Annotated in this window: 44 protein-coding genes and 2 pseudogenes (2 of these 46 only partly in view); 24 read left to right on the forward strand and 22 right to left on the reverse strand. The window is 49.9% G+C overall.

Features of this window, described 5'->3' with window-relative positions; genetic code table 11:
* A pseudogene (locus tag BQ8005_RS17855) lies at positions 1–22 on the reverse strand (carboxypeptidase regulatory-like domain-containing protein) (its annotated part extends 233 nt beyond the left edge of the window); the annotation flags it as partial.
* A 108-nt stretch (positions 23–130) separates the two neighbouring features.
* Between BQ8005_RS17855 and BQ8005_RS04535 the strand changes: the two are divergent.
* The gene (locus tag BQ8005_RS04535) at positions 131–1,441 is read left to right on the forward strand and encodes a rhamnogalacturonidase (protein WP_075317206.1); all 1,311 of its coding nucleotides are present in this window, start codon (positions 131–133) and stop codon (positions 1,439–1,441) included.
* A 47-nt stretch (positions 1,442–1,488) separates the two neighbouring features.
* Here the strand turns inward: BQ8005_RS04535 and BQ8005_RS04540 are convergent, their stop codons facing one another.
* Positions 1,489–2,202, reverse strand: coding sequence for a 6-phosphogluconolactonase (locus BQ8005_RS04540; RefSeq protein WP_075317207.1), 714 nt, complete (start codon positions 2,200–2,202; stop codon positions 1,489–1,491).
* Positions 2,203–2,265: 63 nt separating this feature from the next.
* Between BQ8005_RS04540 and BQ8005_RS04545 the strand changes: the two genes are divergently transcribed.
* The 3 genes from BQ8005_RS04545 (at position 2,266) to BQ8005_RS04555 (ending at position 6,430) form a co-directional block, all read left to right on the forward strand.
* A complete protein-coding gene (locus BQ8005_RS04545) occupies positions 2,266–3,459 on the forward strand; it encodes a dicarboxylate/amino acid:cation symporter (protein ID WP_075317208.1) in 1,194 nt (397 codons plus the stop codon).
* Between the two features lie 83 nt (positions 3,460–3,542).
* On the forward strand, positions 3,543–5,201 hold the full coding sequence (locus tag BQ8005_RS04550) for a long-chain fatty acid--CoA ligase (RefSeq protein ID WP_075317209.1): 1,659 nt from the start codon (positions 3,543–3,545) through the stop codon (positions 5,199–5,201).
* A complete protein-coding gene (locus BQ8005_RS04555) occupies positions 5,198–6,430 on the forward strand; it encodes an LA_2272 family surface repeat-containing protein (RefSeq protein WP_075317210.1) in 1,233 nt (410 codons plus the stop codon). The genes BQ8005_RS04550 and BQ8005_RS04555 overlap by 4 nt, the downstream gene beginning before the upstream one ends.
* A gap of 47 nt (positions 6,431–6,477) precedes the next feature.
* On the opposite strand, the gene BQ8005_RS04560 is transcribed toward BQ8005_RS04555, so the two are convergent.
* The 4 genes from BQ8005_RS04560 to BQ8005_RS04575 all read right to left on the reverse strand — a co-directional run bounded on the left by BQ8005_RS04560 (position 6,478) and on the right by BQ8005_RS04575 (position 12,582).
* Entirely contained in the window at positions 6,478–8,466 is a 1,989-nt protein-coding gene (locus BQ8005_RS04560; RefSeq protein WP_021847432.1) for a fructose-bisphosphatase class III, read from the reverse strand.
* 37 nt (positions 8,467–8,503) lie between these two features.
* A complete protein-coding gene (locus BQ8005_RS04565; RefSeq protein WP_021847431.1) occupies positions 8,504–10,168 on the reverse strand; it encodes a putative transporter in 1,665 nt (554 codons plus the stop codon).
* 106 nt (positions 10,169–10,274) lie between these two features.
* Positions 10,275–11,504, reverse strand: a complete 1,230-nt coding sequence (locus tag BQ8005_RS04570) for a sugar MFS transporter (RefSeq protein ID WP_075317211.1) — start codon at positions 11,502–11,504, stop codon at positions 10,275–10,277.
* 157 nt (positions 11,505–11,661) lie between these two features.
* Positions 11,662–12,582, reverse strand: a complete 921-nt coding sequence (locus BQ8005_RS04575; protein ID WP_075317212.1) for a glucosaminidase domain-containing protein — start codon at positions 12,580–12,582, stop codon at positions 11,662–11,664.
* A gap of 97 nt (positions 12,583–12,679) precedes the next feature.
* On the opposite strand from BQ8005_RS04575, the gene cdd reads away from it, so the two are divergent.
* From cdd to BQ8005_RS04630, 11 genes are all read left to right on the forward strand, one after another.
* Positions 12,680–13,162: a cytidine deaminase gene (gene cdd, locus BQ8005_RS04580; RefSeq protein WP_075317213.1), complete on the forward strand. Its 483-nt coding sequence runs from the start codon at positions 12,680–12,682 to the stop codon at positions 13,160–13,162.
* A 338-nt stretch (positions 13,163–13,500) separates the two neighbouring features.
* Positions 13,501–14,985 (forward strand): 4Fe-4S binding protein, encoded by a 1,485-nt coding sequence (locus BQ8005_RS04585; protein ID WP_075317214.1) that lies wholly within the window; start codon positions 13,501–13,503, stop codon positions 14,983–14,985.
* Between the two features lie 52 nt (positions 14,986–15,037).
* Complete coding sequence (locus tag BQ8005_RS04590) at positions 15,038–16,426, forward strand: aldo/keto reductase (protein WP_075317215.1); 1,389 nt, start codon at positions 15,038–15,040, stop codon at positions 16,424–16,426.
* A 16-nt stretch (positions 16,427–16,442) separates the two neighbouring features.
* Entirely contained in the window at positions 16,443–16,862 is a 420-nt protein-coding gene (locus BQ8005_RS04595) for a DUF1893 domain-containing protein (RefSeq protein ID WP_075317216.1), read from the forward strand.
* Positions 16,859–18,742 carry a TonB-dependent receptor plug domain-containing protein gene (locus tag BQ8005_RS04600; protein ID WP_075317217.1) on the forward strand — a complete coding sequence of 628 codons (1,884 nt, stop codon included), beginning with the start codon at positions 16,859–16,861 and terminating at the stop codon, positions 18,740–18,742. Before BQ8005_RS04595 ends, BQ8005_RS04600 begins: the two co-directional genes overlap by 4 nt.
* 20 nt (positions 18,743–18,762) lie before the next feature.
* Positions 18,763–19,572, forward strand: coding sequence for an NAD(+) diphosphatase (gene nudC, locus BQ8005_RS04605; protein ID WP_075317218.1), 810 nt, complete (start codon positions 18,763–18,765; stop codon positions 19,570–19,572).
* A 171-nt stretch (positions 19,573–19,743) separates the two neighbouring features.
* Positions 19,744–20,985 carry a lipoprotein N-acyltransferase Lnb gene (lnb, locus tag BQ8005_RS04610; RefSeq protein WP_075317219.1) on the forward strand — a complete coding sequence of 414 codons (1,242 nt, stop codon included), beginning with the start codon at positions 19,744–19,746 and terminating at the stop codon, positions 20,983–20,985.
* Positions 20,982–22,550, forward strand: a complete 1,569-nt coding sequence (locus BQ8005_RS04615; protein WP_075317220.1) for an alkaline phosphatase family protein — start codon at positions 20,982–20,984, stop codon at positions 22,548–22,550. The genes lnb and BQ8005_RS04615 overlap by 4 nt, the downstream gene beginning before the upstream one ends.
* 187 nt (positions 22,551–22,737) lie before the next feature.
* Entirely contained in the window at positions 22,738–26,067 is a 3,330-nt protein-coding gene (gene secA, locus BQ8005_RS04620) for a preprotein translocase subunit SecA (RefSeq protein WP_021847416.1), read from the forward strand.
* A 149-nt stretch (positions 26,068–26,216) separates the two neighbouring features.
* A complete protein-coding gene (locus tag BQ8005_RS04625; RefSeq protein ID WP_075317221.1) occupies positions 26,217–27,332 on the forward strand; it encodes a DUF6340 family protein in 1,116 nt (371 codons plus the stop codon).
* Between the two features lie 65 nt (positions 27,333–27,397).
* The gene (locus tag BQ8005_RS04630; RefSeq protein WP_075317222.1) at positions 27,398–27,841 is read left to right on the forward strand and encodes a hypothetical protein; all 444 of its coding nucleotides are present in this window, start codon (positions 27,398–27,400) and stop codon (positions 27,839–27,841) included.
* 104 nt (positions 27,842–27,945) lie between these two features.
* Here BQ8005_RS04630 and BQ8005_RS04635 read toward each other — a convergent pair whose 3' ends face one another.
* The 5 genes and pseudogenes from BQ8005_RS04635 to BQ8005_RS04655 all read right to left on the reverse strand — a co-directional run bounded on the left by BQ8005_RS04635 (position 27,946) and on the right by BQ8005_RS04655 (position 35,296).
* Positions 27,946–29,727: a DUF4091 domain-containing protein gene (locus tag BQ8005_RS04635; RefSeq protein WP_075317223.1), complete on the reverse strand. Its 1,782-nt coding sequence runs from the start codon at positions 29,725–29,727 to the stop codon at positions 27,946–27,948.
* Between the two features lie 5 nt (positions 29,728–29,732).
* Positions 29,733–31,379: a sialidase family protein gene (locus tag BQ8005_RS04640; protein WP_075317224.1), complete on the reverse strand. Its 1,647-nt coding sequence runs from the start codon at positions 31,377–31,379 to the stop codon at positions 29,733–29,735.
* A gap of 171 nt (positions 31,380–31,550) precedes the next feature.
* Positions 31,551–31,733 (reverse strand): annotated as a pseudogene (locus BQ8005_RS04645) (hypothetical protein); the annotation flags it as partial.
* Positions 31,733–32,491, reverse strand: a complete 759-nt coding sequence (locus BQ8005_RS04650; protein WP_075317226.1) for a hypothetical protein — start codon at positions 32,489–32,491, stop codon at positions 31,733–31,735. The gene BQ8005_RS04650 and the pseudogene BQ8005_RS04645, both read right to left, overlap by 1 nt.
* A gap of 105 nt (positions 32,492–32,596) precedes the next feature.
* On the reverse strand, positions 32,597–35,296 hold the full coding sequence (locus BQ8005_RS04655) for a valine--tRNA ligase (protein WP_075317227.1): 2,700 nt from the start codon (positions 35,294–35,296) through the stop codon (positions 32,597–32,599).
* Positions 35,297–35,666: 370 nt separating this feature from the next.
* On the opposite strand from BQ8005_RS04655, the gene BQ8005_RS04660 reads away from it, so the two are divergent.
* Entirely contained in the window at positions 35,667–36,692 is a 1,026-nt protein-coding gene (locus BQ8005_RS04660) for a DUF3810 domain-containing protein (RefSeq protein WP_075317228.1), read from the forward strand.
* Between the two features lie 46 nt (positions 36,693–36,738).
* Here BQ8005_RS04660 and BQ8005_RS04665 read toward each other — a convergent pair whose 3' ends face one another.
* Entirely contained in the window at positions 36,739–37,278 is a 540-nt protein-coding gene (locus BQ8005_RS04665; RefSeq protein WP_075318939.1) for a transposase, read from the reverse strand.
* Between the two features lie 224 nt (positions 37,279–37,502).
* Here BQ8005_RS04665 and mazG point away from each other — a divergent pair, with 224 nt between their 5' ends.
* A complete protein-coding gene (gene mazG, locus BQ8005_RS04670) occupies positions 37,503–38,297 on the forward strand; it encodes a nucleoside triphosphate pyrophosphohydrolase (protein WP_075317229.1) in 795 nt (264 codons plus the stop codon).
* An 86-nt stretch (positions 38,298–38,383) separates the two neighbouring features.
* Here mazG and BQ8005_RS04675 read toward each other — a convergent pair whose 3' ends face one another.
* From BQ8005_RS04675 to BQ8005_RS04705, 7 genes are all read right to left on the reverse strand, one after another.
* Positions 38,384–38,851 (reverse strand): hypothetical protein, encoded by a 468-nt coding sequence (locus tag BQ8005_RS04675; RefSeq protein WP_075317230.1) that lies wholly within the window; start codon positions 38,849–38,851, stop codon positions 38,384–38,386.
* 21 nt (positions 38,852–38,872) lie between these two features.
* Positions 38,873–39,247, reverse strand: a complete 375-nt coding sequence (locus BQ8005_RS04680) for a hypothetical protein (protein WP_075318941.1) — start codon at positions 39,245–39,247, stop codon at positions 38,873–38,875.
* Between the two features lie 48 nt (positions 39,248–39,295).
* Entirely contained in the window at positions 39,296–39,850 is a 555-nt protein-coding gene (locus tag BQ8005_RS04685; protein WP_021847405.1) for an RNA polymerase sigma factor, read from the reverse strand.
* A 54-nt stretch (positions 39,851–39,904) separates the two neighbouring features.
* Positions 39,905–40,819, reverse strand: a complete 915-nt coding sequence (locus tag BQ8005_RS04690; protein ID WP_075317231.1) for a ribonuclease Z — start codon at positions 40,817–40,819, stop codon at positions 39,905–39,907.
* 109 nt (positions 40,820–40,928) lie between these two features.
* Complete coding sequence (gene rpsA, locus BQ8005_RS04695; RefSeq protein ID WP_021847402.1) at positions 40,929–42,719, reverse strand: 30S ribosomal protein S1; 1,791 nt, start codon at positions 42,717–42,719, stop codon at positions 40,929–40,931.
* 228 nt (positions 42,720–42,947) lie between these two features.
* Positions 42,948–43,649, reverse strand: a complete 702-nt coding sequence (locus tag BQ8005_RS04700; protein ID WP_021847401.1) for an SIMPL domain-containing protein — start codon at positions 43,647–43,649, stop codon at positions 42,948–42,950.
* A gap of 94 nt (positions 43,650–43,743) precedes the next feature.
* Positions 43,744–45,900, reverse strand: coding sequence for a DUF5686 family protein (locus tag BQ8005_RS04705; protein WP_394334115.1), 2,157 nt, complete (start codon positions 45,898–45,900; stop codon positions 43,744–43,746).
* A 205-nt stretch (positions 45,901–46,105) separates the two neighbouring features.
* Between BQ8005_RS04705 and BQ8005_RS04710 the strand changes: the two genes are divergently transcribed.
* Both BQ8005_RS04710 and BQ8005_RS04715 read left to right on the forward strand, forming a co-directional pair.
* Complete coding sequence (locus BQ8005_RS04710; RefSeq protein WP_075317233.1) at positions 46,106–48,295, forward strand: glutamine synthetase III family protein; 2,190 nt, start codon at positions 46,106–46,108, stop codon at positions 48,293–48,295.
* Positions 48,296–48,458: 163 nt separating this feature from the next.
* Positions 48,459–49,160 (forward strand): Crp/Fnr family transcriptional regulator, encoded by a 702-nt coding sequence (locus tag BQ8005_RS04715; RefSeq protein WP_075317234.1) that lies wholly within the window; start codon positions 48,459–48,461, stop codon positions 49,158–49,160.
* Between the two features lie 46 nt (positions 49,161–49,206).
* Here BQ8005_RS04715 and trxB read toward each other — a convergent pair whose 3' ends face one another.
* The 3 genes from trxB to BQ8005_RS04730 all read right to left on the reverse strand — a co-directional run bounded on the left by trxB (position 49,207) and on the right by BQ8005_RS04730 (position 53,505).
* Positions 49,207–50,142, reverse strand: a complete 936-nt coding sequence (trxB, locus tag BQ8005_RS04720; RefSeq protein ID WP_021847397.1) for a thioredoxin-disulfide reductase — start codon at positions 50,140–50,142, stop codon at positions 49,207–49,209.
* Positions 50,143–50,186: 44 nt separating this feature from the next.
* On the reverse strand, positions 50,187–50,810 hold the full coding sequence (locus BQ8005_RS04725) for an outer membrane lipoprotein periplasmic chaperone LolA1 (RefSeq protein WP_075317235.1): 624 nt from the start codon (positions 50,808–50,810) through the stop codon (positions 50,187–50,189).
* A 157-nt stretch (positions 50,811–50,967) separates the two neighbouring features.
* Positions 50,968–53,505 carry a DNA translocase FtsK gene (locus BQ8005_RS04730; protein ID WP_075317236.1) on the reverse strand — a complete coding sequence of 846 codons (2,538 nt, stop codon included), beginning with the start codon at positions 53,503–53,505 and terminating at the stop codon, positions 50,968–50,970.
* An 864-nt stretch (positions 53,506–54,369) separates the two neighbouring features.
* Here BQ8005_RS04730 and BQ8005_RS17355 point away from each other — a divergent pair.
* From BQ8005_RS17355 to BQ8005_RS04750, 5 genes are all read left to right on the forward strand, one after another.
* Positions 54,370–54,555, forward strand: a complete 186-nt coding sequence (locus BQ8005_RS17355; protein WP_159436212.1) for a hypothetical protein — start codon at positions 54,370–54,372, stop codon at positions 54,553–54,555.
* Between the two features lie 196 nt (positions 54,556–54,751).
* A complete protein-coding gene (locus BQ8005_RS04735) occupies positions 54,752–55,309 on the forward strand; it encodes a DUF5063 domain-containing protein (protein ID WP_075317237.1) in 558 nt (185 codons plus the stop codon).
* A gap of 13 nt (positions 55,310–55,322) precedes the next feature.
* Positions 55,323–55,928, forward strand: a complete 606-nt coding sequence (locus tag BQ8005_RS04740; RefSeq protein ID WP_075317238.1) for a 3'-5' exonuclease — start codon at positions 55,323–55,325, stop codon at positions 55,926–55,928.
* A gap of 25 nt (positions 55,929–55,953) precedes the next feature.
* Positions 55,954–57,135, forward strand: coding sequence for a class I SAM-dependent rRNA methyltransferase (locus BQ8005_RS04745; protein ID WP_021846175.1), 1,182 nt, complete (start codon positions 55,954–55,956; stop codon positions 57,133–57,135).
* Positions 57,136–57,475: 340 nt separating this feature from the next.
* Positions 57,476–57,671, forward strand: the beginning of a protein-coding gene (locus BQ8005_RS04750; protein WP_075317239.1) for an MFS transporter. Its footprint extends 1,067 nt past the window's final position; only the first 196 of its 1,263 coding nucleotides appear in the window; it begins with the start codon at positions 57,476–57,478; the stop codon falls past the right edge of the window.

Consider the following 57,671-nt stretch of genomic DNA (forward strand, 5'->3'; position numbering starts at 1 on the left):
AGGCAAAGATAGAAAAAGTCATTCCACGCAGGATTAAAATCAATCATTTTCTCCCGACAAAGGCAATATTTCTTAAGTTTGCAGCCGTGAATATACTTGATTACAACACACATTAAAAGAAATTACAGCCATGAAACTGATTGCCTTATTCGTAAGCGCCCTCCTCAGCCTGCCGATGTTCGGACAGCAGGATCTCTTCCCCGACGGGACGCCGATACCCGAGTGGTTCAGACAAAATGAAATTGTAAATATCCGCGACCTGGGCACCGTCTACAACCTGGCCGACTATGGCGTGGTGAACGACAGCACCGTGCTCCAGACGGAAAAGATACAGGCCGTCATCGACCGTGCCGCCGAGCAGGGCGGTGTAGTCATCGTGCCGAAGGGTACCTACCTGACCGGCGCCCTGTTCTTCAAACCCCGCACCCACCTGCATCTGGAAGAAGGCGCCACACTGAAAGGCAGCGACGACATCAGCAACTTCCCCATCGTGGATACCCGCATCGAAGGACAAACCGTGAAATACTTCTCTGCCCTGATCAACGCCGACAAGGTGAACGGCTTCACCATCTCGGGCAGTGGTACCATCAACGGCAACGGCCTACGCTACTGGAAATCGTTCTGGCTCCGCCGCCAATGGAACCCCAAATGCACCAACATGGACGAGATGCGTCCGCGTCTGGTATATATCTCGAACAGCAACGATGTGCAACTCTCCGGCGTGCGCTTCATCAACTCGCCTTTCTGGACCACACACCTCTACCGCTGCAACAACGTAAAACTGCTGGGCCTGCACATCTTCGCTCCGGCTGCTCCCGTAAAAGCTCCGAGTAGCGACGCGGTGGACGTAGATGCCTGCACCAACGTACTGATCAAAGGTTGCTACATGTCGGTAAACGACGACGCCGTAGCCCTGAAAGGTGGCAAAGGCCCGCAGGCCGACAAGGATCCGAACAACGGCGGAAACCGCAACGTCATCATCGAGGACTGCACATACGGATTCTGCCACAGCGGACTGACTTGCGGCAGCGAGTCCATCCACAACCACAACATCATCCTGCGCCGTTGTACCATCACGCAAGCCAGCCGCATCCTGTGGTTGAAAATGCGTCCCGACACTCCGCAACATTACAACTACATCACGGTGGAAGACGTGAAAGGCGACGCCAAAAGTTGTATCCTGGTACGCCCGTGGACACAGTTTTTCGACTTGAAAGGACAGAAAGAGATGCCGAAATCGTATGCCGATCAGGTGACGATGCGCAACATCACCCTGAAGTGCAACACGTTCTTTGACGTCGAAGGTTCCGACCAATATGAACTCACCAACTTCACTTTCGAGAACATGGACATCGAAGCTGAGAAGGGCGATGTAGACAAGTCGCTCATCCGGAACTTCCAACTGAAAAACGTAAAGGTAAATGGAAAATTAATTAAATAGACAAGTAGAAAAACACACAACCGGGGAGCACGAACGCTCCACCAGACTCATTGCCCGCCTTCTGCGCAGACGTCCATAAACAGCCTGACGTCGGCCGCATGGTGGGCAATGTAGCTTACAGGAGAAGTATCCCCCGAATTCAACACATCGTGAACGATTCCTGCCCTGTCCTTGCCTACTGCCAACAGGACAATCCGGGACGCAGCAAGCATCAGTGTACCAGTCATGGTGATACATCGCTGTCCGCTGTAAGGATCGGTACAGGCAACATACAATTGTGACGAAGCAAGCAAATGTTCTTGTCCGGGATAAAGCGATGCGACATGTCCGTCCGGCTCTACACCCAGCAGCACCGCATCGAACACCGGCATACCACCAACCATGGGCACAGCTGCACGGATCTTGCCGGCATAACGAACCGCCTCCGCCTTCAAATTGGAAGCACTGCCACAAAGGATTGGAAAAACCGAATCGGACGGAAAAGAAACCTTATCAATCAACAGTCGGGAAAAAATGCCGTAATTACTGTCCGAATGTTCCATGGGAACATGGTGCTCATCGGTCCAATAAATACGCATCCGATGCCAGGGAGTTACATCGCCGTAATCATAGGCCCAAACATCGAACAAAGGCCACAGACCATCGCCTCCTGAAAAAGCAAAATTGAATACTTTCTCCGGAGAGGCGTTCATCATGCCGATGAGATGTTCGATCAACGCATGATAAGTTCCTATAGCTGTTTCCTTCGTATATGTTTTCATAATTGATACTGTTTGTAAAACAAAAAGCGTTCTTTATTTGTTCATAGGAAAAATGAGATTTAAATGAAAAAGATACATATCGGCCTCCTGCCCCGCATCGTGATAGCCATCGCTGCGGGCATCGCCTTCGGAAATGTGCTACCCATGATGCTGATCAGGGCTTTTGTCACGTTCAACGGCATCTTCAGTGAGTTCCTGAACTTCTCCATCCCGCTCATTATCGTCGGGCTGGTGACCGTCGCTATTGCCAACATCGGCAAAGGAGCAGGCAAGATGTTACTGGCCACCGTACTGATAGCCTATGGTGCCACGCTGTTTGCAGGCTTCCTGTCCTACTTCACCGGCACTACCTTCTTCCCGTCGCTCATACAGCAGGACGTTCCGCTGGAGCAGGTGAGCGAGGCCCAAGGCATCCTCCCCTACTTCAACGTAGCCATTCCTCCGCTAATGAATGTCATGACAGCCCTCGTCCTGGCCTTCACCCTGGGACTGGGCTTGGCCCACCTGAAGACAGATGCGCTGAAGAATGTAGCACTGGACTTTCAGGAAATTGTCGTGAAAACCATCAGTACCGTCATCTTGCCCTTGCTGCCCGTCTATATTTTCGGCATCTTCTTGAACATGACCCGCTCAGGACAGGTATTCGGCATTCTCAGTGTGTTCATTAAGATTATCGGTATCATCTTCCTGCTGCACATCTTCCTGCTGGTCTTCCAGTATTGCATCGCTGCACTGTTCGTCCGCCGCAATCCATTCAGACTACTGGGACGGATGATGCCTGCCTACTTCACGGCACTGGGCACGCAGTCGTCGGCCGCCACCATCCCCGTCACCCTGGAACAGACCGTCAAAAATGGCGTATCGCCCGGAATAGCAGGATTTGTTATTCCGCTCTGTGCCACCATCCATCTGTCCGGCAGTACACTGAAGATTGTGGCCTGTGCCCTGGCACTGATGATAATGCAAGGCATACACTATGACTTCCAATTGTTTGCCGGTTTCATCTTCATGCTGGGAATCACAATGGTTGCGGCACCGGGAGTCCCCGGAGGAGCCATCATGGCATCACTCGGCATCCTTCAGTCCATTTTGGGTTTCGGCGAATCGGAACAGGCGCTGATGATAGCTCTGTACATTGCCATGGACAGTTTCGGAACAGCCTGCAACGTCACAGGAGACGGAGCCATCGCACTGGTTATCGACAAAATTTATACCAAACGACAAGCAAGAAGAAACAAACAGGAACTTGTTGCCTAAACAATAAAATTTATACTAATTCGTTTGTGTTATATAGAGAAAAAGCTATATTTGCACAAATCTAACAAAAATGTGCAATAATTATGGAACAAAGTTTTATCGCATACATTGAGAAGAGTATTAAAGACAACTGGGATCTGGACGCCCTGACCGACTACAAGGGAGCAACCCTACAATACAAAGACGTTGCACGAAAAATAGAAAAGCTTCACATTATCTTTGAAGCAAGCGGCATTAAGAAAGGAGACAAAATTGCCGTCTGCGGTCGTAACAGCTCGCACTGGGGAGTCACTTTCCTGGCTACACTGACCTACGGAGCAGTCATTGTACCCATCCTGCACGAATTCAAAGCTGACAACATACACAACATTGTAAATCACTCTGAAGCCAAACTGCTTTTTGTGGGCGATATGGTATGGGAAAATCTGAATGAAAACGCCATGCCACTGCTGGAAGGCATTTTCATGATGACAGACTTTTCGATTCTCGTTTCCCGAAGCGAAAAGGTGGATTATGCCCGCGAACACCTCAACGAACTCTTTGGCAAGAAATATCCTAAGAACTTCCGCAAGGAACACGTTTTTTATCACAAAGATCAGCCGGAGGAACTGGCCGTCATCAACTACACTTCAGGAACCACCAGCTACTCCAAGGGAGTAATGCTGCCCTACCGCAGCCTTTGGTCGAATACAGCCTTCGCCTTCCAAGTTCTGCCGCTGAAGTGTGGTGACAAAGTTGTATCCATGCTTCCGATGGCCCACATGTACGGACTGGCCTTTGAATTCCTGTATGAAATTGCTGTGGGTTGCCACATCTATTACCTGACCCGCATGCCAAGTCCGAAGATTATTTTCCAGGCATTTGCCGAAGTGAAGCCACGCATCGTTGTCGCCGTGCCGCTCATCATCGAAAAGATTATCAAAAAGAATGTATTGCCCAAACTGGAAACACCGACTATGAAACTATTGCTGAAAGTACCTTTTGTCAACGATAAGATCAAGGCTACCGTACGCGAACAAATGGTACAGGCATTCGGCGGAAACTTCGAAGAGGTCATTATCGGTGGAGCAGCCTTCAATCACGATGTAGAACAGTTTCTCAAAATGATAGATTTCCCCTATACCGTAGGTTACGGCATGACCGAATGCGGTCCTATTATCTGCTACGAAGACTGGAAACGCTTCAAACCGGGATCATGCGGAAAAGCTGCCCCACGTATGGAAATCAAAATAGCCTCACCAGACCCGGAAAATATCCCAGGTGAAATCATCTGCCGCGGCCCCAACGTGATGCTTGGCTACTACAAAAACGAAGAAGCTACCCAGGAAGTACTGGAACCGGACGGCTGGCTGCATACAGGTGACTTAGCTCTGATGGACCGTGAAGGAAACGTTACGATCAAGGGACGCAGCAAGAATATGCTCCTTGGCCCCAGCGGACAGAACATTTATCCGGAGGAAATTGAAGACAAACTGAACAATATGCCGTATGTGGCCGAAAGCATCATTGTACAGCAGAACGAACGACTGGTCGGCCTGGTCTATCCAGACTTCGACGATGCTTTCGCCCATGGCCTGACCAACGAAGACATCGAACGGGTTATGGAAGAAAATCGGGTAGCCTTGAATGCCGAACTTCCAGCCTACAGCCAGCTTTATAAAATGAAAATCTATCCGGAAGAGTTTGAAAAGACTCCCAAGAAGTCCATCAAGCGTTTCCTGTATCAAGAGGCCAAAGGATGAGAAAACAAAACTCTATAATACTTCTGATGTCCCTGCTCATGGCAGGGACTCTTTTTGCCCAATCCCCTACCCAACAGTCGGCTTCCAGCTCACTGAAACCCGTCGGTATCAATCTGTCATTATGGAAAGGCATCTCTACACAAACAGCTGACAGCATAGGTACTACAATCTTCAACCTGGGCTTTTTTTCTTCACAGAACAATCTGACCGGACTAGGAATTAATATATTGGGAAGCAACACACGACAGAATGTAAAAGGCATCCAATTGGCAGGATTTTCAAACAGTGTAGGACATCGTATGCAAGGCATCCAACTGTCAGGAATCACCAACATCAACAAACATGGCTATCGAGGGCTGTCCGCTGCCGGAATGGTCAGTATCAATGGGAATGAAGGGGTAGGAATGTTGGCCTCAGGCTTAGTCAGCATCACAGGTGAGAACAACCGGGGAATTACTACTGCCGGATTGATGAACTTCATTGGCGATAATGGTAGCGGTCTACTACTGACTGGTATAGCCAACATTACAGGCAACAACTATCACGGACTGACACTATCTGGATTGATGAACGTGGCCGGAGGTTCTTCAGCGGGAGTACAACTAGGCGGGCTACTTAACATTACAGGTGAAGATATGCAGGGACTCCAACTGTCGGGAATAGGGAATGTAGCGGGACGCGAACTCAAAGGAGTACAAATCGGCTTGCTCAATATGGCTTCTCGTGCCAAGGGAATGCAAATCGGCTTGTTCAATTATTACAAGGAGAAATTCGACGGCTTACAACTGGGCTTAGTCAATGCCAATCCGCACACCCGCATACAACTCTTGGTTTCAGGAAGCAATACGACTAAATTGAATCTGGGCGCCCGTTTCAAAAACAACTGGCTCTACACCATTCTAGGAGTTGGTGCTCCCTATTTTGACTTTAACGATAAGTTTTCCGGTGCGGTTTTCTATCGTGCCGGAGCAGAATTGCCTCTCTACAAACGTCTATTTGTCAGCGGAGACCTGGGATACAGTCATATTGAAACATTCCGCAAGAACGAGGTAAACTGTCCAGCCCGTCTATATTCTCTGCAAACACGTATCAATATGGAATACAGACTGACCGAAAATGTGGGCCTATTTGTCAGTGGAGGCTATGGCTGGGACCGCCACTACGACCATAATGCGACCTATGACAAAGGAATAATCATAGAGGGCGGCATTGTACTGTTCAAATACTAAATGCCGCCCTCCGGATTCAATAATTCAATCTCCTGCTAATTGCCCAATCATACATGCTCTTTTATCAGACCGGTACGATAGGCCACAAGGAGTTTCTTTAAATCTTCAATTTGAGTACGCAGTTCACGTCCTTTATCCGTATCCTTTACCATCATACGTTGCGAATTGAATTCCACCAGGAATGTGGTCGACTTGATGTCCTGCCCCTCTTCAATAGCTTTCTGCCGACTTTGGAAAGGTTCGTGCTGTACCAGCTGCAAACCATGCGAATGATAGACCAATGTATATCCGGCTATACCCGTTTCCGGCTGATAGGCTTTGGAGAATCCTCCGTCAATTACAAGCATTTTTCCCTCAGCCTTAATGGGTTGTTCTCCCTTGATAGTTTTGACCGGCACATGCCCGTTGATGATATGGGCATGAGCTTCGGGATCTATGCCAAACTCCCGCAAAATTCTGTTACATACTTCCACTTCATTCCGCAGTGTATAATAATATCCCTTCGTCTCCTTATGCAACGATTTGTCTTCTACAAAATAGCGTTCAAACGTGGCCATTTTGTCTTTGTCGAAAGAGGGAGCATCCGGACCACACCACATATACCACATATAGTCAAGCGCAAACGCCTTTTCATCCGAACCATCTTCACCAAAGTAGGCGGTACGTACCAATTGGTCCACCTTTTTCAACAGTTTCTCTCCCCAATACTCCTTTCCATTGATTACTACATGCTTGAAGCTTCCGTCAGCATTCAAAGGAACCGACGCATGATAAAGTAAGTTACTGTTGCATACCAGATACATGCCACCGTAGGTAAACAGACAGCGCATGTGTTTTTTCAATTTCTCACTATTCATGAAAGAAGCATGTATCTTCTCCATCAAATCATGCTCTTCTTCCGTAAGCCTATAGGGGTCTGCCGGATCGATTGTCGGGAAGTTTGTGTCACGTAAAGCATATTCCTTTCCATCGTACATAAAAACTCCTCGTTCGAAATCTATCAGATGCAACAGCTTCCGGTTGCCCATACCTAACTCCGGCCGACGGTCAATGATGGCAGCTTCCAGTTTCAGCTGAATAATGGTAATGGCTTTATGCATCTGTGTAATGAGACGCAATGTCTTTTCATTGTAACGAGAATCGGAAAAATTCAATTTCGGCGCAAAGATCTCACAAGGATCATCTCCATAGACATCCATGGCAAACGTAGCCAACGGCAGTAGATTGATACCATATCCATCTTCCAATGTAGCCAAATTGGCATAACGCATAGACATACGGATTACATTTGCCATACAAGCATCATTTCCCGAGGCTGCTCCCATCCAAAGAAGATCATGGTTTCCCCATTGAATATCAAAGTTATGATAATCGCAAAGCGTATCCATTATGATGTGCGCTCCCGGTCCACGATCATATATGTCACCCACGATATGCAGCAAATCGATAGTAAGTCGCTGTATCAGGTTACACATAGCTATAATAAAATCATCGGCACGCTTGGTAGAGATAATGGTACTGATGATAACATTGATATAAGCATGCTTGTTGGGATCGATAGTAGACTCGTGCAACAACTCTTGAATGATATAAGAGAAGTCTTCAGGCAAAGCCTTCCGAACTTTAGAACGCGTATATTTGGACGACACATTCTGGCAAACCTTAACCAACTGGTTCAGCGTAATCAAATACCAGTCATCCAAGTCCTTCTCGGACGCTTTGATCAGTTGCAGTTTTTCCTCCGGATAGTAAATCAGCGTACAAAGTTCCTTCTTCTCACTCTCACGCAAGGTATGACCGAATATTTCATTCACCTTACGCTTCACTGCTCCCGATGCATTCTTCAGCACGTGCTGAAAAGCTTCATATTCTCCATGTATGTCGGTCAAAAAATGTTCCGTTCCTTTAGGCAGATTCAGAATTGCCTCCAGATTGATAATCTCGGTACTGGCATCAGCTATCGTCGGAAAGCTATGGGACAATAATTGCAGATAACGCAAATCGCTGATGATACTTTCAGAAGTAATATTTCCCATGATTCTATCTTTATATTTTTATTCCTATTCAAATTAATCATCCCAACAAAAACATCAGTAGCACCTGAGCTATGATGACTCGAAGGAACATGCAAAGCGGATATACTGTGGCATAAGACACCGATGGATTATCACCGGGAATGGTATCGTTAGCATAGTTCAATGCCATTGGATTAGCCATACTGCCACATAACATACCGGTCACGGAGCCGAAATCAACTTTCATCCATTTAAAAGCAACAACTCCCATTATCAATACTGGTACCAGCGTCAAAACAAAACCGACACCAATCCAAAGAAGTCCTTCAGGGCGGAACACGGTCTCAAAGAAATGAGCACCTGCATCCAATCCAAGGCAAGCCAAATACAATGCCAATCCCAATGCACGCAACATCAAATTGGCACTACGTGTCGTATAAGTTACCATATGTAACCTCGGACCAAATGTACCTATCAGAATACCGACAATAATAGGACCACCTGCCAAACCAAGTTTCACCGGCGCACTGATACCCGGTATTGAAATAGGAATAGCTCCCAATATAAGTCCCAAAATAATGCCGATAAATACAGCTACCAGATTAGGTTCTTTCAGACTCTTAATTGCATTACCCAACACCTTCTCAACATTATGCACGGATGCCGCTTCACCAACAATGGTCAACCGGTCTCCTAACTGCAATGTTAAATCGGCCGTAGCCAACAGCTGTACTCCACTTCGATAAACACGAGTTATATTGATACCATAATGATTACGTAAATGAAGTGATCCAAGTTTTCTTCCGTTCAATTCCGGACGGGTTACAACGATACGTTGCGAGATAAGTTTACTGTCAATAGCATCCCAATCAATATCTTCCTTATTCCAATTCGTATGTTCCTGTTCACCGAAAAGCACCGTCATTGCTGCAGCTTCCTTCTCCGAAGTAATCACCAGCAAACGGTCGCCTTCCTCCACGATCTTGTCCGAAGTAGGAATCGTCACCTTACCCTCTCTCCACAAACGAGAAATCACAAATTTAGAATGACTCAAGTCTGCTATTTCCTTCACACTTTTACCAAAGATTCCAGGATTATGAACTTGAAAAGCACCAATATAGGTTTTATTATCATTTTCTTTCTCTTTCACCTCCAGGTCCTTGTCCGTCACCATCAGTTTACGCATAATCAGAATAGCCAAAATAACTCCCACGACACCTAACGGATACGTAACAGCACATCCCAATGCTGGAGTACTGGCCTCCATTCCCAACTGTTTCAACGTCTGTTGGGCAGCTCCCAAAGCAGGTGTATTGGTCGTAGCGCCGCATAAAATACCCACCATGTCCGGAAGCGAAATATCTGTTACAAGACTGCCCAGCACGGTCATCAAAGTACCGATCAGGACGACTCCTGTAGCCAGCATATTCAGCCTGACACCTCCTTGTCGGAAAGAACTGAAAAAACCGGGACCTACCTGTAAGCCCAATGCGTAGACAAACACTACAAGTCCGAAACTCTCTGCATAATTCAACATCTGGGGATCAATGGTAAATCCCAAATGTCCGGCCAATATACCGGCAAAGAATACGAACGTAACACCCAAAGAAACGCCCCAGAAACGTACTTTTCCTAAACCTAAACCGACCGCTGAAATCAACGATAGGATAACAACCGCCTGTAGAGCGGAATGTTCCACAAACAAACTATATAGCCAATCCAAAATAAAATCGATTATTATTTATGTGCAAAGATAGGAACTATAGTTGGAGAGGAAAAATAAATGCCTCAAAAAACTGGATTCATCCATAAAAGTCAAAGCACAAACATCAGACTACAGCCTTTTCCATACTTTTTCCACTCAAAGTATACAACTTGCAAGCATACAACCAAACCACAATATAAGCAAGCAAGGGAACGACAAAAGCAATCACCATCGTGGTATAATCTGCCACCAGTCCCATCAACAAAGGACCCACAACACCTCCTACCGGTGACATCATCAGGAAAGAGGAAGCCCGTTTGGTATGGTTACCCAATCCGCGAAGAGACAAAGCGAAAATAGTAGGGAACATGATTGCTTCGAATGCATAGACTAGCAGCAAAGCTATCAAAGAAACATATCCTAAATCGAGAAGTACCACTGTCGTCGTCACCACGACACCCGAAGCGCAAACGAAAAGCATCTTTTCGGCACGAACCCTCCGCATAATCCAGCTACCGATGAAACGTCCCAACATAAAAAGACTCAGACCACCGAACGAGAGTACCAATGAAGCCGTACGTGCATTCATCCATCCCTGCTCCAACACATAGTTAATAAAGAAGCTGTTAATGGAAATCTCTCCGACTTCATAAGCAAACAATGCCATCAATCCAAATACAAACAGCTTGTGTTTCCATAATCCTACTTTATGTCCGTCGGCACTTACCTCGTCCTCATGTACAATCTCCGGCAGACGGACACGTGAAAAAAGAACCGCAACCAGCAACACAACCACTCCCATACAAGCATAGGGAAGTGCCACATTACCCGAACCGGTATTTCCATCTTCAGAGAACAACAATAATCCCGTTACGATAGGAGCACAGATACAGCCCAAACCGTTGAAAGATTGTGCAAAGTTCAGACGACTGGCTGCCGTTTCGCGTGCACCCAATTCTGTAGCATAAGGATTGGCCGCTGTTTCCAGAAACGTCAATCCGCACCCGATAACAAACAGGGCAAACAGAAACACCTGATAAGACATCCATTGCTGACCGGGAATAAAAAGTAACGAACCAATTCCATAAAGTACCAATCCAAATACCACTCCCCTCCTATAGCCAAAACGGGAAATAAATAATCCGGCAGGAATAGCCATCACAAAATAGCCCATATACATCATAGCCTGTATCAAAGCCGACACAGATTTATTGATGTGCAGCAACTCCTGAAAGTGTTTGTTCAGAACGTCAAGTATGGCATGGGCAAATCCCCATAGGAAAAACAAAGAAATAATCAAAATAAAGGGGACCATATACTGTTCCCCTACCAGCGGTGTTCTTTTATTCATCATAATAGCATACAGTATAAAAACCGGAATAATCGGCCGCAAAGATACACATTATTTATATTCCCAGAAGAACAAGTATCCTCAAAGTGAACGTTAAAGAAACAGACAGGCATGTCGCCCATACAACGGACGACAAACCTTGAAATGGCCAAGACAGAGCCTATCTCAACCGCAAACGGTCTCCTACCTCAGGCACATATTCTCCGTCCTTGCGATTCATCTTGTAGAGATTCTTCAAGCGGATACCGTACTTCTGCGAAATGCTGTGCATGGAATCGCCGTCACGAACGACGTGGACTGTATAAGGCTTCTGCGCTTTCTTATTCTTCTTTTTCAGATAGATAATGTCACCTGCTTCGAGGGTATATTCACGGTGTAGATCGTTATAGTCGACCAGTTTTTTCCAACTAATGTCAAACTCTCCACCCAACAACTCGAAACTGTCACCGTCGCGAGCCACGACGTACGCCAAACCGTTGGCTATATATACCTGGTGTGGTTTCAACAACCAAGGTTTCTTCTTGATTTCCTTCTCCCATTTGCGGGCTTCACGACGTCCCAGGCCTTCATTATCGTACTTATAGAGTTCGTAGTCCTCAATAATCGTTATCAGACGGTTAGCATACGAAGGGTCGGTGGCATAACCGGCCTTTTTCAGTCCTTTGGCCCATCCTTTGTAATCGGTTATCTTCAACTTGAACAGAAAAGCATAACGCGCGCCACTGGTAAGGAACTTGGAATGATCCTCGTATGAATCGCGCACATTGCGATAAGCCCGGAAACATTCGCCACGAACATCATCATCGTGATAGACCCGACCTCCGCGCCAGTTATTGTGACACTTGATGCCGAAGTGATTGTTACTTTTCCGAGCCAGTACACTCTGCCCCGCTCCACTCTCGAGCAAGCCTTGCGCCAGTGTAATGCTGGCCGGTATTTTGTGCAACCTCATCTGCTCCACAGCGATGGGAGCGTATTGCTTGATATATTCGTTGTAACGGGAGTTCCTGCGCTGTGCATGGGCAGGCAGAAGCATCATAAGAAAAGCCACAAGGGCCAGCAGTCGGAACGTATATTTCATGTCTTTGTCATTGATTCGGGCACAAAAGTCTGCAAAAGAATTGAAAATTCCAATCACTTCCTTATCTTTGTAACATTAATTACAGAAACCTTGTCTTATGAAAGAACTGAATATCCACATCGACATCCGTATTTTCCCATACGAGGAACTGGATGCAGCCGACCGTAAGCTGATAGACGCCGCCCGTGAGGCTACTTTCCGCAGTTATTCCCCTTATTCCCACTTTTCGGTAGGAGCTGCCGCCCGCCTGGCAGACGGCACCATCGTATGCGGCAGCAATCAGGAGAACGCCGCCTATCCGTCAGGGCTCTGTGCAGAACGCACCACCCTTTTCTATGCCAATTCGCGTTACCCGGATCAGGCCGTAAAGACACTGGCTATCGCTGCCCGCAACGAGCAGGGGGAATTTCTGGAAGACCCGATTCCGCCATGCGGAGCTTGCCGCCAAGTAATGCTCGAGACAGAGACAAGGTACAACCAGACCATGCGCATCCTGCTATACGGAAGCAAAGGCATCTACGAAGTAAAAAAGGTAGGCGACCTGCTACCACTGTCGTTCGACGCTTCGGCCATGCAGTGAAAGAGTTTTGCATGCCCTATCAGATACCATCACAGGCACCCGTTGTGACGCAGCACTTTCTGGCCCTCTCATGCAGTGCTTCCTGACACCCTGACGAAGCACTGCATGAGCACCTCACAAAGCACTTCGTCGGACTATCACGAAGCACTGTGTCACCTCCTCATCATTTACTTTCTAAAGGCATCAGGCCTATTACCTGCCTACATAAAAAAATGGGAAAGCTCACAAATAACCGTAATTCGGGTATCCCGGTTTTCCAAGTTTCTTCTTATTTTTGCAGCGTATCACTCAAAGAACGATACACGACAATTTTACCTTACTAAAACAGACACCTTATTATGTTACGTAAAATCAGACTGACCCTGGCTATCGTTTTCTTTACGCTGATTACCCTGCTGTTCCTCGACTTCACAGGAACACTGCACGCATGGTTCGGCTGGATGGCCAAGATTCAATTCCTCCCTGCCCTACTGGCACTAAATGTGGGAGTGGTACTGGTGCTGGTGATTCTCACTCTGCTGCTGGGCCGTGTCTACTGTTCTATCATTTGTCCGTTGGGCGTCTTTCAGGACATTGTGGCCTGGTTCTCGAAAAAAAGCAAGAAGAACCGCTACCGCTATTCGCCCGCCTTGTCGTGGCTGCGCTACGGTGTACTGGGTGTGTTCGTCATCGCACTGGTGGCAGGTGTACATTCGTTTGTCGCCCTGCTGGCACCCTACAGTTCGTACGGACGCATCGCAAGCAACCTGTTCGCCCCCATCTACCAGTGGGGAAACAATTTGCTGGCTTATCTGGCTGAACGGGCCGACAGCTATGCTTTTTACGACATCACTGTCTGGCTGAAAAGCTTGCCCACGTTTGTCATCGCCGCCGTCACACTGGTAGTGCTCGTCGTACTGGCCTGGAGAGGCGGACGTACTTATTGCAACACCATCTGTCCTGTAGGTACCGTACTGGGATTCCTGTCAAAGTACGCCTACCTGAAGCCGGTCATCGACACAGACAAGTGCATCAACTGCAACCTCTGTGCCCGTAACTGCAAAGCCTCGTGTATCGACATCAAGAATCACCAGATAGACTACAGCCGCTGCGTGGCCTGCATGGACTGCCTGGACAAGTGCAAACACCAGGCATTACGCTACGCGCATCCTTCCAAAACGAAGGTTGAAGCAACCGAGAAGAAGCCTGAAGAAGGCAGTTCACGCCGTGCCTTCCTGACATCGACAGCATTGGCAGCCTCGGCTGCCGTATTGAAGGCTCAGGAAATGAAGGTAGACGGCGGATTGGCTACCATCGAAGACAAGAAAATCCCTAATCGAAAGACACACATCCTGCCGCCGGGAGCCCAAAGCGCCCGTCACTTTGCACAGCATTGTACAGCCTGCCAGCTGTGTGTGTCGGTATGCCCCAACGAGGTGTTACGCCCCTCTACCGGCCTGATGACGCTGATGCAACCTTTCTCTTCATACGAACGAGGCTACTGTCGCCCCGAGTGTACCAAATGTTCGGAAGTCTGCCCCGCGGGAGCCATCAAACCCATCACCGTAGCCGACAAATCGTCCATCCAAATAGGACACGCCGTATGGATCAAGCGCAACTGTGTGGTAAAGACCGACAAGGTGGAATGCGGTAACTGTGCGCGCCATTGTCCCACAGGTGCCATCACCATGGTACCGTCGGACCCCAAGAACCCCGACTCGCTCAAGTTCCCAGCCATCGACACGGAACGCTGTATCGGTTGCGGTGCTTGCGAAAACCTCTGTCCGGCCCGTCCCTTCAGTGCCATTTATGTGGAAGGACACGAACGACACCGGATTATTTAAGCGGTGAACGGTAAACGTTTTATTTCTATAACTTCTTTATCACGATATACTAATGAACGACCAGAATCATTCCAACGATATGTCTCGCCGCGAGTTTCTGAAGATTGTGGGTATCAGTACGGCCACCACAACCGCGGTATTGGCTGGATGCGGACCGAAAGACTCCGCTACCTCCTCCCTGCAGGCCGAAGGAGAAATTCCTACTGACAAAATGACCCTGCGCGAGAATCCGAAAACCAAAGAGAAAGTATCACTGCTGGGCTACGGCTGCATGCGCTGGCCCACCCTGCCCGCTCCCGAAAAAGGAGGCAACGTCATCGATCAGGATGCCGTGAACGAACTGATAGACTATGCTATGGCTCATGGTGTGAACTACTACGACACGTCGCCTGTCTATGTACAAGGTTGGTCGGAAAAATCGACTGGCATCGCCTTGAAGCGTCATCCTCGCGAGAAGTTCTTCGTAGCCACCAAGCTGTCCAACTTCTCCAACTATACGCGCGAGAACTCCATCGCCATGTACAACCGCTCGTTCCAGGAACTGCAGGTGGACTACATCGACTACTACCTGCTGCACTCCATTGGCAACGGCGGCATCGAGACTTTCCGCGCCCGCTACATTGAAAACGGCATGATCGATTTCCTGATGAAGGAACGCGAGGCAGGTCGCATCCGTAACCTGGGCTTCTCTTTCCACGGCACACAGGATGTATTCGACGAAGTTCTGGCCATGCACGACCAGGTGCACTGGGACTTCGTACAGATTCAGCTGAACTATGTAGACTGGAAATATGCCTCGGGACGCAACGTCAACGCCGACTACCTCTACGCCGAACTGGAGAAACGCCACATACCGGCCATCATCATGGAACCGCTGCTGGGCGGACGTCTGTCCAAGCTGCCCGAACACCTCGTGGCACGCCTCAAGCAACGCGGCCCCGAAGCGAGCGTCGCCTCGTGGGCTTTCCGCTTTGCAGGCACGTTCCCCGACGTACTGACGGTGCTGAGCGGCATGACCTACATGGAGCATCTGCAGGACAACCTGCGCACCTATTCGCCGCTGGTGCCCCTGACGGACGACGACCTGGAGTTCCTGCAGCAGACGGCCGACCTGATGAAGCAGTACCCTACTATCCCCTGTAACGACTGCAAGTACTGCATGCCTTGCCCCTATGGTATCGACATTCCCGCCGTGCTGATACATTATAATAAATGTGTGAACGAGGGCAATCTACCCACTTCTCAGGAGCATGCCAACTACCGTGAGGCACGCCGGGCCTTCCTCATTGGGTACGACCGCAGTGTTCCCCGCCTGCGCCAGGCCAGCCACTGCATCGGCTGCGGCCAATGCGTGTCCCACTGTCCGCAAAGCATTGATATTCCCGAAGAGCTGCACCGCATCGATCGCTATGTGGAGCAACTGAAACAAGAAACGCTGTAACCCGAAAAGACAAAGAATGAAAGAACTCATAGACATGCTTCACGCAGGAGGATACTCCTGCGTGATAGCCAATGGTGACCGCATCCGCACGTTCACACGGCGGGGTGTGGCCGACCTTTACGACCTGCTGGTACAAGAACCCGAATTCCTACATGGTGCGTTTGTAGCCGACAAGGTCATCGGCAAGGCAGCAGCCTCACTCATGGTACTGGGTGGCGTACGGCAGGTATATACTCGTACCATCAGCCAGCCTGCTCTCCGCCTGTTGCAGGAAGCCGGTGTCACGGTAAGTTGCGATGAGATCGTGGACCACATCATCAACCGCGACCACACGGGCTGGTGCCCGCTGGAACAAGCCAGCCGTGACCTCCAGTCAGCCAAAGAAATTTTCCCAGTTATAGAAAAATTTATCTCCAGTCAGAGAAAAAACGTATGAAAGAACTGAACTTGAAGGAAGGCCTGTTTGCCTTTCTCCTCCTGACAACTTCCGCCGCTCAAGGACAGGAAGACACCACTCGTATTGCCCGTAACTTGACGACAGACGAGGTCGTCGTAACCGGTACCCGTAACGAAACCGATATCCGTCACCTTCCTATGACCATCTCTGTCGTAGGTAGGAAACAACTGGAAAGCAATTACCAGCCTTCCGTACTGCCCACCCTGACCGAACAAGTGCCAGGCTTCTTCACCACCAGCCGCGGCATTATGGGCTATGGTGTATCGACCGGAGCGGCTGGAGGTATGAGTCTGCGAGGTATCGGTGGAAGCCCCACAGCAGGATTGCTAGTGCTCATCGACGGACATCCACAATATATGGGACTGATGGGACATCCCATTGCCGACGCCTATCAGACAATGATGACCGAACGGGTGGAGGTACTGCGCGGACCGGCTTCGGTACTCTACGGCTCGAATGCCATGGGCGGTGTCATCAACATCGTCACACGGCAGATGGAAGAAGAAGGTTCGAAAACCGACCTGCAAGTAGGATATGGCTCGTATAACACCCTGCAAACCGAAGTGACCAACCGCCTGAAGCGCGGACGATTCAGCAGCATCACCACCGGCTCGTACAATCGAAGCGATGGACATCGGCCCGACATGGATTTCGAACAATATGGCGGCTATGCCAAGCTGGGCTATGATTTCAGTGACCAATGGAAGTTATGGGGAGACATCAACGTGACTCACTTCAACGCCTCCAACCCAGGTACTATAGCGTCACCCTATATCGACAACGACTCACGCATTACCCGCGGAATGGCTTCGGCAGCTCTCGAGAACCATTACGAACGAACCTCAGGTGCGCTGAGTTTCTTCTACAACTGGGGACGCCATAAGATAAACGACGGCTATCACCCGGGCGAAGAACCACAAGCATCACATTTCAACTCCAAGGACCGCATGATGGGCCTCTCGTGGTATCAAAGCCTCACGCTGTTCGAAGGCAACCGCATCACCGCCGGCTTCGACTACCAGCACTTCGGCGGCGAGTCGTGGTACAAGGTACTGGCCACAGGCGAGAAGCAACCACAAGTAGACAAGCAGCTGGACGAACTGGCCGGATACGTAGATTTCCGACAGAACATCGGCCACTGGTTGTCACTCGACGCCGGACTGCGTGTGGACCACCACTCGCACACGGGCACAGAATGGATACCACAGGGTGGACTGGCCTTCCACCTGCCCCGTCAAGCAGAACTAAAAGCCATGGTAGGCAAAGGCTTTCGTAACCCTACCATCCGCGAACTGTTCATGTTCTCAAAAAACCCCGACTTGCAGCCCGAAAGCCTCGTCAGCTACGAACTGGCTTACACACAACGCCTCTTCGACGGTGCCCTGTCCTACGGACTCAACCTCTACTACATCGACGGAAAGAACATCATTCAGGTGGATCCCGCCCAGCGAAAGAACGTGAACACGGGCCACATCGAGAACTGGGGTACAGAAGCCAACGTAGCCTACCGCTTCAATGCCCGCTGGCAAGCCAATGCAAACTACAGTTGGCTGCACATGGAAAATCCTGTACTGGCTGCTCCTGAACACAAGTTATATGCCGGTGTCAACTACCATCAGGGACGGTGGACAGCCGCCAGCGGCATGCAGTACATCCGTGGCCTCTATACTTCCGTCACGCAAGGACAGGAAAAGCAAGAAACTTTCGTTCTTTGGAATTTGAATATCAGCTACCGTCTGTGTAACTTTGCAAGCCTCTTCGTGAAAGGCGAGAACCTGCTGGCACAACGCTACGAAATCAATGCTGGCTACCCCATGCCGAAGGCTACCTTCATGGGAGGCGTCAACGTGAATTTCTGACTTATAAAAAAGACATAAGTATGAAAGAGATGGAATATGACCGTACCGCTTGCTGGTGCGTCTTCTTCAAAGATAACCTGCTGATGCAGAAACTCGCTGACGGCACCTGCACCCTGCCTACAGGAGAGCAGCTGCCTGTAGCTCCCGCAAAGGATCAGACCGTGCACCGTGTCACCTTGCCTACAGGACAGCAGGTCTATACGTTTGCCATCGACTACCCTGTGGCCGAAACCAACCAGTGGATGATGACCGGCCTGCGCGCCTCGTTCGATCATCTGCCTTTGGACGCATACAAAGCCGCCGGCAAGGCCTACCAGATACTCTACTGGGACCAGCACAGCCGCTACTGCCCCGTATGCGGTACGCCTACGGAACAGCAGACCGATATCATGAAGAAATGTCCCCACTGTGGCAATGAATTATACCCACCCATCTCTACTGCCATCATTGTACTGGTGCGCCGCGGCGAAGAAATCCTACTGGTACATGCCCATAATTTCCGTGGCACATTCTATGGCCTCATAGCAGGCTTCCTCGAGGCTGGCGAAACGTTGGAGCAATGTGTCCGCCGTGAGGTAATGGAAGAAACGGGGCTCTGTATCCGTAACATCACCTACTTCGACAGCCAACCCTGGCCCTATCCCAGCGGTCTGATGGTAGGTTTCTTTGCCGACTACGAAAGTGGCGACATCAAACTACAGAAAGATGAACTCAGTGCCGGTGCCTTCTACCATCGCAACAATTTGCCGGAACTACCGCGCAAGCTAAGCATCGCCCGCAGACTGATCGATGCCTGGCTGGAAGGAAAAGACACCCACACCAACCGTTGACATCCGAAACGTAACTACCTACATGAGCGATGTAACTATGAACTTTAGCGCCATAACTATGAACTTTAGAAGCGTAAAGTAGAACTTTGGAAAAACAGCCTTTTCGTAACCGAAAAGTATTGGTCTTTATTGGATAAAACATTACCTTTGTGGCGCAAACCCATAAAGACGATGCAACGGAGATTTCAGACATTTATCATATCCCTACTTTTATGCTGCCTGGCATGCCACTCTCTGCAAGCAACAGAAGAGCAAATGCAACCCCAAGATGACGGCATCCGTCTCAGCCTGCTGACCTGTGGACCCGGCAAGGAAATCTATTCCCTCTTCGGACATACGGCCATCCGTTATGAAAACCGTCGGAAGGGCATCGATGTGGTATTCAACTACGGTCTGTTCAGTTTTCAGTCGTCCAACTTCATCCTTCGTTTCACTCTTGGCGAAACGGACTACCGGCTTGGAGCAACGGAATACAAATACTTTCTTTCGGAATACCTGCTGGACAACCGCGACGTCTGGGAACAGACCCTGAACCTGACTACGGAAGAAAAACAAAAATTGATAAATCAATTGGAGGAAAATTATCGACCGGAAAACCGTGTCTACCGCTATAATTTCTTCTATGACAACTGTGCCACACGCCCGCGCGATCAGGTGGAACGTGCCGTAAACAACAGCCTGCGCTATTCCGACGATATGACGACGACCGATACAGGACGAAGCTTCCGAGACATCGTCCATCAATATTGTCAGGGACATCCATGGTCGCAGTTTGGTATCGACCTCTGTCTCGGCAGCGAGGCAGACCGCCCCATCAGCCGACATCAGATGATGTTTGCCCCCTTCTATCTGAAAGATTTTTTCGCTACCGCCACCCTGGCCGACAGTACAGGTATCGGTACACGACCTCTGGTGAGCCAGACTGAGCAGCCCGTTGTCATTCCCGACGAAGACAAACAAACGGAAACGACTCTTTTTACGCCTTTACTGACAGCCACGCTTTTGTTCCTGTTTGTGTGTGCCTGCTCTTGGTATGGAGTTCGCAGGCAAAGAAGTCTATGGGGCATCGACCTTGTTCTCTTTACAGTTGCCGGACTCAGCGGATGCATCCTGGCATTTCTGGCACTGTTCTCATCCCATCCGACAGTAAGTTCCAACTATATACTTTTCGCACTCCATCCCCTGCATCTATTCTGTCTGCCCTGGATGATAAAAAAGGTGCGAAAAAGACAAACGAGCCGCTACATGCAGGCTAATTTTGTCGTTTTAACATTATTTATATTGTTATGGGCTATAATTCCGCAAAAAATCAATCCGACAATGCTACCTTTGGCACTGTGTTTGCTGGTACGTTCAGCAAGCAACTTGATTTTATCCCATAAACAAGGCTTAAGAAGAAGAATAAAGAGATGAAAAAAGGACTGATAACCTCCATATTAGTGTTGACTTTCGGCGGGCTGCAGGCTCAGCCACTACCGTCTACGCCCAAACTGGTCGTAACTCTGACCATCGACCAGCTCCGCACAGATTATCTGGAGGCATTTTCGGCCTTATACGGGGAAAAAGGATTCAAAAGGCTGATGCGTGAAGGCAAAGTCTACATGCAAGCCGAAATGCCCTTCGACAAACCCGACCGCGCATCGGCTACAGCGACACTATTCAGCGGCTGTTCACCTTCTACACATGGAATCATCGCTACCAAATGGATGGACGTGTCTACCCTGACACCGCGCAATTGCGTGGAGGATCCCAACTTCATGGGCAACTACACCAACCAAAACAGCTCTCCGGCCCAATTGCTGACATCGACCATTGCCGACGAGCTGAAAGTAGCCACGCGCAATGCTGGAAAAGTATATGCCATCGCACCCTTCCGCGATGCAGCAGTCTTGAGTGCCGGCCATGCAGGCGACGGTGCTTTCTGGATTAACAAGACAAATGGAAAGTGGTGTGGAAGTACCTATTACCCGGAATTCCCCGAATGGCTGAACCAATACAATGACTCCAGCTCCGTGGATTTCCGCATTAAAGATATCACTTGGATGCCCCTGCATCAGGTATCCAGCTACAAATACCTGTCCGACTGGCGGACAGAGCCATTCAAGTACATTTTTGAAAGCGAACGAGAAAACAAGTTCTACCGACTGGCAGCAAGCCCCCTCATAAACGATGAGGTCAACCTGCTGACAGAAAGGCTGTTGGAGAAAAGTGGAATAGGCAGAGATGATATCCCCGACCTTCTGGCGCTCACCTACTATGCGGGCAACTACAATCACCGCAGCACCCGCGAATGCGCCATGGAAATGCAGGACATCTATGCCCGTCTGGACCGAAGCATTGCTACCCTGCTCGACATGCTCGACCGGAAAATAGGACTGAACAACCTCATTCTGTGCATCGCATCCACCGGTTATGCCGATCCCGATCCTGCAGATACGGGAATCTACCGCATCCCTGGAGGAGAGTTCCACCTGAACCGCTGTGCCACTCTGCTCAACATGTATCTTATGGCAACCTATGGCGCCGGACAGTATGTGGAAACTTATTACGACCAACAAATTTATCTTAACCATAAACTTCTGGAAGACAAGCAGCTGGACCTGACGGAAATTCTGGAAAAATCAGCTGCATTCCTGGTACAGTTCAGTGGTGTAGACCAAGTCTATTCCTCACACCGGCTGCTATTGGGTTCCTGGTCTCCCCAGATAGACCGCATCCGCAACAGTTATCACCGCAAGCGCTCGGGCGACCTGCTGATCAAAGTACTGCCGGGATGGACCATTGTTCAGGAAAATGGCAATGACAACCGTGCCGTACGAGCTGCTGAAATTCCCGCACCACTGATTCTCATGGGTGGAGGAATTAAAGCAGGAAAAGTGCGGACACCTGTCAGTGCCGATCGCATCGCCCCTACTTTGAGCAGTGTGATGCGCATACGTGCTCCGAATGGATGCACAGCCACTCCGCTCGAATTTTGACCTGTTTTTTCCTTACAAGCAGACAAGAGCCTCGCTTCGTCGTCTGAATGTAACCATTTTCTTGTCTGATAACGGATTATTGGAAAAAACTCACTGTAACTTTGTGCCCAGTGGAGTGAATTTCTTACCTTTGCACAGCGAAAAACAATTATCAACCAACATTGCAATAAATAAAAACAATTATAAAATGGGATTTAATGAATTTTTAAGCTCGATTTTCGGCAACAAATCCACCCGCGACATGAAGGAAATACAACCGTGGGTAGAAAAGGTGAAAGCCGCATACCCGGAAATCGACAGCCTGGACAACGATGCCTTGCGTGCCAAAACAGAAGAACTGAAGGCATACATCCGCAACTCTGCCGCCTCTCAACGTGCCAAAGTGGACGAACTGAAGGCCACTGTAGAAACCACGGAACTGGAAAAGCGTGAAGAGCTCTTTGCCCAGATCGACAAAATTGAGAAAGAAATACTGGAAATCTACGAAAAGGCACTCGACGAAGTACTGCCCGCAGCCTTTGCCATCGTAAAGTCGACAGCCAGACGATTTACAGAAAATGAAGAAATTACCGTAACAGCCAATGACTTCGACCGCCAGCTGGCTGCCACCAAGGATTTCGTCCGTATCGAAGGTGATAAAGCCATCTACAAGAACCATTGGATGGCAGGTGGTAACGAAATTACTTGGAATATGGTACACTACGACGTACAGCTGTTCGGTGGTGTCGTTCTGCATAAAGGTAAGATTGCCGAAATGGCAACCGGTGAAGGTAAGACCCTCGTGGCAACCCTCCCCGTATTCCTCAACGCCCTGACCGGTAACGGTGTACACGTCGTAACAGTGAACGACTACCTGTCCAAGCGTGACTCCGAATGGATGGGACCGCTCTACATGTTCCACGGCTTGAGCGTAGACTGTATCGACAAGCATCAGCCCAACTCCGATGCCCGCCGTCGGGCCTACCTGGCCGATATCACATTCGGTACCAACAACGAATTCGGCTTCGACTACCTGCGTGACAACATGGCCATCAGCCCGAAAGACCTCGTACAACGTCAACACAACTATGCCATCGTCGATGAGGTGGACTCTGTATTGATTGACGATGCCCGTACGCCGTTGATTATCTCTGGTCCTGTACCCAAAGGTGACGACCAACTGTTCGAACAGCTCCGTCCGCTGGTAGAAAGACTGGTAGAGGCACAAAAAAGACTGGCTACCCAGTATCTGGCTGACGCCAAACGTCTCATCGCTTCCAGCGACAAGAAAGAACAGGAAGAAGGCTTCCTCTCCCTCTACCGCAGCCACAAGGCATTGCCTAAGAACAAACCGCTCATCAAGTTCCTGAGCGAACAGGGCGTAAAAGCTGGTATGCTGAAGACCGAGGAAATCTACATGGAGCAGAACAACAAACGTATGCACGAAGTAACCGATCCGCTCTACTTCGTCATCGACGAGAAACTGAACAGTGTAGATCTGACCGACAAGGGTGTGGACCTCATCAGCGGTAACTCAGCCGACCCCACTCTCTTCGTACTGCCCGATATCACAGCCCAGCTCTCTGAACTGGAAAATGAAAAGGATCTGACAGAAGAAGAACGTCTGGCGAAGAAGGACGCCCTGCTCACCAATTATGCAATCAAGTCGGAACGCGTACATACCATCAATCAGCTGCTGAAGGCTTACACCATGTTCGAAAAAGACGACGAATACGTTGTAATAGACGGACAGGTGAAGATTGTGGACGAGCAGACAGGCCGTATTATGGAAGGTCGTCGCTACTCTGACGGTTTGCATCAGGCCATCGAAGCCAAAGAAGGTGTAAAGGTAGAAGCTGCCACGCAAACATTCGCAACCATTACCTTGCAGAACTATTTCCGTATGTACCATAAGTTGTCAGGTATGACCGGTACAGCCGAAACGGAAGCCGGCGAATTCTGGGATATCTACAAACTGGATGTTGTTGTCATCCCGACCAATCGCCCCATTGCCCGCAAGGATATGAACGACCGTGTCTACAAGACAAAACGCGAGAAATACAAAGCTGTCATCGAAGAAATCGAAGCCATGGTACATGCCGGACGTCCCGTGCTGGTAGGTACGACATCGGTAGAAATCTCGGAAATGCTGAGCAAGATGCTGACCATGCGCAAGATTCCCCACAACGTATTGAACGCCAAACTGCACCAAAAAGAAGCTGACATCGTTGCCCAAGCCGGTCAGAGCAGTACGGTGACCATTGCCACCAATATGGCCGGTCGTGGTACCGATATCAAGCTGAGCCCGGAAGTAAAAGCCGCAGGCGGTCTGGCCATCATCGGTACGGAGCGTCACGAATCCCGCCGTGTAGACCGTCAGTTGCGTGGTCGTGCCGGACGTCAAGGCGACCCGGGTTCATCCGTATTTTTCGTTTCACTGGAAGACGACCTGATGCGTTTGTTCTCATCCGACCGTATCGCTGGTGTGATGGACAAATTGGGCTTCAAGGAAGGCGAAATGATCGAACACAGCATGATTTCCAAGTCCATCGAACGCGCACAGAAGAAAGTAGAAGAAAACAACTTCGGTATCCGTAAACGTCTGTTGGAATACGACGACGTAATGAACAAGCAACGTACCGTAGTTTATACCAAACGCCGCCATGCCTTGATGGGAGAACGTATCGGTATGGATATCGTCAACATGATTTGGGACCGTTGTGCCAACGCTATTGAAGCACCAGATTATGAAAACTGCAAGATGGATATCCTGCAGACGTTGGCCATGGAAGCTCCTTTCAGCGAAGAGGAATTCAAGAACGAGAAGAAGGAAAAATTGGCAGACAAGACATTCGAAGCTGCTATGGAACTCTTCAAACGCAAGACTGAACGCATGGCACAGATAGCCTATCCGGTCATCAAGCAAGTATACGAGAACCAAGGTCACATGTATGAGAATATTCTCATACCCATCACCGATGGCAAACGTATGTACAATATCTCCTGCAACCTGAAAGCTGCTTACGAAAGCGAATGTAAGGAAGTGGTGAAGTCGTTCGAAAAGAGCATCCTGCTCCATGTTATCGACGAAGCTTGGAAAGAAAACCTGCGCGAACTGGACGAACTGAAACACTCTGTACAGAACGCAAGCTACGAACAGAAAGATCCGCTGTTGATTTACAAGCTGGAATCTGTTAACCTGTTCGATGCCATGGTTGACAAGATTAATAACCAGACCATTTCTATCTTGATGCGCGGCCAGATACCTGTACAAGAAGCTCCGGCCGAAAGCCAACAAGAGCCTCAACGCAACGTAGAGGTACGCCAAGCTGCTCCCGAACAGCGTCAGGACATGAGCAAATACCGTGAGCAGAAGGTTGACTTGAATGATCCGAATCAGCAAGCTGCCGCTGCAAGAGATACACGTGAACAGCCTAAACGCGAACCCATCCGTGCCGAAAAGACAGTTGGCCGTAATGATCCCTGCCCATGCGGAAGTGGCAAGAAATACAAGAATTGTCACGGAAGAAATCTCTGAAAGTAACTAAAAGATAACAAGAACAAATAAAAAATCTTGTTATACCCATTTAACAAAAGCCTTGAACGGTTAAAAAACAGTTCAAGGCTTTTCTTTTACCACTTAAAAGATTATTTTTGCTACCAGATAAATAGAAAAGTAATATCCCGATGAAGAAAAAACTACTTTATTGCTTAGCTACAATCGGTTTGCTGTGCCTAAACGCCTGTCAAACTGTCGAACAGCTATCCATAGACTATATGCTACCGGCAGAGGTCAGTTTTCCGGCCAACTTGAGGCGTGTCGGTATCGTAAACAATATGCCTGAGAATCCAGACAACAAACTTATTACAAGTTCAGAAGATAAGAACAAAGATAAAACAGAAATAGCCCGCCGTACAGACTACTATAACGGCGATCCCAAAATCACTACCGAAACCTTAGCAGAATCCATAGCCAATGAAAATTATTTCGATCTGGTCGTTATTTGTGATTCAGCACTAAGAAGCCAAGATAGAGCGCCCAGAGAAGCTACCCTATCCAGTGAAGAAGTTGTTCAGTTGACCCATGATTTGGGAGTAGATTTCCTCATTGCGCTGGAAAATGTTCAATTCCGCTCTTTACGCAAAGTAAGTTACCTACCGGACTGGAGAGTATTCTACGGTACCGTAGATGTTAAAGTCTATCCGACTGTAAAAGTCTATCTGCCTAATCGGAAAATACCCATGGTAACCGTAAACTGTACCGATAGTATTTTCTGGGATGCATCCAGCAGCAGTGAAACGCAAATCTTCAACCAACTGATTTCTGAAAAAGATATGATAGAACAAGCTTCCAGCTTTGCTGGTACTGTTCCTGTAAAATATTTGCTTCCCTATTGGAAAACAGCCAAACGTTATCTTTTCACCGGAGGTACCGTCAACATGCGCGATGCTGCCATTTACGTCAAAGAAAACAACTGGCCGGAAGCCATACGCCTGTGGGAAACCGAATACAACAGTAAAAAAGGCAAAAAGAAAATGTATGCAGCCTATAATATTGCTTTGGGATATGAAATGCAGGATAGCATAAATACCGCCTATGATTGGGCTGTCAAGGCACAGGAAGTAGCTAAAAGCATGGCTAAAAACACAGTGAAAGATATAGAAGATGTGGAAAGAGGCAGCTATTCAAGCGATATTTCCTACTACCTCATGACAAGTTCTTATGTCAGTGAATTACAGGAACGTAAAAACGGATTGGTACGCCTGAATGTCCAAATGCAAAGAATTAATGATGATTTTTAGTAAAAATCGGCAAAGGTTATCTTTTTTTTCCTACCTTTGAAAAGAATAATAGAATATAAGCGATTATGAAACTCAGTCAAACCTCACTCTCCCTACTGGAGAATACCATAAAAAAAGCTGTAAGCAGATACAATTGTGCCTGCGATCAAGCCATCGTGACAGATATTCATCTACAAGTGACTCCCAATATCGGCGAATTGTCCATCTATAACGACGATGACGAGGTTTTGGCCAATACAACCATTGAAGAATGGGGAACTTATGACGGCAATGACTTCAACAAAGACATAGAGCGTATCTTATCCGGCCTGCTGAACGACATGAAAAACACAGGTGATTTCGATAAGATGACTATTCTGAAACCATTCTCTTTCGTTTTGGTAGATGAAGACAAGGAAACACTTGCCGAATTGTTGCTGATAGATGACGACACATTACTGGTCAACGAAGAATTGCTCAAAGGACTGGACGAGGAACTGGACGAATTTCTTAAGAAGTTATTGGAATAATATTTCCGATATCAAATACAACAAAACACCCCTTCTTATTTTGCCATGCAGGCAGGAATTAGAAGGGGAGTTTTTTGTTTCTTGGAACAATCCGAAAAAGACTGCTACAGACGATTCAGCAGTTCATGCAATTCGTTCACATCCTTCTCCGGATGATTGCGTCCATCGGGAAGAGCCTCAAGCGTAAACTTGGTAAGCATCTTATTCAAACGAGACAACTTACCTTTGTCCCCCTTACGGATAAATTCTTCACGAAGAATGCGAATCTTCTCACACACTTGCACACCTTCCGTCATCCGTTCAAAACGTATGCTGCTGCGAGGACCGGGATAGACACTGTATGTATCTCCGGCTGCCCACGTACGGAAACGGGAATCACGTAAAGGATCGGCCGTCCAGCTGTTGAAAGACCAACGCAAATATCCATCATATCCTTCAGCCACGGCATGTACCATAGTCCACACAGCCTCAGCCGGACGGGAAAAAGTAAATGTATTTGGGAAAGCCTCTGCACAACAAGTATAGTAAGTACTGATTTGTCCTTTCGCCTCACGAGCTTTCTTCACGTCCGCAGGAAATTTCTGTCCGAGCGCAATGCAATAATAGTAAAGATCCGGTTCTATTTCCGGATGATAATTCCCTGCCAAAGTTATCTTAAATTCTGGATCTGCCGCACGAACAACCTTTATGGCTTCACGCATAGCTTCCATCGGACGTTCGTCCATCGAGATTGCCGTACGCTCGAACCAACCTTTCTCGCGAAGATGGCGGGCAAAGTCTTTCAGGAAAGTACCCCAATACTCCGCATAAGCGGCATCACCCGGTTTGGTTTCCAGAAAGACGACACGATTGGTAGCTTCATCATAGTAATCAAAGTTCAAAGCCCAGGGAATCATGGTATAGCAACTGATCAGCCCTTTCAAACCGATATCTTCGGTCATGAATTCCACCCACTTGTCGAAAGCGGCATAACCAAATTCCCAGGAACCATCCAGCTTCTTGATACGGGTCACCATACTGTCAAAGTGATCCTCCGTCTGGCCGTTCCAAGGTTTATGCATAATGCTGGCCGTGATGGCCTTCTGACCGGCATTGGCCAACATCTTCATAATGGGGCGCATGGCGTCAAAATGCTCCTTGCTCCAAAGAGGCACCTGATAATAGCGGGCCACAGCATACGGATTCTGCCACAAATCCAAGTCAAACTTCCAGTCCTGCGGAGACGGAAGCGTACGGTTCACCACCTTCACTTCAAAAGGCAAGGACAGCGGTTCCAAACCTTCGGCACTAACCGTCAGGCGAGATTTGTAGGTACCAGCTTTAACATCAGAGGGAACCCACACTGTCAGCCAGATCGGCTGCGAACAGCGCTCCTTGACATCCAGTTCCTGTGCAATGTCGAGCACATCGGCCACCAACGAAGAATCCCACTGGGTCTTGTCGGGACGATGGCCACAACCTCCCTTCCCGTCCTTGTTCAATTCGTCGGTCATGACGTAACGCACAAAATGAGTCTTCACGGCTGAAGCGGGAATGACGGAGCTGCCGTTCTTCAACTCACCTACTTTCACCTGAACGTTCTTCAAGGCCTGACGGGTCCACAATACGGCCTGCGCATGCACTCTCTCACCTTTCCAGGCACTCATCCGGGTAGTGCCCTTCTTTGTTTCCAAAGGAATACTCAACTTGGGATAGCGTACATCAATGCTTCCCCAAGCCAAAGACACAGGTGCCTGCATCTTGTTCCACACTTCCTCACCATCGTGAGGCTTCGTATCCGTCAATTCTTCATAAGCGCCCAACGGATACCTTTCCGTGGGCTGCTGGGCACCACACCACAAACTCGCAAAGAGCGCCCAGACACACAACAATTCTTTCTTTTTCATGAGGTTTATTTATTTAAGTTCAGAATATCTTCCAACTTAACGGCCTGGAACAGGATATGGGCCGTACTGCTCTCATAGAGAATGCCGACCGTCTCGCGATCGATCATCGTCAGACAGGAATACCCCCAGCTACCTCCTTCGTCCAGCATCAGACGGTTCTCGGGAAGCCATGTCAGACCATTGTCCAGACTGGCTTTGATAGTCATGCGATGGCGGTTCTTCGGACTGTCTGGATTGGAGAACAGCAGAATAGGTTTGCCAGTTACATTGTCCTCGGCAGCCACATGCAGAAGGCTGGCCATACAAACGGGTTCTACCAATGCCTTCCGTGAAGAGGGATGCTCTTCCCAAGTAGCCCCAAAGTCACGGGTCACAGCCACGGCACGGCTACCTCCCCGATTGTCACGCATGTTCAGCATCAGTACGCCCGGCTCTACTTCGGCTACTTGCGACTCGGTTGTATTGCTACGAGCCGGCTGGCTGATGTACCATGTCTTTCCGTGGTCCTTACTATAAATAATACAGGCGCAAGGGATACGGTCCGCACCGATGAACTGGCCGGCAAATACCAAGGTACCGTCCACCATCGAGATACCACGTCCAGGACCCTGAAGCAGGAAATACCATTCGGGCGACTTCACCTGGCTGGTGATGTTGATAGGCTCGGACCACGTCTTTCCGTCGTCGTCGCTCTTCACCAGCATCAGTTGTGCCGTCTCTTCCAGCGTCATTCCCTGACCCGAATTGTTCCAGGCACGAGCGTTGCCCATACCGTGTGTCCAAGCTGCCATGATCCAGATAGTACCTGTCTGTTTGTCTACCAGGATGGCCGGATCGCCCACACCATTCTGTGCCTTGGGCAGTCCACCATATTCTCCGAAGCTCATGGGTATCTGCATCTTCTCCCACGTCTGTCCGCCGTCGATACTGCGACTAAGGCCGATTTCGATGTATTCCTGCAGGTCGACGCTACTATTGTGACGAACGTCATAAACAGCCAGCAACGTACCCTTGTTACTGGTCACTAGGCCAGGAATACGATAGGCAGCCACTCCGTCATCACCTGCCTGACGAACACCAAAGCCCATCCTATGGACACGCGGACCGTTAGCCAACTTCAGTGGAGCCGCCTGTCCGTCGATTTCGACAGACGAAATGGAAGCCAAAAACTTGGCAAGCAACGATACCTGAGGCTTCATCTGCAGGCTGACCCAGAAATAATTGATACCCGGATAGAGAGACTGATTGACATCGAACACCACCTGACGGCCCGGCGAACGTACTTCACTCTTCAGGATGGAATACGAAGGATTGGCTGCACGGGTCTGTCCTACGGTATAAGCCGACACGTAAGCTACAGGAGCATAATATCCCTTACCAGTACGCTCCATGCACTCCGTACCACCATAATACAGCTTAACGGCTTCTACCTGAGCCAAGTCGACTTCCGTACCCAAATCCAGCGATACACGGTCCAGCTTCTTGCCTTCGCCATTGTCGATACGCAGATGGAACAGCTCATTGTCCTGACGGTCTATCAGTACAGGAATATTGGTTTCGCGGATGAATACAGTGTCGGTAACGGAGGCAACTGCCTGCCATGCAGGGCAACACAAAGCGGCCAATAACAAAAAAGAAGTGACTTTTTTCATGATACAATCGTTTTAAGATTAAAAAAACAAACGTCGGGCTCTGCTTTCCTTCTACAGAAAGCCGCACCCGACGTTTCTATATTTTTAGTGATGAGCTACAAGTGATGAGCTACGAGCTACGAGTGACAAGCCATAGAACTCGTAGTTTGTAGCTCGTCACTCATCACTACTTCACGCTTTCTTCAGCGCAGCGATGCTTTCCTTCAGCGACTTGATGATGCTTTCGGCATCGGCCTGCTTCTTGCGCTCCAGCTCGATGACGGCGGCGGGGGCGTTGTTCACAAACTTCTCGTTGCTGAGTTTCTTCAACACGCCTTGCAGGAAACCTTCCTTGTGCTTCAGTTCGGCTTCCATTAAAGAACGTCTTCTAGTGAAGGTTTCAATGTCACAATATATTCTAAAATACTATTATTACAAAAATTCTGATCATAAAAAATCCCTTCCCATTGGATAGGATCATTCATTATAATAGGAACTATATTTTTATCTATAGGATGCATTCTAAATGCCATCAAACCATTAACTACTTCTTTGGGAGATGGATTAACTCCAAATCTATAACCTGCATATTCATCAACTTGTTCTTTCTTTAAAGTTATATTTCTATTCTTTAAAAAAGGAATCAACATTGAATCCAATATAACATTTTTATTATCAACTAAATACGACCATCCTGTCTTAAAAAAAGAATAATACTCATATTCTTCTGAAGAATGGCGATTTGAATATGATTCATCTCGCAATAATTCACAATCTTCCCATAAAGTTTCATTCTGAATTATGTCTAAACTTTTTAAATCCGCTACAATGGCTGCTCTACATATTTTCCCTTTTATAGCATTAATACCACCATAACACTCTGGACCATAATATGAAATACTATCAGGCGGATATACAGGATATTCATCCGATTCAATCTTAACGTCATTATCACCTATATTAACAAACTTAGGTCTCTTTAAAGTAACATTAAATTTATTTGCAATTTGCTTTATTGATTCTCCTCCTTTCAATTCCCAATAATATTCAATTACTGGTTTTGGATGATTATGAATAAAGTTTTCAACTCCTAAGAAAGAGTTTACAAAATCAAAGAATCCTGTTATTGTCATTCCACGTAGCCTACATTCAGACAGAAATGAACTTGAAAAAAAAGATTCATACATATTATCAGAAAGCATACCAATCAATATTCTAACTATACAATACAATAAAATTTATAGATATTTGTATAAAGACTCTATAGTTTTCTTTAATGAGGCTATAATTTCTAATGTATCTTTTTCTTTTTTTCGTTCTTTCTCTATCACTTCAGGAGAAGCATTCTTCACAAATTTTTCATTTGAAAGTTTTTTCTGTATTCCAACAAGAAGGCCTTCCTTATGTCTTAAAGCAGCTTCATTTTTTGCTATTTCTTCTGAAATTGAAATTGTCCCAAACATTTCTTGCAACGGAATAGCAAACTCTGTAGTACCTACCATAAAAGAAACTGCATCATCTGACCTCTGAGCAACTACTTTAATATCCTCCAAAAGATTACCAAGATAAATAATCACTGGATAATAATCCTGAAAAGAATTATCATTAACTATCTGCAATGGCAACTTTTCTTTCATAGGAATTCCTTTTTGCTGCCTAATAGCTCTTAGATTAATCACAATCTCTTTTACTTTTTCAAATTGCTGTAATACATTTTCAGTTATTACACCCGGAGCTACCATGGGGCTCACCATCAGGCTCTCGCCATCCTTACGGTCCACGATGTGCTGCCACAACTCTTCGGTGATGAAAGGCATGAACGGATGGAGCAGGTGGAGCAGGTTGTCGAAGAAACCGATGGTCGTATCGTAAACGACCTTGCTGATGGGCTGGCCGTAAGCAGGCTTGATCATCTCCAGATACCAGCTGGAGAACTCGTCCCAGAAGAGCTTATAGACAGCCATCAGGGCTTCGCTCAAGCGGTACTTGCTGAAGAGGTCGGCCACTTCGAGGGCTACGGCATTCTGCTTCGACTCGAACCACTTCATGGCCAGGGCGGCTGCCTCAGGCACTTCGACCTCGGCGCTCACTTCCCAGCCCTTGACGAGGCGGAAGGCGTTCCATATCTTGTTGTTGAAGTTACGGCCTTGCTCACAGAGGGCATCGTCGAACAGAATGTCGTTGCCGGCAGGAGCCGAAAGCATCATACCCATGCGCACACCGTCGGCACCATAGCGTTCGATGAGGTCCAGCGGATCGGGCGAGTTGCCCAGCGACTTGGACATCTTGCGTCCCAGCTTGTCGCGCACGATACCTGTGAAGTATACGTTGCGGAAAGGCATGTCGCCCATGTATTCGTATCCGGCCATGATCATGCGGGCCACCCAGAAGAAGATGATGTCCGGGCCTGTCACCAGGTCGCTCGTCGGATAGTAGTATTTGATTTCCTCGTTGCCGGGGTTGTTGATGCCGTCGAACAGGGAGATGGGCCACAGCCAGGAAGAGAACCACGTGTCGAGGCAGTCTTCGTCCTGACGCAGGTCTTCCAGCTTCAGGTCGGCCTTGCCGGTCTTCTCCTTGGCCAGTTCGAGCGCCTTCTCGGGCGTCTCGGCCACCACGTATCCGCCTTCGGGCAGGAAGTAGGCAGGAATGCGGTGTCCCCACCACAGCTGGCGGCTGATACACCAGTCCTTGATGTTCTCCAGCCAGTTCTTGTACGTGTTCTTGTACTTGGCGGGATAGAACTTCAGTTCGTCGTTCATGACAGGCGGCAGGGCCATGTCGGCAAAGTGCTGCATCTTGAGGAACCACTGCATGGAGAGCTTCGGCTCGATGGCCACGTTGGTACGCTCGGAGAAGCCCACCTTGTTGGTGTAGGCCTCCACCTTCTCCAGCAGGCCGGCGGCGGCGAGGTCTTTCTCAATCTGTTCGCGCACGTCGAAGCGGTCCATACCTACATAGAGGCCGGCTGCTTCGCTCAGGGTGCCGTTATCGTTGAAGATGTCGATGCTCGGCAGGTTGTATTTCTCGCCCAGCATGTAGTCGTTCACGTCGTGGGCAGGCGTTACTTTCAGACAGCCCGTACCGAACTCTACATCCACGTAGTCGTCCTGAATAACGGGGATGACACGGCCTACAAGGGGCACGATGACTTTCTTACCCTTCAACCACTGGTTCTTGGGGTCGGCGGGATTGATACACATGGCCGTATCGCCCATGATGGTCTCAGGACGGGTCGTGGCAACTACGGCGTAGCGGCGGCCTTCAGCATCGCAGTGAACCACTTCACCCTCGGCGCCGGTTTCGCCCGTCATATCGTCATCGGCCACATAATATTTCAGATAGTAGAGCTTGCTGTGCTCTTCCTTATAAATCACTTCCTCGTCGCTCAAGGCGGTCAGCGCCTTGGGGTCCCAGTTCACCATGCGCACGCCGCGGTAGATGAGTCCCTTGTTATACAGGTCGACAAACACCTTGATGACGCTCTCGCTGCGCTTCTCGTCCATGGTGAAGGCCGTGCGGTCCCAGTCGCACGAAGCGCCCAGCTTGCGGAGCTGCTTCAGGATGATGCCGCCGTGTTCGTCGGTCCATTCCCAAGCATGCTTCAGGAACTCCTCGCGCGTCAGGTCGGTCTTCTTGATGCCCTGCGCAGCCAGTTTGTTCACCACCTTAGCTTCGGTGGCAATGGAAGCATGGTCGGTACCCGGCACCCAGCAGGCGTTCTTGCCTTCCATGCGGGCGCGGCGCACCAGGATATCTTGAATGGTATTATTAAGCATGTGTCCCATGTGGAGCACGCCGGTGACGTTGGGGGGCGGGATGACGACGGTGTACGGTTGACGGCCATCGGGTTTCGAACTGAACAGTTTATGATCCAGCCAATACTGGTACCACTTTCCCTCTACGTCGGCGGGATTGTACTTACTTGCTAATTCCATTTCTCTTTAAGTCTATAAAATTAAAATTGTTTGCGATTATGGGCACAAAATTAGTAATTTATTGCTTTCCATCGGCAAAAGCAACGAAAAGATTTGTCTATCTTTGCGCAGAGACGACGGTTTTGCTCCGGTTCAAGTGGAGTGTACCGTCAGTTCAAAGGCTTTAAACTCTCAGTTTAAACGGAGTAAACCGACAGTTTAAACGCATTAAACTGGCAGTTTATCACTATTAAACTGACAGTTTATTTTTGATAAACTAAAATAAACTGATAGCATGCTGACACAGAATCACTTACCGAACGCCCAAGAAAGTCTCAACCGACCGTTGTACAGGCGACGCCAAAGCTTCCAAAAGCGCCACTTTGTACTGATGGCACTGATACTGACGGTATGGCTCGTACAACTCCTGCCCGCCGCGGGAGCCTGCTACGCCCGAAACATTTACCCCACCATAGCCCGCGTGCTGACCACCGTGTCCGACCTCATTCCCTTCGCCGTGGGCGACCTCTTCATCGCCCTCAGCATCGCCTGGCTGGTTGTCTGGCCTTTTTACGCCCGCCTCCGCCGCAAGAAGCCCTGGCGACGCATTGTTGGTCGCGAAGTGGAGTACCTGTTCTGGATTTACGTCTGGTTCTACCTGGCCTGGGGACTGAACTACTCGCAACCCAACTTCTACCAGCGGACGGGCATCGCCTACACGGCCTATACGCCCGAGAACTTCGCCCGCTTTACGGACGACTACATCGAGCGGCTGAACGCTTCGTACACCTCTATCGATACCATCGACAACGACATGGTACGCAACGAGGTGGTACGCGGCTATCGTGCCATCAGCCCTGCGCTGGGCGTGCTCCCTCCGACTACCGACCACCCGCGAGCCAAGACGATGCTCTTCACCCCGCTCATCTCGATGGTGGGCGTCACGGGCAGCATGGGGCCTTTCTTCTGCGAGTTCACCCTGAACGGCGACCTGCTGCCTGCCGACTATCCCGCCACCTATGCCCACGAGCTGGCCCATCGGCTGGGCATCACCAGCGAGGCCGAGGCCAACTTCTACGCCTATCAGGTATGCACCCGCTCCAGCGTACCCACCCTGCGCTTCAGCGGCTACTACTCCATCCTCTTCCATGTGCTGAGCAATGCCCGCCGCCTGATGGACGAGGCTGCCTACCAAGCACTCGTAGAGAGCATCCGCCCCGAAATCATCCAACTGGCCAAAGACCATCAAGCCTATTGGTCGGCCAAATACAGCCCGCTGGTAGGTGCCGTGCAGGATTGGATCTACGATCTCTACCTGAAAGGCAACAAGATAGACAGCGGCCGCCAAAACTACTCCGAGGTAGTAGGGCTGCTCATCTCGTACGAGATGTATCAAACATACCATGATACGTTGTAGGGACGCACCATGGTGCGTCCGCGCAAAACAATGCAATCGAAAACGATTATTTTTGAAAAAAACAATCGCAATCCCAACGGGCCACGTTATGCTCGATATATTCTGCTATCCGGTTCCTGTCCTCCACACCTCGAATAATATGGTCATGATAACGTCCCTGCCATCCAAACCTGATATTATTCTTACGTGCAAAACACGTCACAGCCTGTTTGAACCCTCCTATCACCACACTCAGAGCCGTTCGTTTCGTGGGTATATCTTCCGACGGATGTATGCGAATAATAGCATGCACGTGGTTGGGCATCACTACGAAACTCACCATCTCTGCATAAGGGTAATGCATTCCCATTTCAGTCAAGGCATCAACCGCAAATCGCCCAATCAACGAATACTCCATCTGCCCATTTGCAATTTCACCTAAATAGTGTTCTTTTCCCTGCGTGCAGATAGTGATAAAATATTCACCTCCGCTGTAATCGTGAAAATCGACCCGAGGACTTTTGCGGGATGGGTGAGATGCATTGCATACGTTGGATGAATCGTATTCGGACGCACCATGGTGCGTCCCTACATGTATGTTTTCCATAATAATATTCTTTTGTGCAAATGTAACCTTTTCATGCAAACATCTCGAACAACGGAAAGACAAATTACATACGTATAATAACAACCGGACGTACCATGCACCCCATACGTTGTAGGGACGCACCACGGTGCGTCCGGATAAGTTAATAAAGTTTTGGGTGCAAAACATCAATGAGATATAAATCTTTGTAACTTTGCAACACTTTATATCTAACAGGAACGAATATGCAACATACCCGTAAAGAACAGATGGAAGCCTTCGGACGCTTCCTCGACATCCTCGACGAACTGCGCGAGAAATGTCCCTGGGACCGCAAGCAAACCAACGAAAGCCTGCGCCCCAACACCATTGAAGAAACCTACGAACTGTGCGACGCCCTGATACGCGACGACAAGCAGGACATCTGCAAGGAGCTGGGCGACGTCCTGCTGCACGTGGCCTTCTATGCCAAGATAGGCAGCGAGACGGGCGACTTCGACATCAAGGACGTGTGCGACCGCCTGTGCGAGAAGCTCATCTTCCGCCATCCGCACGTCTTCGGCGACGTAAAGGCTGAAACAGCCGGTCAGGTCGTAGAAAACTGGGAACAGTTAAAGCTAAAGGAAAAAGGTGGAAACAAAAGTGTATTGGCCGGTGTACCCGCTGCCCTGCCCTCGCTCATCAAGGCCTACCGCATACAGGACAAGGCCCGCAACGTAGGCTTCGACTGGGAAGAGCGCGAACAGGTGTGGGACAAGGTAAAGGAAGAAATCCAGGAGTTTCAGGCCGAAGTGGCCAACATGGACAAGCAGAAGGCCGAAGAAGAATTCGGCGACGTGCTGTTCAGTCTCATCAATGCCGCCCGCCTCTACAAGATCAACCCCGACAACGCCTTGGAACACACCAACCAGAAATTCATCCGCCGCTTCAACTACCTCGAAGCACACACCATCAAGGAAGGCCGCAACCTGCACGACATGACACTGGCCGAGATGGACGCCATCTGGGAAGAAGCCAAGAAACTGGAAAGAAAAGAATAAAAAAAGCAGGCCTTCCGACTCGCATCGGAAGGCCCTTACCTCTTGAAAACTGAAACCAGCCTGTTTACTTTACAGGAAACGACACATCATTTTTTCGGAGCCGGCCGTTTCCCACCGTTTTTGCCGTGCATGCCTTTCAGCAGTTCGCGATGGAAACGCATTTCGGCACGCTGTATCAAATAAATTTTCTTGTTAGAAAGTATCTTCTGGAATTTCTTCAGATAGGTCTGTTCCAATTCGCTGGAAGCCACACGTGCATCATACACGCCCTCCAAGATTTCACCATACTGACTTTCGGTTGTATTCTCATTCTTACCCTGGCGTAACAGCTTCCACGCATTGTCGTTCAACTTTTGCTTGCGGTCCTGCATTTCGAAATATAAGGGAAAAAACTTGGCAGCCTCTTCACGAGTCAGTCCAGCTTTCTCAGTCAGAAAAGCCTGTTGCTTGGCGCGGAATTCTTCGCGCGACAACTGCTGACATGTCCCGTCACCAGCCCATACCGAAAGCATCAGCCCGAACAAGGCAACCATTAAAACACTCAACTTTTTCATTGTTATCATTTACAATATTGATTATTCTGCATTTTCATCGCTCAAATAGACATACAGCGAATAGTCGTCCATCATGGTGTTCTCTATTGCCGTTCTGATATACTCCATTTCGATATCCGACTCGTCGGCAGCGATCTGCTGTTGCTGCTGCCCGTTCGATACGGTCTCGCCCGGCGAAGCAACTCGGATAATCAGAGCAGCTCCTATAAACATGGCCGCCATATACAGCCAGGGCCTTACCCTCTCCCACGTAGTAGGCTCACGATGAATATCTGTCTTTTCTTTCTCCGGAAGACGGCTCATCAAGTCTGAAGTGAAACCTTCGAAATATCCTTCCGGCACACGGAACGGATTTTCCGTACCAATCTTCTTCAGTAATTTATCCTCTTCTTTCATAAGCTTTTCTCCTTTCATTAGAATTAGACTATGGTTTGCGACAAAGGTTTAAAGTTCATCATCAAAAAATTTCTCGATTTTTTTCACTGCATGATAATACGAAGCTTTCAGTGCTCCGACCGACGTACCGAATATCTCGGACATCTCCTCATACTTCATATCCTGATAATATTTCAGGTTGAACACCATCCGTTGTTTTTCGGGCAAGGTCAGCAGAGCTTTCTGCAAGGTTGTCTGTATCTTGTCACCCGAGAAGTAAGGGTCACTTTCCAGTTTCTGCAACACATCTGCTTCCGGATCGTCCAGCGAGACAGTAGCCTGTGCACGCTGTTTGTTCAGGAACGTCAGGCATTCGTTCAGGGCAATGCGATAGAGCCAGGTAGACAACTTGGCATCGCCCCTGAAGTAATCTATATTAGTCCATGCTTTGATAAAGGTATTCTGAAGCAAATCATTAGCGTCTTCATGCGAATAAACCATACGACGTATCTGCCAGTACAGCTGTTCGCTATACTGCGCCACAATCATTTCAAATCCGCGCCGTTGTGTCTTCTCGTCCTGTAACAAGGCCAACACCTCGCGCTCATCATAGGGAGTATTCATATACTTTTATTCGCATTTATAGAAGTTAGACGGACAAAGATACAAAAAGTTTAATCAAATAGGAACACAAAGTGTTTCTTTCGCCAGCAAGGTTTCAGGAAACACAGCACGGGCCTGCTCCAGCAGAAGTTCTTCGTTGTCGTAGCGCGCTGAGAAATGGCCTACCAGCAAACGCTTCACACCAGCCTCACGTGCAATGGAAGCTGCCTGCGAGGCAGTCGTGTGATAGGTTTCCTTCGCACGGGCCGCATCTTCCTCAACAAAAGTGGCTTCGTGAAACAACAAGTCGACTCCCCTCACCTGTTCGACAACCGAAGCCAGTGGCAGTGTATCCGAACAATAGGCATAGCTCCGCGGAGGATCAGATGGACGGGTCAGGCGGCTGTTGGGGATCGTCTCGCCGTCGGGGGTCACATAGTCGGCTCCGTTCTTGATGCGGTTCAGCTCGTAGACGGGTATCTGATAGAAGTCAATCATCTCTCGAATGATGTGGTTGGGACGCGGCTTCTCGGCAAACAGAAAACCGCAGGTAGGCATCCGATGACGCAAGGGAATAGTGGTCACCGTCAGCGAACGGTCCTCGTAAACCAGCGTCGGTTCTTTGGTTTCGAACGCATGGAACACGACCGGATAGGTCATCTGATGGTTGAAGAAATCGAGCATCGGCTTCAGCAGTTCCTCCAGTCCCTGTGGCGAATGGATATGGAGTTCTGCCGTACGTCCCAGCAAATTCAAGGTCGAGATCAGTCCCAGCAACCCGAAACAATGGTCTCCATGCAGGTGGGAAATGAAGATATGGTTCAGGCGCGAGAACTTCAGCCGCGATTTACGAAACTGCAGCTGCGCTCCTTCGCCACAATCGATCATGAACAACTTGTCGCGCACATTCAGGATCTGCGACGTCGGGAAATGTCGGGTGGTAGGCAAAGCCGAACCACAGCCCAGGATATGTAACTCAAACTTCTCCATAACGACGCAAATTTAGGCATAAATCACGATACCTGTCAGGATTTACTTCAAAAAAAGAGAGGGTATCCCCGACGGGATCCCTCTCTTTCCTATAGATTGATATAAAAGATTATTTCTTCTTACCTTCCAGTTGCTCTTTCAAAGCAGCCAGTGCGTCGATGTCGCCCAGCGTAGTAGAAGCAGCCTGGTTCTGAATCATCGGAGCTTCTTCCTTCTTGCTGTTAGACTTCTTGGCAGCCTTCTTTTCTGCTCTTTCTTCTGCCTTGGCAGCATCTTCGAAGATACGGCTGTGAGACAGGATGATACGCTTAGCGTCCTTGTTGAATTCGATCACCTTGAACGGCAGTTTCTCGTCGAGCTGAGCCTGAGAACCGTCTTCCTTAACGAGGTGCTTCGGAGTTGCGAAACCTTCTACACCGTAAGGCAGAGCTACTACAGCGCCCTTATCCAGCATTTCGATGATAGTACCTTCGTGTACAGAACCTACAGTGAATACAGTTTCGAATACATCCCAAGGATTCTCTTCGAGCTGCTTGTGACCGAGGCTCAGACGACGGTTTTCCTTGTCGATTTCCAGAACCACTACATCGATGTCTGCACCGATCTGAGTGAATTCAGAAGGATGTTTAACCTTCTTCGTCCAAGACAGGTCAGAGATGTGGATCAGACCGTCAACACCTTCTTCTACTTCTACGAATACACCGAAGTTAGTGAAGTTGCGAACCTTGGCAACGTGCTTGCTGCCTACAGGATACTTCTCTTCGATAGTTTCCCAAGGATCAGCCTTCAGCTGCTTGATACCCAGAGACATCTTACGCTCTTCGCGATCCAGTGTCAGCACTACAGCCTCTACTTCGTCGCCTACCTTCATGAAGTCCTGAGCAGAACGCAGGTGCTGGCTCCAAGACATTTCAGATACGTGGATCAGACCTTCTACGCCCGGAGCGATTTCGATGAATGCACCGTAGTCAGCCATCACAACAACTTTACCCTTCACGTGGTCGCCAACCTTCAGGTTAGGATCCAGTGCATCCCAAGGATGCGGAGTCAGCTGCTTCAGACCCAATGCGATACGTTTCTTTTCGTCGTCGAAGTCGAGGATAACTACGTTCAGCTTCTGATCGAGTTCTACAACTTCGTGCGGATCGCTTACGCGGCCCCAAGACAGGTCGGTGATGTGGATCAGACCGTCTACGCCACCCAAGTCGATGAATACACCGTAAGATGTGATATTCTTGACAACACCCTCGAGTACTTGTCCCTTCTCGAGTTTGCTGATGATTTCCTTCTTCTGCTGTTCCAACTCAGCCTCGATGAGAGCCTTGTGAGAAACAACGACGTTCTTGAATTCCTGGTTGATCTTAACGATCTTGAATTCCATCGTCTTGCCAACGAATACATCGTAGTCGCGGATAGGCTTCACGTCGATCTGAGAACCCGGCAAGAATGCTTCGATGCCGAATACGTCTACGATCATACCACCCTTCGTGCGGCACTTGATGTAACCCTTGATAATTTCTTCGTTTTCCAAAGCTGCGTTTACGCGGTCCCAGGAACGTGTAGCACGTGCTTTGCGGTGTGACAGAACCAGCTGTCCTTTCTTGTCTTCCTGATTTTCGATGTATACTTCTACCGTATCACCTACTTTCAGATCAGGATTGTAACGGAATTCACTCATCGGAATGATACCGTCTGATTTGTAACCGATGTTCACAACTACTTCACGCTTGTTCATTGCGATTACGGTACCGTCTACAACCTCACGGTCGTTTACCTTGTTCAGCGTATTGTCATACGCCTTTTCCATGTCTTCGTGGCTAACAGTGGAGAGTGTTTCGCCATTCTCATACGCATCCCAGTTGAAGTCTTCAACCGGAGCTACTTTTTCAAATTTTTCCATTAATAAATAAGTTGTTTTTAATAATTAATTAAGTGAGACTTTATGTTGACTCAATAAATCGGGCGCAAAGATAGGACTATTTTCTTGAACAACAAAACGTTCGGTCCAAAAAAAGTGGCACTTGGCCTCCTCTTCCCCCTGTCTTTTCATACAAAGTGCCATTCCGGCACCGTAAAGCAATGCTTTACCTGTCCGAAACGGCACTTTTACGTTATGGAAAACAGTGTTTTAGTTTTTCAGATAATAGGTCACTGTCGTCACCACGCGTACGCTCTTTATATAAGGTGTATTCTCGTCGCGGTTGGCGATGGTAAACTGCCCCTGCGAAGCGCTCTTGATTTTTCCCAGCTTGCTGTCCGAGTCCTTGGCAAACTTCTCGGCAGCGGCACGGGCGTTCTTCGTAGCGTCTTCGATCATCTGAGGCTTGATGTCGTTCAGCCCCGTAAACTCGTAGGACACGTTGTAGCGATAGTCGCCGCCGGCAATGGCGATGCCCTGCTTCAACAGTTCGGCCTGTTCGGCCATCAGCTTGCGCACCTTCTCCACGTTTTTCGAAGTCACGGTGATGACAGAAGTCGCATTATAGCGGTATGTCACGTTCTGGTTGACATAGCGTTCGGCCTGCATGTCGATGATCTCCGGCGGGACGATGCTGATCTCTTCGTCCGAAATGCCGTTGTTCTTCAGGAAACTGACGATAGCCGCATTCTTCTTTTCCATGTTCGTATAGAGAAGAACCGGATCATTGCCGATGTCCTTGTACATCAACGGCCAGATCACCTTGTCGGCCGGTACTTCCATTTCGGCCAGTCCCTTCACCGTCACTACGCGCTCTCTGTCTCTAAAATCATTGATACCGCCCCTCAGCATCCAGCCGAGCAACAGCAGTCCCACTGCCATGATAGCGGCTTCCAGTCTCCAATTTTTCATGCACAATTGTTTTAAAAGAGTTTATCTGCAAATGAATGGAATAAAGCTGTCAACTACAAAGAGTTTCGGATAAAAGATGTTAACCTGAAACCTTTTAACGATTAAACAACTCGAACGTAAATTTGCAGCCGATTTCCTGATACTTCCAGTTGGCAAAGCTGGCAAAGACACCGAAGTCGAAAATATGCGTACCGATGCCATAACCCACCTCCACGTAAGGCATCAGGTGGGGCACCAGCAAGGTGTTCAGGTACAGACGTTCGTTCAGCACATACTGGGTATATTTCATCAGGTGCTTCATCAGCAGGAAGGGAGCCTCATAAGTCAGATGGGCTCGCAGATACTCACGCGAGGAGTTGTACCACCGTCGGTCGAGCAACTGGAAGACGCCGCCGATTTCATCGTTCCATCCCACAGGCAGATTGGAGCGGGTGAAGTTGGCAAAATCCACAAAATACAATTCTTCCTGATTGGTGAACTTACCCCAGCCGATGCGATAATAAATGTCGCGCATCAGTCCCAACGGGATATTATGTTGAAGGTCTACTTCTACACGTTCGTAAGCACCCGATCCAGGCAGAACCCCCTTGATACCTCGCTCCCAGTCCACTGTCAGGGTCGGATAGCGTGAATACAGGTTCACCTTTCGGTCGCCGTTCATGTAGTAATACTGCCCCGGTGTCCAGCGGAGGGTCACACGAGGAGCAAAACTGCTATACGTATGACGGAGCTTGCTGAGAACACTGAGATCCCACACTTCCGAACGGTCTTTCTGTCCTTCTTCTTCCTCTCCTGCACGGGTCGATGCGATCAGGTCACCGCTATCAGGCAGCAACAATTTGAAGTTCGAGCGCTCCACCTCCGTACGACGGTGAATGGACAGACCCACATCCAGCGTCAGCCCGTTCACGATTTCCCAACTGTGAGTGACGCGGCAATACAAGTCCTTGAAATAATCCAGGTGTATCTGACTGAAATCGAACAAGCTGTCCGGCATAGCCTTCAGTTCATCCAACACGTCACTGCTGTAGATCCGGTTACCGTTACCCACATCAAAATGGAGGGAAGCACGCTTCCGCGGCCAGTAGTCCAACTGTCCCCTCACCGACCAGTAGAACTCGTTTCGCGTAAAGTTATAACCGATGCGGGGCGAAATGCGCAGCAGACGGTCGCCTGGAAACAGCCGGTTGTATCGGAACTCCTGCCGATAGGAAATGCCGTTGGAATGGCTATAGCTCAACAACAGCGGATTGAGCAACGGCGAACAGCGCACACTGCCCACACTGGCCAGATCCAGCGTGTAACGGCTCACCAGCGCATCACCAACCGTTCCCCAAAATTCCAGATTCTTATTGATCTTCTGTTTCTTTTCCCGCTCTTTCCGCGCCACTGTATCCCGATACAGGAAGTAGGCCCGATACAGCGAATCCTCATGTCCATCCAGCGGGAAGGGACGAAGACTCTTGAAGTGGGCCGTGTCGCGCACACAGGCATTCGTATCGCAACGCAATGTATAGGAAGCCGACAAATCATACCGGCTCTTGTCTGACCGGCGCAATTTAGTAGCCGGATCGCGCTGCTTTATCTTCTTATATTGAAGCACCGCCATATAGCTGCCGTCAATCACGTTTCCCGCCATCTTGAATCTCACCTCAAAGTCCGAATAAATCGGCAGGAACTCATCCGCACAGCCCACTTCGCCCATCTGCACATGATTGCTGAAAGCCAGAATTTCCGAACGGCCCGAAAAGCGGATCTCGCGGATGCTCCACACATTGTCGCTCACCACCATATAGCCGCCTATCAGCTGGAAACTCTTACTTTTGGGAATAAAACGGATAACATATTGCAGGTCGTGTGCCCGTCCACGGATCGTATCAATCCGATACCTGTAGTATTTCTTTGCATTAGGCGCCAAAGGCGAAAGCAACTTGTCGGTCAGGATGGTCGGCGAATAGATATTGAGCCTGAAATATTGGGGCAGCTGCCCGTTCAGGTCCCAGAACTCATTGGCCGTTCCCATGGTAGCCGTCACCTTCTGGTCATAGATATCGGGGGCCGTAAAGCTCAGTTCGTTGTAAGTCTCCATCATATACTCCTTCACGCCCTTCCGGATACGGAACAAAGTCGGAATATAGCGGAGCAGCTTGTTCTGCTTCTTGATGTTGATCTTTCCTTTGATATACAGCTCGGCATTGTAGCTGTCCACGATGCGTTCGTAGAGCGGCGCAAAGAAAATGACCTTTTCCATGATGGAGTCCGCCGAGATCAGCTTGCCCTGATAGGGATATGGAGCATAACCTGCCCGTACCTTTCCCAATGGAAAAAGTAGCAGTAAAATACCCAATCCTATCCACAACCAGCGTACCAACTTTGCAATATCTTCGTATGTTTGGGGGCAAATATAGAAAAAAACATGTACTTTTGCAGGCAAATCAATAAAAGAAGAGTCTGATATGTCAAAAATGCGTTTTTTCGCTCTGCAGGAACTTGCCAACCGTAAGCCGTTGGAAGTAACTCCCCCCTCTGGAAAGCTGTCCGACTACTATGGCAGCCACGTATTCGACCGCAAGAAAATGCAGGAATACCTGCCCAAAGAAGCCTACAAGGCCGTAACCGACGCCATCGAAAAAGGTACCCCCATCAATCGCGAAATGGCCGACCTCATCGCCAACGGCATGAAGAGCTGGGCCAAGTCAATGGGCGTCACCCACTACACCCACTGGTTTCAGCCACTGACCGACGGTACCGCCGAAAAGCACGACGGTTTCATCGAGTTCAGCGAAGACGGCGACGTCATCGAACGCTTCTCGGGCAAGCTGCTCATCCAACAGGAACCCGACGCATCCAGCTTCCCCAACGGCGGTATCCGCAACACGTTCGAAGCTCGCGGCTATACGGCATGGGACGTTTCCTCACCTGCCTTCGTGGTAGATACCACCCTTTGTATCCCCACCATCTTCATCGCCTATACCGGCGAGGCCCTGGATTACAAGACCCCGCTGCTGAAAGCCCTGAACGCCGTGGACAAGGCAGCAATCGACGTCTGCAAGCTGTTCGACAAGAACATCAACCGCGTATACGCCAACCTCGGCTGGGAACAGGAATACTTCCTCGTCGACCTGGCCCTTTACAATGCCCGCCCCGACCTCTGTCTGACGGGCCGTACGCTGATGGGACATTCCTCGGCCAAGGACCAGCAGCTCGAAGACCACTATTTCGGCTCCATTCCGCCGCGTGTCACAGCCTTCATGAAGGAGCTGGAGATCGAATGCCACAAATTAGGCATCCCCGTCAAGACCCGTCACAACGAAGTGGCGCCCAACCAGTTCGAGCTGGCACCTATCTTCGAGAACGTCAACCTGGCCAACGACCACAACCAGCTGGTCATGGACCTGATGAAACGCATTGCCCGCAAGCATAACTTTGCCGTCCTGCTCCACGAAAAGCCCTATAGCGGCGTCAACGGCAGCGGCAAACACAATAACTGGTCGCTCTGCACCGATACAGGCATCAACCTCTTTGGCCCCGGCAGCAATCCGAAGAGCAACATGCTCTTCCTCACGTTCCTCGTCAACGTACTGATGATGGTCTACAAGAACCAGAACCTGCTGCGTGCCTCCATTGCCAGTGCCGGCAACAGCTACCGCTTGGGAGCCAACGAAGCGCCACCCGCCATCCTGTCCATCTTCCTGGGCCGCCAGCTCTCGTCCATTCTCGACGAGATCGCCAAGCAGGCCAGCAGCAGCAAGATGACTGCCGACGAGAAGACCACCCTGAAGCTGGGTATCGGACGTATCCCCGAAATCCTGCTCGATACGACCGACCGCAACCGCACGTCGCCCTTCGCCTTCACCGGCAACCGCTTCGAGTTCCGCGCCGCAGGCTCCTCAGCCAACTGCGCCGCTGCCATGATTGCCATCAACGCCGCCATGGCCAACCAGCTGAACGAATTCAAGGCCTCGGTCGACAAAGCCATGGAAGAAGGCGCCACCAAGGATGAAGCCATCTTCCGCACCCTCAAGGAAATGATCATCGCTTCCGAGCCCATCCGCTTCGAAGGCGACGGCTACTCCGAAGAATGGAAACAGGAAGCTGCCCGCCGCGGCCTGACCAACATCTGCCACGTACCCGAAGCGCTGATGCACTACGTCGACGACCAGGCACGCTCCGTTTTCATCGGCGAACGTATCTTCAACGAGACCGAGCTGGCCAGCCGTCTGGAAGTAGAGCTGGAAAAATTCACCATGAAGGTACAGATCGAAAGCCGCGTCCTCGGCGACCTGGCTATCAACCACATCGTACCCACGGCTGTCAGCTACCAGAACCGCCTGCTGGAAAACCTCCGCGGCTTGCGCGAGACCTTCTCGCCCGAAGAGTACGAAGAGCTCAGTGCCGACCGCAAGGAGCTCATCCGCGAAATCTCCCGCCGCGTGACGGCCATCAAGATGCAGGTACGCCAGATGACCGAAGCCCGTAAGGTAGCCAACCACATGGACAACTACAAGGACAAGGCCTTCGCCTACGAGGAAACGGTACGTCCCTACCTTGAAAGCATCCGCGACCACATCGACCACCTCGAAATGGAAGTGGACGACGAAATCTGGCCGTTGCCCAAGTATCGCGAACTGCTGTTCACGAAATAAGAACCAAACACTTGGCGGTGAACGGATACAATCTCCGTTCACCGCTTATTTTTTTTCATTTTAAGCCTCTTTTCCACTCCAAATGCACATTTTTGAGGCGAATGTGTGTTTTTTAAATTATTCTTTCTACATTTGTGCTATAGAACACAGTTTTGCAGCACTCATGGTAAAAACAAATTTGTCAGAAATAAAGGTTCAGGAGCTTATCGCCGACATGTGGTCTCCCCTGAACGAAGAGCAACGGGAATTTCTCACTGATCATTTCACACTTCAAAACTACAAAAAAAATGAAGTCATCCATTGTGAAGGCGAGACTCCCACGCACCTGATGTGCCTGCTAAGTGGGAAAGTCAAAATTTATAAAGACGGTGTGGGCGGCCGCAGCCAGATCATCCGCATGATCAAACCCGTCGAATACTTCGGCTACCGCGCCTATTTCTCCGGCGAAGACTATATCACGGCCGCTGCCGCATTCGAACCTTCGGTCATCTGCCAGATTCCCATGAATGTCATCACCACCCTCGTAACGCAAAACAACGGCTTGGCCATGTTCTTCATCAAACAGTTGTCCAAAGACCTGGGTATCGCCGATGAACGTACGGTAAACCTCACTCAGAAGCATATCCGCGGCCGTCTGGCCGAATCGCTCCTGTTCCTCAAGGAAAGCTACGGATTGGAGGAAGACGGCTCTACACTGAGTATTTACCTCTCGCGCGAGGATCTGGCCAACCTATCGAACATGACGACTTCGAACGCCATCCGAACGCTCTCCCAGTTTGCCACCGAACGGCTCATCACCATCGACGGACGAAAAATCAAAATCATTGACGAAGAAAAGCTGAAGAAAATCAGCAAGATTGGATAAAGAAAAAAAATCGGTTAGTGGAGGAAACCACTAACCGATTCTTTTTTTATTGTTGCAAGTAGCGCTCCGCCTCGATAGCCGCCATACAACCGCTGGCTGCTGCCGTGATGGCCTGACGGTAGTGCGGGTCGGCCACGTCGCCTGCGGCAAACACGCCCGGCACCTTCGTGCGCGGCGTACCCGGCTCGGTCAGGATATAGCCCACTTCGTCGGTATCCAGGTAAGGCTTGAAGATGTCCGAATTGGGCTTGTGTCCAATGGCCAGGAAGAAACCGTCGATGGCCACGTCGTAGCGCTCTTCGTCGGCCTCGCCCATGCGCTTCACCAGATGCACGCCTTCCACGCCGTTCTCGCCAAAGAGGCCCACGGCATTATGCTCGAACAGCACCTCGATCTTCTCGTTGTTCATCACACGCTCCTGCATCACCTTCGACGCACGCAGATAGGGCTTACGCACGATGAGGTACACCTTGCTGGCAAGGCTGGCCAGGTAGGAAGCCTCTTCGCAAGCCGTGTCGCCACCGCCCACAACGGCCACCACCTTCTTGCGGTAGAAGAAGCCGTCGCACGTGGCACAGGCACTCACACCCATGCCGGCATATTTCTTCTCGTCCTCCAGGCCCAGGTACTTGGCCGTGGCACCTGTGGCGATGATGATGGTTTCGGCTTCGATCACCTTCTCGTCGTCGATCGTTATCTTGTAGGGTTTCGCGCTGAGGTCGGCCGCCGTAGCCACGCCATAGCGGATGTCGGCTCCGAAGCGTTCGGCCTGCTTGCGCAAGTCTTCCATCAGCTCAGGACCGCCGATGCCGGCAGGATAGCCGGGGAAATTCTCCACTTCGGTGGTCGTTGTCAGCTGTCCGCCCAGTTGCAGGCCGGCATATACCACAGGAGCCAGGTTGGCGCGTCCTGCATAGATGGCGGCTGTATAGCCGGCAGGACCCGAACCGATGATCAGGCATTTCACTTTTTCTGTTTCCATACTGTATTTACTAAATTATATTTTTAAGTTCATTCAAGTTTCGTTCATCTCAGATCGATCACCTCCGCCGTCGGATAGGCCCGCTTGTCGAAGGTGAAGAGCGCATCGTCGTATTTCTGCCCTGTCTGATAGGAGCGCACCAGTACGACAACTGCCTCGCGGTCGCCCTTGCGGACAAGGCTCAGCTTTGCCGGACGCAAGGTCTGCTTGTCGACGTAGAGGATCAGGCACTGCAGCTCGCTGCCCTGACGGCTGGCAGTCATCATCACCTTGTGGAGGCGCGGATCGGCCTGCTCGCCCATCTTCAGCGTGTAGCCGTTCTTGTAAAGTGACAGCCAGGCATAGGGGTTGATGCTCTGCAGCTCTTCGGCCGTGGGTTCGGAGACGTTCACTTCGTCGCTGTTCTCCAGGTAGGTCCATTGCGTCCGCCCGTCGAACCAGGTCGTGATACCTTCGGTGTCAAGGCGGAACTTCTCGCCCTTGAGGCGGATGCGTCCCTCGGACGTTCCTTCGGGTGCGCGCACCTCGAAAGCGATTTCCACGCCTTCCGCCTGGCGGAACGCGTCGGCCACGCGGTCGAGCAACTGGCGGGCCTCGTTATTCCCTTGTGCAGCGGCTGCCTGCCCCATGCAAAGAGCAACAAGCAGGCAAAGTATTTTGTTCAGCATTTTTTTTATTGAAAATTGAAAATTGAGAATTGAGAATTGAGAATTGAAAATTGAAAATTGAGAATTGAGAATTGAAAATTAAAAATTTTAATTCATTGAAATTGTCCGTCAAGCGGCTTTCATTTTCAATTTTCAACTTTCAATTCTCCATTAATATTTACATTTTACTCAAAAAATCCTCCAGCGACACGATGTCCGTGAAGTAGACGTCGCGCGGCTTACTGCCCTGCGCAGGCCCTACAATGCCCGCCTTTTCCAGCTGGTCCATCAGGCGGCCGGCACGGTTGTAGCCGATGGAGAACTTGCGCTGGATGAGCGAGGTGGAGCCCTGCTGATGTGTCACAATGAGGCGTGCGGCGTCGTCGAAGAGCGGGTCCTTGCGTCCCAGATCTACATCGCCCAGATCGCTGCCACTGGCGTTCTCGTCCACGTATTCGGGCAGGTAGAAGGCCGTCGGATAGCCCTGCTGGCGGGCAATGAATTTCGTAATTTCGGCCACCTCGGGCGTATCGATGAAGGCACACTGTACACGCACAGGGTCGGCACCCTGCAGGAAGAGCATGTCGCCGCGGCCTATCAGCTGGTTGGCACCCGGCCGGTCGAGGATGGTGCGCGAGTCGACCATCGCCGACACGCGGAAGGCGATACGCGCGGGGAAGTTGGCCTTGATGGTACCCGTGATGATGTTCGTCGTGGGTCGTTGCGTGGCGATAATCATGTGGATACCCACCGCACGTGCCAGCTGGGCGATACGCGCTATAGGCAGCTCCACGTCCTTGCCCGCGGTCATGATGAGGTCGCCGAACTCGTCGATCACCACCACGATGTAGGGCATGTACTTGTGTCCCTTCTCGGGATTCAGGCGGCGGTTGATGAACTTCTCGTTGTACTCCTTGATGTTGCGCACGTGGGCCGCCTTCAGCAGGTCGTAGCGTGTGTCCATCTCCACACAGATGGAGTTCAGCGTCTGCACCACCTTGGTAACGTCGGTGATGATGGGTTCGGCCTCGTCGGGCAGCTTGGCCAGGAAGTGGTGCTCGATGACGGAGTAGATGCTGAATTCCACCTTCTTGGGGTCGACGAGCACAAACTTCAGCTCGGCGGGGTGCTTCTTATATAATAAGGAGGTGATGATGGCATTCAGGCCGACCGACTTACCCTGACCGGTAGCACCAGCCACGAGCACGTGGGGCATCTTGGCCAGGTCCACCATGAACACCTCGTTCGTGATGGTCTTACCCAAGGCGATAGGCAGTTCGTAGGTCGATTCCTGGAACTTCTTGCTGCCGATGATGCTCTGCCCCGACACGATTTTGGGGTTCGAGTTGGGCACCTCGATACCGATGGTACCCTTGCCCGGTATGGGCGCTATGATACGGATGCCCAGCGCCGAGAGGCTCAGAGCGATGTCGTCCTCCAGTCCGCGTATCTTCGAGATGCGCACGCCCTGTTCGGGAGTAATCTCGTAGAGCGTCACCGTAGGTCCTACGGTCGCCTTGATGGAGCTGATTTCGATGCCGAAGCTGCGCAGTGTGCTCACAATCTTGTCCTTGTTGGCATTCTGCTCGTCCATATCGATGGTAGGTTCGGCGTTGTCGTAGTGCTTCATCAGGTCCAGCGTGGGGAAGTGGTAGTTCTCCAGGTCGAGCCGGGGGTTGTAAGGCTCCAGCTCAGGGCCCTGATACTCCTCTTCTTCGTGCGTCTCCACCTGAAATTCAGGATCGTCCGCATGTGGAGCCTCTGCGGGCTCCAGCGGTACGGCAGGTTCCGGCTCGGCAGCCTCTACCGTCATCTCCACTTCGCCCCCACGGTTGCCGGTCGCAGCCGGACGCGAGGGGCCGCCCAGGTCGAGCGAAATCTCCTGCGAAGGCTCTGCCTCAGGCTCTTCTTCAGGCTCGGGTTCCTCTTCGGCCTTCTCTTCTACGACAGGCTTCGGCTCTTCGGCCACGGCAGGCGCCGGCGTCTGAGCCGGACGTTTCTTGCCTTCGGCCGTCCACGAGGTCGTAAACTCTTCAGGCACTTCGCCTTCCGCCTTCTCCTGTCCGTCTTTCTTCTTTTTCAGGAAGTTCAGGGCAAAGACACCTCGCAGCCACACCACCGTCCGTGCGCTGAAGTAGATCAGGAAGCAGATGGCCGTCACCAGCAGCAACAGCCACACGCCCGGCGCTCCCACCTGCGAAGCCAGCCAGCGGCTGACGTTGTAGCCATGCATACCGCCCAGGTAGATGAACGAGTCTTCATACAAGCTGGCGAAAGCAAAGCCGAAGAACACCGAGAACCACACCAGCAGCAGCGAGCAGCAGATGAACCATCGCCACAGACGGATATGGCGCACCTTCATCAGCTTCAGGCCTGCAGCGGCGAGAAACACCAGGATGAAGAACGACGAAATGCCGAAGCAGTCGTTGATCAGGTAGCTGGACAGCTGCGCGCCGCGCGATCCGGCATAGTTCTTCACGCCGTTGTCCACGGCCATCAGGTCCTTTCCGTTACCCGAGTCGAGGATGCTCTGGTCCGCCGCCCCCGTAAAGAAGAACGACGAGAACGCCAGCAGCAGGTAGACGGAGAAGATGACGAGCATCAGCCCCACGATGAAGCGCAAGGTTTCGTTGTGCCAGGTCGCCGCCACCTTGCGGAAGAAGGAAGGCGAAGCCGCTGTATCTTTTTTGTCCGATTTGTCTTTTTCTTTTTTCATTGTCTTTCAATAATTGTCTTTTTGTACGGGTTTTCTTTTTTTGGCAGTACAAAAATACGGAAAAATAGGCGGAGAGACAAACGAAAAATCAAGTTTTCGGGGCCTCTTTTCCGAAGCACATCCATAAATATTATAAATATACTGATTATCAACTTGTTACAACAGCGTTTTTAAGCCTCCAAAAGCATCTTTTCTTTTCATACACCCCTGCCATACGGAGTCCCGCCTCCTGCCTGCATCTTCTCCCCCCGCCCAATTCGGAATTACAGATTACAGTTTCCCGATAATGAAACTACCATTGCAGAAAATGCTATTACGAATTACAGATTACAGTTAGCTAAAATCGAAAATGTGCGCGCCACTTATACAGTTATATTATATATATATATTTATATATATAATATAAAATTCTGTACACACTCTTTCAAATCGAAATTCGCTTACTGTAATCTGTAATTCGTAATAGCACGCTGTCTTTTCCTGGATTCAAAACGACTCTTACGAATTACAGATTACAGTTACCAGACAATCTTTTCACACTACTTCATAAAGATCGCAAACGAAAGAGAACATCATGCCATCTGTAGAAAAAACAATACTTTCCGCGCGCGAAAACGTCGCTTTTCACACTGCAAATCAATGCATTATTTTTATTAACACAATCCAACTGTTTCGTTAACACATTTTCACTCCCCAGCGGCCGTTTTTATTTGGCCGGCCGGAAAAGACCCCTTATATTTGCCTTTGCGAATGAGGAATGAAGAACGAAGAATGAAGAATTTGCCTGCGGCCGAGGCACCATCCATTCTCAATTATCCATTCTCCATTCTCAATTAACCAAACACAATTTAAAACAACAAAGCTATGTCAACAATCAGAACACAACTCGACCTACTCGCGCGGCATCATCCACGGCGTCCTTATCGACATGCTCGCCTGCTTGAAAGAGCTGGTGCCCGACGGCAAATGCTTACATCTGCTGAGCAATTACAAATTACAATTACAGTTAGCCCAATGAATTTTGATATTCTTCGCCCCGGCTCAGAATAACAGGTGGGGCAGAATAAGACAGTCGGCACCTCGACAAACAAAACAATATGCGAGCTTATTTTTTTGCATTACGCTCGGTTTGCACTATCTTTTCATAACATAGGCTGCACCTCCGAAGTAAAAGCTGAAAACTAGGTTTTCGCTTTGTACTTCCCTCGGTTTGCACTATCTTTGCATTCATATTTTTACAAAACGTATGAAGAAGAAAGATAGCCAAGTGATATTCGACCGCAACGTGATAGAGTTTGTCACCGTGGCGGCAGAGTTCTGCAAGTTCGTCGAACAAGCCGAAGGCAGCAAACGGACCAACTTCGTGGACACCACGCTGAAACTGCTGCCCCTGCTCTACCTGAAAGCGTCTATGCTGCCACCCTGCGAAACCATAGGCGACGAAGCGCCCGAAACGTTTGTCACCGAAGAAACGTACGAAATCGTACGCATGAACCTGGCAGGCATCCTCGCCGACCGCGACGACTATCTGGACGTGTTCGTCAGCGACATGAAATACAGCGACCAGCCTATCACCCGATATATCTCGGAGGACCTGGCGGACATCTACCAGGACATCAAGGACTTTATCTTTGTCTTCCAACTGGGACTGAACGAGACGATGAACGACTCGCTGGCCATCTGCCAGGAGAACTTCCGCCTGTACTGGGGACAAAAGCTGGTGAACACACTACGGGCCCTCCACGAAGTGAAGTACAGCAACACGCAGGAAGAAGAAGAGGAAGAGGAGGATATCGAGGATTGATACAAGAGCAACTATGATCATAAAAAGAACCATCGGAAAAGAGGAACTGAGCGAACTGCCCAAAGCGGCCTTCCCCGGCAATATACACATAGTGGACACGCCGGAAGAAGCAGATAAGGCGGCAAGATACCTGAAAGGACAACCGATACTGGGCATCGACACCGAAACACGGCCTTCGTTCAGCAAGGGACACGTACACAAGGTAGCGCTGCTGCAGGTGTCGACCGACGACCATTGCTTCCTGTTCCGACTGAACCTGATAGGGCTGACCCTGCCCGTCATCAAGCTGCTGGAAAGCCCGCACATCACCAAAGTGGGCCTTTCGCTGCACGACGACTTCATGATGCTGCGCAAACGGGCACCCTTCGAACCCAGAGCCTACGTGGAGCTGCAGGAATACGTGCGCCCCTTCGGCATACAGGACATGAGCCTGCAAAAAATCTACGGCATCCTGTTCAACGAGAAGATATCGAAATCGCAACGCCTGAGCAACTGGGAAGCCGAAAACCTGACGCAGCCGCAACAGCTCTATGCAGCCACCGACGCCTGGGCCTGCCTCAACATCTACCACAAGCTGGAGGAACTGAAGCAGACGGGAGATTTTATAATTGAGAATTGAATATTGAGAATTCATAATTGACACCATGTATAAAGTATATCTGAAATCGGGCAAGGAAGAATCGCTCAAGCGTTTTCACCCATGGGTGTTCTCGGGCGCCATTGCCCGCCTGGACGGCGAACCTGAAGAAGGAGAAGTAGTAGAGATCTATACCTCTAAGAAAGAATTTATCGCCAAAGGCCACTTCCAGATAGGAAGCATCGCCGTACGCGTCCTTACCTTCCGACAGGACGAGACCATCGACAAGGACTTCTGGAAGCGACGCCTGACTGTGGCCCGCGACATGCGACGCAGCATCGGCATCGCCGGACGGGCCGACAACAACACCTACCGCCTGGTGCACGGCGAGGGCGACAACCTGCCGGGGCTGGTCATCGACGTATACAATCGTACGGCCGTGATGCAGGCCCACTCGGCCGGCATGCACCTGGACCGCATGACGATCGCCGAGGCCCTGGCCGAAGTGATGGAAGGCGAAGTGGACAACATCTATTATAAATCGGAAACCACCCTGCCCTTCAAGGCCGACCTCTACCCCGAAAACGGCTTCCTGAAAGGCGGCAGCGCCGACAATGTGGCCACGGAGTATGGGCTGAACTTCCACATCGACTGGCTGAAGGGACAGAAGACGGGCTTCTTCGTGGACCAGCGCGAGAACCGCGCCTTGCTGGAGCGCTATGCCCGCGGACGCAGCGTGCTGAACATGTTCTGCTACACGGGAGGCTTCTCTGTCTATGCCATGCGCGGAGGAGCCAAGCTGGTGCACTCGGTAGACAGCTCGGCCAAAGCCATCGACCTGACGAACAAGAACATCGCCCTGAACTTCCCCGACGACGCACGCCATGCCGCCTATGCCGAAGACGCTTTCAAGTACCTCGACCGCATGGGCGACCAGTACGATCTGATCATCCTGGACCCGCCTGCCTTCGCCAAGCACCGCGACGCCCTGCGCAACGCTCTGCAAGGCTATCGCAAGCTGAACGTCAAGGCATTCGAGAAGATCAAGCCGGGCGGCATCCTGTTCACCTTCTCGTGTTCGCAAGCCGTCAGCAAGGAAAACTTCCGCACGGCGGTCTTCACGGCAGCAGCCATGTCGGGACGCAACGTGCGCATCCTGCACCAGCTGACGCAACCGGCGGACCATCCCGTGAACATCTACCACCCCGAAGGAGAGTACCTGAAAGGGCTCGTACTGTACGTAGAATAAGTTCTATCCCCTCAAAAAGGGGGTAGAATGCAGCCAAAACGTTAAATAGTGCAAACAAAACGCAGATTTATGTTCAATTATTATGTTGTATAACATAAAACCCATACCTTTGCACTGTGTTTTTCATGGTATTAGATTTAAGGTTAATAAAGATTGGGTGTCTGGGATAGATACCCTTCTTTTTTTATATACCCTTTCCTCCTCTTTTGGCAGCGGTTTCTCCGCATCTTTCTCCATAAAAAATCTTCCGCACGCTTGTTTTTCTAACGGCATCATTGTATTTTTGCAAGGTTATGTCGACTATTCGACCTGTTAATTTTAAACGCCAAACAAAAAAACTATGAACATCAAACTTCGCTTGATCATCATGAACTTCCTGCAGTTTGCCGTGTGGGGTTCTTACCTGACTTCTATGGGAAGTTATCTGGTCAATGTCAACCTTGCCGGACACATCGGCATCTTCTATGCCATGCAGGGCATCGTATCACTCTTCATGCCGGCCATCATGGGCATCATAGCCGACCGTTGGGTGCCAG

It is taken from the genome of Bacteroides togonis (genome assembly GCF_900130135.1).
Classification (GTDB): Bacteria; Bacteroidota; Bacteroidia; order Bacteroidales; family Bacteroidaceae; genus Bacteroides; species Bacteroides pullorum.

Bases quoted from the DNA above. Each gene is read 5' to 3' on its own strand.
- BQ8005_RS04535 (WP_075317206.1), top strand. From the start codon at position 131: ATGAAACTGATTGCCTTATTCGTAAGCGCCCTCCTCAGCCTGCCGATG.
- BQ8005_RS04540 (WP_075317207.1), bottom strand. From the start codon at position 2,202: ATGAAAACATATACGAAGGAAACAGCTATAGGAACTTATCATGCGTTG.
- BQ8005_RS04545 (WP_075317208.1), top strand. From the start codon at position 2,266: ATGAAAAAGATACATATCGGCCTCCTGCCCCGCATCGTGATAGCCATC.
- BQ8005_RS04550 (WP_075317209.1), top strand. From the start codon at position 3,543: ATGGAACAAAGTTTTATCGCATACATTGAGAAGAGTATTAAAGACAAC.
- BQ8005_RS04555 (WP_075317210.1), top strand. From the start codon at position 5,198: ATGAGAAAACAAAACTCTATAATACTTCTGATGTCCCTGCTCATGGCA.
- BQ8005_RS04560 (WP_021847432.1), bottom strand. From the start codon at position 8,466: ATGGGAAATATTACTTCTGAAAGTATCATCAGCGATTTGCGTTATCTG.
- BQ8005_RS04570 (WP_075317211.1), bottom strand. From the start codon at position 11,504: ATGATGAATAAAAGAACACCGCTGGTAGGGGAACAGTATATGGTCCCC.
- BQ8005_RS04575 (WP_075317212.1), bottom strand. From the start codon at position 12,582: ATGAAATATACGTTCCGACTGCTGGCCCTTGTGGCTTTTCTTATGATG.
- cdd (WP_075317213.1), top strand. From the start codon at position 12,680: ATGAAAGAACTGAATATCCACATCGACATCCGTATTTTCCCATACGAG.
- BQ8005_RS04585 (WP_075317214.1), top strand. From the start codon at position 13,501: ATGTTACGTAAAATCAGACTGACCCTGGCTATCGTTTTCTTTACGCTG.
- BQ8005_RS04590 (WP_075317215.1), top strand. From the start codon at position 15,038: ATGAACGACCAGAATCATTCCAACGATATGTCTCGCCGCGAGTTTCTG.
- BQ8005_RS04595 (WP_075317216.1), top strand. From the start codon at position 16,443: ATGAAAGAACTCATAGACATGCTTCACGCAGGAGGATACTCCTGCGTG.
- BQ8005_RS04600 (WP_075317217.1), top strand. From the start codon at position 16,859: ATGAAAGAACTGAACTTGAAGGAAGGCCTGTTTGCCTTTCTCCTCCTG.
- nudC (WP_075317218.1), top strand. From the start codon at position 18,763: ATGAAAGAGATGGAATATGACCGTACCGCTTGCTGGTGCGTCTTCTTC.
- lnb (WP_075317219.1), top strand. From the start codon at position 19,744: ATGCAACGGAGATTTCAGACATTTATCATATCCCTACTTTTATGCTGC.
- BQ8005_RS04615 (WP_075317220.1), top strand. From the start codon at position 20,982: ATGAAAAAAGGACTGATAACCTCCATATTAGTGTTGACTTTCGGCGGG.
- secA (WP_021847416.1), top strand. From the start codon at position 22,738: ATGGGATTTAATGAATTTTTAAGCTCGATTTTCGGCAACAAATCCACC.
- BQ8005_RS04625 (WP_075317221.1), top strand. From the start codon at position 26,217: ATGAAGAAAAAACTACTTTATTGCTTAGCTACAATCGGTTTGCTGTGC.
- BQ8005_RS04630 (WP_075317222.1), top strand. From the start codon at position 27,398: ATGAAACTCAGTCAAACCTCACTCTCCCTACTGGAGAATACCATAAAA.
- BQ8005_RS04635 (WP_075317223.1), bottom strand. From the start codon at position 29,727: ATGAAAAAGAAAGAATTGTTGTGTGTCTGGGCGCTCTTTGCGAGTTTG.
- BQ8005_RS04640 (WP_075317224.1), bottom strand. From the start codon at position 31,379: ATGAAAAAAGTCACTTCTTTTTTGTTATTGGCCGCTTTGTGTTGCCCT.
- BQ8005_RS04650 (WP_075317226.1), bottom strand. From the start codon at position 32,491: ATGACAATAACAGGATTCTTTGATTTTGTAAACTCTTTCTTAGGAGTT.
- BQ8005_RS04655 (WP_075317227.1), bottom strand. From the start codon at position 35,296: ATGGAATTAGCAAGTAAGTACAATCCCGCCGACGTAGAGGGAAAGTGG.
- BQ8005_RS04660 (WP_075317228.1), top strand. From the start codon at position 35,667: ATGGCACTGATACTGACGGTATGGCTCGTACAACTCCTGCCCGCCGCG.
- BQ8005_RS04665 (WP_075318939.1), bottom strand. From the start codon at position 37,278: ATGGAAAACATACATGTAGGGACGCACCATGGTGCGTCCGAATACGAT.
- mazG (WP_075317229.1), top strand. From the start codon at position 37,503: ATGCAACATACCCGTAAAGAACAGATGGAAGCCTTCGGACGCTTCCTC.
- BQ8005_RS04675 (WP_075317230.1), bottom strand. From the start codon at position 38,851: ATGAAAAAGTTGAGTGTTTTAATGGTTGCCTTGTTCGGGCTGATGCTT.
- BQ8005_RS04680 (WP_075318941.1), bottom strand. From the start codon at position 39,247: ATGAAAGAAGAGGATAAATTACTGAAGAAGATTGGTACGGAAAATCCG.
- BQ8005_RS04685 (WP_021847405.1), bottom strand. From the start codon at position 39,850: ATGAATACTCCCTATGATGAGCGCGAGGTGTTGGCCTTGTTACAGGAC.
- BQ8005_RS04690 (WP_075317231.1), bottom strand. From the start codon at position 40,819: ATGGAGAAGTTTGAGTTACATATCCTGGGCTGTGGTTCGGCTTTGCCT.
- rpsA (WP_021847402.1), bottom strand. From the start codon at position 42,719: ATGGAAAAATTTGAAAAAGTAGCTCCGGTTGAAGACTTCAACTGGGAT.
- BQ8005_RS04700 (WP_021847401.1), bottom strand. From the start codon at position 43,649: ATGAAAAATTGGAGACTGGAAGCCGCTATCATGGCAGTGGGACTGCTG.
- BQ8005_RS04705 (WP_394334115.1), bottom strand. From the start codon at position 45,900: ATGGAAAAGGTCATTTTCTTTGCGCCGCTCTACGAACGCATCGTGGAC.
- BQ8005_RS04710 (WP_075317233.1), top strand. From the start codon at position 46,106: ATGTCAAAAATGCGTTTTTTCGCTCTGCAGGAACTTGCCAACCGTAAG.
- BQ8005_RS04715 (WP_075317234.1), top strand. From the start codon at position 48,459: ATGGTAAAAACAAATTTGTCAGAAATAAAGGTTCAGGAGCTTATCGCC.
- trxB (WP_021847397.1), bottom strand. From the start codon at position 50,142: ATGGAAACAGAAAAAGTGAAATGCCTGATCATCGGTTCGGGTCCTGCC.
- BQ8005_RS04725 (WP_075317235.1), bottom strand. From the start codon at position 50,810: ATGCTGAACAAAATACTTTGCCTGCTTGTTGCTCTTTGCATGGGGCAG.
- BQ8005_RS04730 (WP_075317236.1), bottom strand. From the start codon at position 53,505: ATGAAAAAAGAAAAAGACAAATCGGACAAAAAAGATACAGCGGCTTCG.
- BQ8005_RS17355 (WP_159436212.1), top strand. From the start codon at position 54,370: ATGTCAACAATCAGAACACAACTCGACCTACTCGCGCGGCATCATCCA.
- BQ8005_RS04735 (WP_075317237.1), top strand. From the start codon at position 54,752: ATGAAGAAGAAAGATAGCCAAGTGATATTCGACCGCAACGTGATAGAG.
- BQ8005_RS04740 (WP_075317238.1), top strand. From the start codon at position 55,323: ATGATCATAAAAAGAACCATCGGAAAAGAGGAACTGAGCGAACTGCCC.
- BQ8005_RS04745 (WP_021846175.1), top strand. From the start codon at position 55,954: ATGTATAAAGTATATCTGAAATCGGGCAAGGAAGAATCGCTCAAGCGT.